Source organism: Plantactinospora sp. CNZ320 (assembly GCF_002846275.1).
The window spans coordinates 3,097,513-3,154,147 of sequence record NZ_PJMP01000001.1 but is presented as its reverse complement, the minus strand read 5'-3'; the positions used below and the strand labels follow the sequence as shown (position 1 = coordinate 3,154,147).

Annotated in this window: 51 protein-coding genes and 1 tRNA gene (2 of these 52 running past the window's edge); 28 read left to right on the top strand and 24 right to left on the bottom strand. The window is 72.7% G+C overall.

Features of this window, described 5'->3' with window-relative positions:
* Positions 1–503, top strand: partial view of a thioesterase domain-containing protein gene (locus CLT71_RS13810; protein ID WP_143743471.1) — the 3' portion only. Its footprint begins 361 nt before the window's first position; 503 of the gene's 864 nt are visible here — the last part of the coding sequence; its start codon lies off the left edge, out of view; its stop codon occupies positions 501–503.
* On the opposite strand, the gene CLT71_RS13805 is transcribed toward CLT71_RS13810, so the two are convergent.
* A tRNA-Cys gene (locus CLT71_RS13805) sits at positions 472–545 on the bottom strand. The two genes, CLT71_RS13810 and CLT71_RS13805, sit on opposite strands and share 32 nt — an antisense overlap.
* Positions 546–641: 96 nt before the next feature.
* Between CLT71_RS13805 and CLT71_RS13800 the strand changes: the two genes are divergently transcribed.
* The gene (locus CLT71_RS13800) at positions 642–1,670 is read left to right on the top strand and encodes a S66 family peptidase (RefSeq protein WP_158242234.1); all 1,029 of its coding nucleotides are present in this window, start codon (positions 642–644) and stop codon (positions 1,668–1,670) included.
* Here the strand turns inward: CLT71_RS13800 and CLT71_RS13795 are convergent.
* The gene (locus CLT71_RS13795; protein WP_143743470.1) at positions 1,610–2,617 is read right to left on the bottom strand and encodes a GNAT family N-acetyltransferase; all 1,008 of its coding nucleotides are present in this window, start codon (positions 2,615–2,617) and stop codon (positions 1,610–1,612) included. The genes CLT71_RS13800 and CLT71_RS13795 overlap by 61 nt on opposite strands.
* A gap of 146 nt (positions 2,618–2,763) precedes the next feature.
* On the opposite strand from CLT71_RS13795, the gene CLT71_RS13790 reads away from it, so the two are divergent.
* On the top strand, positions 2,764–3,759 hold the full coding sequence (locus tag CLT71_RS13790) for a PLP-dependent aminotransferase family protein (protein WP_101367456.1): 996 nt from the start codon (positions 2,764–2,766) through the stop codon (positions 3,757–3,759).
* 32 nt (positions 3,760–3,791) lie between these two features.
* On the opposite strand, the gene CLT71_RS13785 is transcribed toward CLT71_RS13790, so the two are convergent.
* Positions 3,792–5,165 (bottom strand): nucleotidyltransferase family protein, encoded by a 1,374-nt coding sequence (locus tag CLT71_RS13785; RefSeq protein WP_101367455.1) that lies wholly within the window; start codon positions 5,163–5,165, stop codon positions 3,792–3,794.
* A gap of 34 nt (positions 5,166–5,199) precedes the next feature.
* Positions 5,200–6,396, bottom strand: a complete 1,197-nt coding sequence (locus CLT71_RS13780; protein ID WP_101367454.1) for a phosphoenolpyruvate carboxykinase (ATP) — start codon at positions 6,394–6,396, stop codon at positions 5,200–5,202.
* A gap of 228 nt (positions 6,397–6,624) precedes the next feature.
* Between CLT71_RS13780 and CLT71_RS13775 the strand changes: the two genes are divergently transcribed.
* Genes CLT71_RS13775 through CLT71_RS13750 form a run of 6 tightly spaced genes read left to right on the top strand, consistent with a single transcriptional unit; the run spans position 6,625 to position 12,729 of the window.
* On the top strand, positions 6,625–7,545 hold the full coding sequence (locus tag CLT71_RS13775; protein ID WP_158242233.1) for a class I SAM-dependent methyltransferase: 921 nt from the start codon (positions 6,625–6,627) through the stop codon (positions 7,543–7,545).
* On the top strand, positions 7,542–8,993 hold the full coding sequence (gene cysS, locus CLT71_RS13770; protein WP_101367452.1) for a cysteine--tRNA ligase: 1,452 nt from the start codon (positions 7,542–7,544) through the stop codon (positions 8,991–8,993). The genes CLT71_RS13775 and cysS overlap by 4 nt, the downstream gene beginning before the upstream one ends.
* On the top strand, positions 8,990–10,198 hold the full coding sequence (locus CLT71_RS13765) for a type III PLP-dependent enzyme domain-containing protein (RefSeq protein ID WP_101367451.1): 1,209 nt from the start codon (positions 8,990–8,992) through the stop codon (positions 10,196–10,198). The genes cysS and CLT71_RS13765 overlap by 4 nt, the downstream gene beginning before the upstream one ends.
* 28 nt (positions 10,199–10,226) lie before the next feature.
* Complete coding sequence (locus CLT71_RS13760; protein ID WP_143743469.1) at positions 10,227–10,970, top strand: P-loop NTPase; 744 nt, start codon at positions 10,227–10,229, stop codon at positions 10,968–10,970.
* Positions 10,971–10,975: 5 nt separating this feature from the next.
* Positions 10,976–12,061, top strand: coding sequence for a phosphotransferase (locus tag CLT71_RS13755; protein ID WP_101367449.1), 1,086 nt, complete (start codon positions 10,976–10,978; stop codon positions 12,059–12,061).
* On the top strand, positions 12,058–12,729 hold the full coding sequence (locus tag CLT71_RS13750; protein ID WP_143743468.1) for a nucleoside/nucleotide kinase family protein: 672 nt from the start codon (positions 12,058–12,060) through the stop codon (positions 12,727–12,729). Before CLT71_RS13755 ends, CLT71_RS13750 begins: the two co-directional genes overlap by 4 nt.
* 72 nt (positions 12,730–12,801) lie before the next feature.
* Here CLT71_RS13750 and CLT71_RS13745 read toward each other — a convergent pair whose 3' ends face one another.
* Entirely contained in the window at positions 12,802–13,863 is a 1,062-nt protein-coding gene (locus tag CLT71_RS13745) for an asparagine synthetase A (RefSeq protein ID WP_101367447.1), read from the bottom strand.
* 47 nt (positions 13,864–13,910) lie between these two features.
* Positions 13,911–14,705 (bottom strand): thioesterase domain-containing protein, encoded by a 795-nt coding sequence (locus tag CLT71_RS13740; RefSeq protein WP_158242232.1) that lies wholly within the window; start codon positions 14,703–14,705, stop codon positions 13,911–13,913.
* Positions 14,706–14,846: 141 nt separating this feature from the next.
* On the opposite strand from CLT71_RS13740, the gene CLT71_RS13735 reads away from it, so the two are divergent.
* From CLT71_RS13735 to CLT71_RS13715, 6 genes are all read left to right on the top strand, one after another.
* On the top strand, positions 14,847–15,911 hold the full coding sequence (locus CLT71_RS13735; protein ID WP_143743467.1) for a phosphoenolpyruvate carboxykinase (ATP): 1,065 nt from the start codon (positions 14,847–14,849) through the stop codon (positions 15,909–15,911).
* A gap of 105 nt (positions 15,912–16,016) precedes the next feature.
* Positions 16,017–16,778, top strand: coding sequence for a hypothetical protein (locus tag CLT71_RS36990; RefSeq protein WP_158242231.1), 762 nt, complete (start codon positions 16,017–16,019; stop codon positions 16,776–16,778).
* Positions 16,775–18,379, top strand: coding sequence for a condensation domain-containing protein (locus CLT71_RS13730; protein WP_158242230.1), 1,605 nt, complete (start codon positions 16,775–16,777; stop codon positions 18,377–18,379). The genes CLT71_RS36990 and CLT71_RS13730 overlap by 4 nt, the downstream gene beginning before the upstream one ends.
* Positions 18,380–18,604: 225 nt before the next feature.
* Complete coding sequence (locus tag CLT71_RS13725) at positions 18,605–19,234, top strand: response regulator transcription factor (protein WP_101367443.1); 630 nt, start codon at positions 18,605–18,607, stop codon at positions 19,232–19,234.
* Positions 19,234–21,153 (top strand): ABC transporter ATP-binding protein, encoded by a 1,920-nt coding sequence (locus CLT71_RS13720; RefSeq protein WP_101367442.1) that lies wholly within the window; start codon positions 19,234–19,236, stop codon positions 21,151–21,153. The genes CLT71_RS13725 and CLT71_RS13720 overlap by 1 nt, the downstream gene beginning before the upstream one ends.
* Complete coding sequence (locus CLT71_RS13715) at positions 21,150–22,961, top strand: ABC transporter ATP-binding protein (RefSeq protein ID WP_199187594.1); 1,812 nt, start codon at positions 21,150–21,152, stop codon at positions 22,959–22,961. The genes CLT71_RS13720 and CLT71_RS13715 overlap by 4 nt, the downstream gene beginning before the upstream one ends.
* Here the strand turns inward: CLT71_RS13715 and CLT71_RS13710 are convergent.
* A complete protein-coding gene (locus CLT71_RS13710; protein WP_101367441.1) occupies positions 22,928–24,592 on the bottom strand; it encodes a class I adenylate-forming enzyme family protein in 1,665 nt (554 codons plus the stop codon). The genes CLT71_RS13715 and CLT71_RS13710 overlap by 34 nt on opposite strands.
* A 230-nt stretch (positions 24,593–24,822) precedes the next feature.
* On the opposite strand from CLT71_RS13710, the gene CLT71_RS13705 reads away from it, so the two are divergent.
* The 5 genes from CLT71_RS13705 to CLT71_RS13685 all read left to right on the top strand — a co-directional run bounded on the left by CLT71_RS13705 (position 24,823) and on the right by CLT71_RS13685 (position 31,047).
* Positions 24,823–28,068, top strand: a complete 3,246-nt coding sequence (locus tag CLT71_RS13705) for a non-ribosomal peptide synthetase (protein ID WP_158242229.1) — start codon at positions 24,823–24,825, stop codon at positions 28,066–28,068.
* A complete protein-coding gene (locus CLT71_RS36985) occupies positions 28,065–28,343 on the top strand; it encodes an acyl carrier protein (RefSeq protein WP_101367439.1) in 279 nt (92 codons plus the stop codon). The genes CLT71_RS13705 and CLT71_RS36985 overlap by 4 nt, the downstream gene beginning before the upstream one ends.
* Positions 28,340–29,620, top strand: coding sequence for a condensation domain-containing protein (locus CLT71_RS13695; RefSeq protein ID WP_101367438.1), 1,281 nt, complete (start codon positions 28,340–28,342; stop codon positions 29,618–29,620). Before CLT71_RS36985 ends, CLT71_RS13695 begins: the two co-directional genes overlap by 4 nt.
* Before the next feature lie 16 nt (positions 29,621–29,636).
* Positions 29,637–30,176: a class I SAM-dependent methyltransferase gene (locus CLT71_RS13690; protein ID WP_101367437.1), complete on the top strand. Its 540-nt coding sequence runs from the start codon at positions 29,637–29,639 to the stop codon at positions 30,174–30,176.
* Between the two features lie 148 nt (positions 30,177–30,324).
* Positions 30,325–31,047, top strand: a complete 723-nt coding sequence (locus CLT71_RS13685) for a peptidylprolyl isomerase (protein ID WP_101367436.1) — start codon at positions 30,325–30,327, stop codon at positions 31,045–31,047.
* A 128-nt stretch (positions 31,048–31,175) separates the two neighbouring features.
* Here CLT71_RS13685 and CLT71_RS37980 read toward each other — a convergent pair whose 3' ends face one another.
* Positions 31,176–32,639: an LPXTG cell wall anchor domain-containing protein gene (locus CLT71_RS37980; protein WP_143743464.1), complete on the bottom strand. Its 1,464-nt coding sequence runs from the start codon at positions 32,637–32,639 to the stop codon at positions 31,176–31,178.
* Between the two features lie 542 nt (positions 32,640–33,181).
* Between CLT71_RS37980 and CLT71_RS13675 the strand changes: the two genes are divergently transcribed.
* Positions 33,182–33,832, top strand: a complete 651-nt coding sequence (locus CLT71_RS13675; RefSeq protein ID WP_143743463.1) for a DUF305 domain-containing protein — start codon at positions 33,182–33,184, stop codon at positions 33,830–33,832.
* A 195-nt stretch (positions 33,833–34,027) separates the two neighbouring features.
* Here CLT71_RS13675 and CLT71_RS13670 read toward each other — a convergent pair whose 3' ends face one another.
* The 3 genes from CLT71_RS13670 to CLT71_RS13660 form a co-directional block, all read right to left on the bottom strand.
* Positions 34,028–36,046 (bottom strand): hypothetical protein, encoded by a 2,019-nt coding sequence (locus tag CLT71_RS13670; protein WP_143743462.1) that lies wholly within the window; start codon positions 36,044–36,046, stop codon positions 34,028–34,030.
* 343 nt (positions 36,047–36,389) lie between these two features.
* Positions 36,390–36,788 (bottom strand): VOC family protein, encoded by a 399-nt coding sequence (locus CLT71_RS13665; RefSeq protein ID WP_486483254.1) that lies wholly within the window; start codon positions 36,786–36,788, stop codon positions 36,390–36,392.
* The gene (locus CLT71_RS13660; protein ID WP_199187593.1) at positions 36,785–37,156 is read right to left on the bottom strand and encodes a DUF1801 domain-containing protein; all 372 of its coding nucleotides are present in this window, start codon (positions 37,154–37,156) and stop codon (positions 36,785–36,787) included. The genes CLT71_RS13665 and CLT71_RS13660 overlap by 4 nt, the downstream gene beginning before the upstream one ends.
* Positions 37,157–37,400: 244 nt before the next feature.
* Here CLT71_RS13660 and CLT71_RS13655 point away from each other — a divergent pair, with 244 nt between their 5' ends.
* Entirely contained in the window at positions 37,401–38,123 is a 723-nt protein-coding gene (locus CLT71_RS13655; protein WP_101371427.1) for a LysR family transcriptional regulator, read from the top strand.
* Positions 38,124–38,182: 59 nt separating this feature from the next.
* On the opposite strand, the gene CLT71_RS13650 is transcribed toward CLT71_RS13655, so the two are convergent.
* From CLT71_RS13650 to CLT71_RS13635, 4 genes are all read right to left on the bottom strand, one after another.
* Positions 38,183–40,084 carry a family 43 glycosylhydrolase gene (locus tag CLT71_RS13650; protein WP_101367434.1) on the bottom strand — a complete coding sequence of 634 codons (1,902 nt, stop codon included), beginning with the start codon at positions 40,082–40,084 and terminating at the stop codon, positions 38,183–38,185.
* A gap of 166 nt (positions 40,085–40,250) precedes the next feature.
* Positions 40,251–41,714 carry a YibE/F family protein gene (locus CLT71_RS13645; protein WP_101367433.1) on the bottom strand — a complete coding sequence of 488 codons (1,464 nt, stop codon included), beginning with the start codon at positions 41,712–41,714 and terminating at the stop codon, positions 40,251–40,253.
* 165 nt (positions 41,715–41,879) lie between these two features.
* Positions 41,880–42,473: a TetR/AcrR family transcriptional regulator gene (locus tag CLT71_RS13640; RefSeq protein ID WP_101367432.1), complete on the bottom strand. Its 594-nt coding sequence runs from the start codon at positions 42,471–42,473 to the stop codon at positions 41,880–41,882.
* Between the two features lie 86 nt (positions 42,474–42,559).
* Positions 42,560–43,348, bottom strand: a complete 789-nt coding sequence (locus tag CLT71_RS13635) for an alpha/beta fold hydrolase (RefSeq protein WP_101367431.1) — start codon at positions 43,346–43,348, stop codon at positions 42,560–42,562.
* A gap of 136 nt (positions 43,349–43,484) precedes the next feature.
* On the opposite strand from CLT71_RS13635, the gene CLT71_RS13630 reads away from it, so the two are divergent.
* Positions 43,485–44,414, top strand: coding sequence for a DUF72 domain-containing protein (locus CLT71_RS13630; RefSeq protein ID WP_101367430.1), 930 nt, complete (start codon positions 43,485–43,487; stop codon positions 44,412–44,414).
* Positions 44,415–44,474: 60 nt separating this feature from the next.
* Here the strand turns inward: CLT71_RS13630 and CLT71_RS13625 are convergent, their stop codons facing one another.
* Complete coding sequence (locus CLT71_RS13625; RefSeq protein ID WP_101367429.1) at positions 44,475–45,416, bottom strand: threonine/serine dehydratase; 942 nt, start codon at positions 45,414–45,416, stop codon at positions 44,475–44,477.
* A gap of 64 nt (positions 45,417–45,480) precedes the next feature.
* On the opposite strand from CLT71_RS13625, the gene CLT71_RS13620 reads away from it, so the two are divergent.
* Entirely contained in the window at positions 45,481–46,284 is an 804-nt protein-coding gene (locus tag CLT71_RS13620; RefSeq protein ID WP_486483253.1) for an MBL fold metallo-hydrolase, read from the top strand.
* On the opposite strand, the gene CLT71_RS13615 is transcribed toward CLT71_RS13620, so the two are convergent.
* The 4 genes from CLT71_RS13615 to CLT71_RS13600 all read right to left on the bottom strand — a co-directional run bounded on the left by CLT71_RS13615 (position 46,271) and on the right by CLT71_RS13600 (position 49,568).
* The gene (locus CLT71_RS13615; RefSeq protein WP_199187592.1) at positions 46,271–46,891 is read right to left on the bottom strand and encodes a hypothetical protein; all 621 of its coding nucleotides are present in this window, start codon (positions 46,889–46,891) and stop codon (positions 46,271–46,273) included. The two genes, CLT71_RS13620 and CLT71_RS13615, sit on opposite strands and share 14 nt — an antisense overlap.
* Before the next feature lie 57 nt (positions 46,892–46,948).
* Positions 46,949–47,605, bottom strand: coding sequence for a response regulator transcription factor (locus CLT71_RS13610; protein WP_101367428.1), 657 nt, complete (start codon positions 47,603–47,605; stop codon positions 46,949–46,951).
* Positions 47,602–48,738 (bottom strand): sensor histidine kinase, encoded by a 1,137-nt coding sequence (locus tag CLT71_RS13605; RefSeq protein ID WP_486483252.1) that lies wholly within the window; start codon positions 48,736–48,738, stop codon positions 47,602–47,604. Before CLT71_RS13605 ends, CLT71_RS13610 begins: the two co-directional genes overlap by 4 nt.
* A 134-nt stretch (positions 48,739–48,872) precedes the next feature.
* Positions 48,873–49,568 (bottom strand): C39 family peptidase, encoded by a 696-nt coding sequence (locus tag CLT71_RS13600; protein ID WP_101367426.1) that lies wholly within the window; start codon positions 49,566–49,568, stop codon positions 48,873–48,875.
* 382 nt (positions 49,569–49,950) lie between these two features.
* Between CLT71_RS13600 and CLT71_RS13595 the strand changes: the two genes are divergently transcribed.
* On the top strand, positions 49,951–51,039 hold the full coding sequence (locus tag CLT71_RS13595; RefSeq protein WP_101367425.1) for an S-(hydroxymethyl)mycothiol dehydrogenase: 1,089 nt from the start codon (positions 49,951–49,953) through the stop codon (positions 51,037–51,039).
* A complete protein-coding gene (locus CLT71_RS13590) occupies positions 51,039–51,668 on the top strand; it encodes an MBL fold metallo-hydrolase (RefSeq protein ID WP_101367424.1) in 630 nt (209 codons plus the stop codon). The genes CLT71_RS13595 and CLT71_RS13590 overlap by 1 nt, the downstream gene beginning before the upstream one ends.
* A 108-nt stretch (positions 51,669–51,776) precedes the next feature.
* On the opposite strand, the gene CLT71_RS13585 is transcribed toward CLT71_RS13590, so the two are convergent.
* The 3 genes from CLT71_RS13585 to CLT71_RS13575 form a co-directional block, all read right to left on the bottom strand.
* Positions 51,777–53,063: an ArsB/NhaD family transporter gene (locus CLT71_RS13585; RefSeq protein ID WP_101367423.1), complete on the bottom strand. Its 1,287-nt coding sequence runs from the start codon at positions 53,061–53,063 to the stop codon at positions 51,777–51,779.
* An 88-nt stretch (positions 53,064–53,151) separates the two neighbouring features.
* The gene (locus CLT71_RS13580; protein ID WP_101367422.1) at positions 53,152–53,610 is read right to left on the bottom strand and encodes a CBS domain-containing protein; all 459 of its coding nucleotides are present in this window, start codon (positions 53,608–53,610) and stop codon (positions 53,152–53,154) included.
* A 153-nt stretch (positions 53,611–53,763) separates the two neighbouring features.
* Entirely contained in the window at positions 53,764–54,036 is a 273-nt protein-coding gene (locus CLT71_RS13575) for a cation:proton antiporter regulatory subunit (RefSeq protein WP_101367421.1), read from the bottom strand.
* 282 nt (positions 54,037–54,318) lie between these two features.
* Between CLT71_RS13575 and CLT71_RS13570 the strand changes: the two genes are divergently transcribed.
* Complete coding sequence (locus CLT71_RS13570) at positions 54,319–55,371, top strand: sensor histidine kinase (protein WP_486483251.1); 1,053 nt, start codon at positions 54,319–54,321, stop codon at positions 55,369–55,371.
* A gap of 2 nt (positions 55,372–55,373) precedes the next feature.
* Complete coding sequence (locus tag CLT71_RS13565; RefSeq protein WP_101367419.1) at positions 55,374–56,030, top strand: response regulator transcription factor; 657 nt, start codon at positions 55,374–55,376, stop codon at positions 56,028–56,030.
* A gap of 9 nt (positions 56,031–56,039) precedes the next feature.
* Here the strand turns inward: CLT71_RS13565 and CLT71_RS13560 are convergent, their stop codons facing one another.
* Positions 56,040–56,635: the end of a copper resistance protein CopC/CopD gene (locus CLT71_RS13560; RefSeq protein ID WP_158242228.1), read on the bottom strand. The gene runs 1,192 nt beyond the window's last position; 596 of the gene's 1,788 nt are visible here — the last part of the coding sequence; the start codon falls outside the window, past its right edge; the stop codon is at positions 56,040–56,042.

Below are 56,635 nucleotides of genomic sequence, written 5' to 3'. Positions count from 1 at the left end.
TGTCCGGGCACCGGGCGCCGGACCGCCGGCCCAAGCGGACGCCGATCAGCGGACTGCCCGACGACGACTTCCTGGAGCGACTGCTGGAGATGACCGGCACCTCGGTTTCGGCGGTCCGCGACCGCGACCTGCTGCTCGCGCTGGCCCCGATCACGCGCGCCGACCTCGAGGCTTGCGAGCGGTACCGGCACGAGCCCTCCGGCCCGCTGTCGCCGCCGGTGACCTGCTTCGCGGCCGTGGACGACTCCGAGGTCGACGTGCCGGACGTGGCGGCGTGGCGCCATCACACCACCGGCGGCTTCCGGCTCCGGACCTTCACCGGCGGCCATCTCTTCCTGCGCGACCACAGCCGGGAGCTGCTGGTCGAGATCGCGGGAGACCTGGCGACGACCGGCCACGAGCCGCGGCCCCGCAGCCGGCACACCGAGCGGCGGAACCGACCGCCGACGGTGACCCGGCGCACCGGAACGATGGAGGTGGAGACGGGATTTGAACCCGTGTAGACGGCTTTGCAGGCCGTTGCCTCGCCTCTCGGCCACTCCACCGGGGTGCAGCTGTCCAGAGTGCACAGCTGGAACGCATGCACGACTATACCTGGGTGCGGGGTGACGAGGCCGCTGGCCCCCCGCCTCGGATGTGCTGTGGGGCTCGTCACGCCGTCGAGCAGCATCGCGCCGTTTCCGCGCCGGACCGCGCGCGCGGTCCGGGCGTTGGCGGGGCTCGGCTTCCGCCCACTGTTCGGCCCGCACGCGACCTGGCAGCCGGAGCGTAAGCCGTCCCCGGCCGCGCTCGCCGCGGACATCGCGTGGTGCTGCGAGCATCCAGACGTGGACGTGATCCTCTGCACGACCGGCGGGAAGACCTCGGTGGAGATCCTCGACGACGTCGACTACAACCTGCTGGCGGCCAGCCGGAAGGTGCTCTGCGGGTTCAGCGACATCACGGCGCTGCTGCTCGCCGTGTACGCGCGGACGGGCCTGGTCACCTGCCACGGCCCGACCCTGCTGCCGTCGTTCGGCGACGCTGACGGCGTCGACCCGTACACGTCGATGTCGCTGCTCGACACGCTGTCACCGGGCGTGCCCGCCGCCGGGCGGGTGTTGGCGCCGCCGGCCCGTAGCTCGACGGACGCGCCCTGGTGGGATCGGGACGACGACCGGCCGCGCGAGCGGTCGGCCGCCACCGGCTGGTGGGCGCTGGCGCCCGGCGTCGCGCGGGGCCGGCTGGTTGGCGGCCATGTCCGCACGATGGCGAGCCTGCTGGGCACGCCGTACCTGCCGGACACCGACGGGGCGCTGGTTTTCCTGGAGACCAACGCCCCGCACGTCGACGAGGTAGCCGCCGACCTCGGGCGGCTGGAGGCCGGCGGCGTCTTCGACCGCGCGGCCGGGCTGGTGTTCGGCCGCCCGCTCGTCGTGGACCGGCCGGACGCGTTGTACCGGGCGTTCGCCCGCCTGGCGCTGGACCGCAGGCTGCCCGCCCTGGCCGACGTCGACCTGGGGCACACAGTCCCGCTGCTCAGCCTGCCGATCGGCGTGACCGCGACGATCGACGCCGAGGCGGGGCTGCTGCGGGTTGACGAGCCGGCGGTCGCCGCGCGCGAGCCCGCTCAGCGCTCCACTGTCATGACCACCATGTCCCTCGGGACGCCGCCGAGCCGGAGCTTGTAATCCTGCGCGCCCTTGAGGAAATCGAACTGCCAGCCGGCGTCCAGCGCCTGCTCGGTGAGGTGCGACACGAGCACCACCCCGGGCGCCAGGCTGGCCCGCGACGCCTGGGTGAGCGACTGGTCGTACGACATGTTGTAGAGGTAGCGGGTACGCCGGTGGCTGAGCACGATCGCGGAGGCGAGCCGCCGCTGCCCGGCGCACAACTCGGCGACCTGCGCCGCGCCCGCCGGGGCGAGCGTCGCGAGCATGTCGTACACGAAGTCGCCGTACTCGGCGACGAAGGTGCGCATGGCGGGGGTGGTGGCGGCCTTCCAGGCCAGGAGGCGTTCGGCGGCGGGCCGCCAGTCGTCGGCGGTCGAGGTGACGAGTGTCACCTCGCCCACGGCCTCGGCCAGCCGGCTGCGCTTGCGCAGGATCTCGGCGCGCCGCTTGGCGTTGAGCAGGGCGAGATATCCCTTCGGCGCATCGTCGATCTTCGGTGCGCGATCGTAGAGCTCGACCCGCGTCGCCGACTCGCGCTGGGTGAACGCGGCGATCAGTTCCTGACCCACCACGTCGTCGGCGACGAGACCGCCCAGGCGCAGCCGCCGCCAACCGGGCTCGGCGGCGAGGTCGTCGAAGACCAGCCGGGTGACGGCCGCTGCGACGTCCTTCTCCCGGCCGCTCACCGACGCCGGGCCCATGTAGTCGACGACGTCCTGCCCGCCGGCGAAGGTCAGCAGGCCGTCGTGCAGCTCGAACAGGCAGCCGCCCACGATGTCCGGCCCGTCGGTGAACGTCGCCGCGACGAGCTGGCTGTCGGGTTGCTTGCGCGTCCGGTCGCGCCACCACGGGAGCAGGAACCGACCGCTGTGGAACACCGACCCGGCGTTCGCGACCATGTCCTCCCAGGCGGGGTCGGCGAGCAGGTCGGTGCCGGAGCGGATGGTGGTCTCGACATCACTCACGCCGTCCTGCACCTGCCCTTTGTGGTCGGTTGGTCTGGTGGCCCGCTCGGCCGGCCCCGGCCCAGCGTAGCCGACATTGCCGGCAAACCGCGGCGGCCGCCGGAGGTCACCGTCGGCGTGCCCCAGGCCCGGAGGAGGGGACGTCTGTGGACCTCATCGACCTGACCGGACGCGAGCCGACCTGGTCGGACGCCTCGCGTCGAAACTGGACGGCGGCCCTGCGCGAGACCGCCGGCGACTTCGACAGGTCCACCCGCGGGCACCCGCTGGGCGCGGTCCTCCGCGAACTGCTGGGCCTGACCGAGGAGCCGTTCGTCACATCCGGCGTCCGGGCGGTGATCCCGGTGCTGGCGTCGCTCGGCCGCCGGGTGGTGGTCGAGGCGCCGACCTTCGACGATGTGCCCCGGCTGTTCCGCCGGCACGGCTGCGAGGTCACGGCGGCGCCACTCGGCCGCGTACTCGAGGTCGCCACCCCCGCCGACCGGCACCTGATCTGGGTGACGTCGCCGGCGCGCAACCCTGACGGCGGCGGCGTCGACGACCCGACGGCCACGGCCCTGCGCGGCTTCCGGGAGGCCGGCGGCATCGTCGTGCAGAACGAGACCTACCGGTGGTACGCGCGGCGACCGCGGCGGATCGGCGCGAGCATCGTCGTGGGCTCGTTCCACAAGCTCGCCGGAAGCTGGTCGCGGTTGGGCTGGCTCAGCGGCGACCTGCCCGGACGGCTGCGGGCGGACCTGCCGTACCAGGGGCCGCCCGCGCACTGGCAGTCGGCCTGGGCGCGGTTCATCACGGCGGCCGGGCTCGGGCCGCTCGTCGACACGGCCCGCCTGGTCACCGGGCTGACCGAGGAGGTGGCCGGGGCGGTGCGCGGCGAGCCGGCGGGGGCGGCCGGGTGGACCGGCACGGGCCCGTCGCTGCTGCTGCGGATACCCCACCCCGATCCGGTCGCGACGCTGCGCTTCCGGCTCGGCATTCTCGCCAACCCGGGCGCCAGCTTCGGGGCCGGGACCGACACTGTCCGGCTGTGCCTGGTCGGCGCGCCGGCCGACCTGGACCGGGAGCGCATCCGGAACATCCGGCAGGTGCTGGACGGGCGGGTCGTCGAACCTGCCGACAACGACCGGCCGGCGCCCGGCTGAGGCGGGCCGGCGCGGCGCGGCGGGTCGGGGTGTCAGGAGCGCTCCAGCCGTGCGGCGGCGCGCAGCAGCCCGGCCGGGATCAGATACCAGACGGTGGGTACGAACACCGACCGGCCCTGCCGGTAGAGCCGGCCACCGTCCACCTCGATCTGTTCGACGACGCCGGTCGGGGGGTTGGCGGCCAGCTCGGGCGGGATCGCGTCACCCGGCCAGTCGCCGGCGGGGCCCGTGCTGGCGCCCGCGTCACCGTCGCCGCGCCGCCGGGCCTGCTCGGCGAGGTCCACCGGAACGAGCCGCACGCACCGCCAGGGCGCCGGCTGGCAGTTGCGCGCCGGCAGCGGCACGACCCGGACCTTCAGCGGGGCGCTGTAGTAGGCGAACGCGCCCAGGCTCACGGCGGCGGCCTTCACCCGCGAGCCCGTCAGAACCTTCGCCTGCTGGTACGCCATGCGCGCCGTCCGGGCGGCGCGGATCCCGCGCCCCACCGGCCGGTTGCGGGAGGCCAGGATCCGGCGGCCGGACGCCCCACCGTCGGCCGCCGCGAGCCGGCGCACGATGGCTGCGCTGCTGTCTTCGAGTGCCGTCACCTCCAGGGTGACCCGGGCGATCTCGCAGAGGTGGCCGAGGCACCCGACGTCCCGGGCTGCCGCCGCCAGCGCGTCCACATCGGCGTCGGTGAGGTGTCGGCTGGCAACCCACAGGTCGTTGACGTCCTTCGTGGTGATGAACGCGTCGCCGCCGCTGTTGCCGAGCATCGGGGCCAGGTTGTCCACCACCGGCAGCGGGTGGAAGCCCACCTGGTCGGGCATGGGGATCGGGAGCAGCCCGCAGTGCCCGGTGGAGTATCCCGGCCCGAAGTGGATGTCGACCGACAGCAGGTCGGGGGGCGCCAACAGACGGTACTGCCCGTACGGGGTGCCCGCCCGGTCGGCCTTGATCCACGGCAGCTCCCACCGGTCGGTGACGTACCCGTGCCGGCGCAGCCGGTCCGCCAGGTAGAACGCCTGGTCCTGGCTGGCGACGGCGACGTCGGCGTCGCTGACCTGCCGCAGCGCCGGGTCGGGAAAGGCGGCGCGGCTGGCCAGGCCCTTGATGCCCCAGATCGGGATACCACTGTCGCGGGACAGCTCGTCGAGCAGCGCCGAGGTCCGGTCGATCTGGCCCACCCGGGTCCGTGCCCGCTCCAGGTACGGCGCCAGCTCCTCGCTCACCCGACGCAGCAGGTCGTCCTCCGGGTGTTGTGCCAGGAAGCGGTCGGCGACCAGTACGCACCGGTTGCCCGCGATGCTGAGCGCGATGTCGCGCGGCTGCCGGGGCACGGCGTGCAGGCGTTCGACAAGCTCGGTGGCGGTCAGGCGCGGGCTGACGAGCCCGACCACGAACTCCGGGAAGTCGTCTTCGATCATGTGGTCAGCTCCCTCGTGTCGGGCGTCGCGGCGGTCACTGCTGCCGCAGTAGGGCCCGGAGTTGATCGGCCGGCAGCCGTCCTGTGCCGCGCCGGGCGTACCACCGCAGCTCCTGGCGCGGCTCGGACGGCGCGCGTGGCGCGCGGGCCTCGCCCTTGCGGCCGTCAACCTCGCGGCCCTCGCCCTCGCGGCCCTCGGCGGCGCGGCCCTCGACGGCGCGGCCCTCGACGGCGCGGCCCTCGACGGCGCGGGCGTCAGCGGCGCGGGCGCTGAGCGCGGCCAGGAAGGGCTCCCAGCCCTGCCCGGGGTCGCTGGTCTGCCGGTCCATCCGGGCGAGCGCCTCCGGCTGCGGCCCGGCCGGCTCGATCCGGGCCGGCCCGGTGGCGCCCAGCTCCGAGACGACGACAGTGTGCAGCGGAAGGGGCGGCACGGAATGGGCCGCGTCGAGGGCCGTCCGGTAGAGGTCGTGCGGCAGCAGCACCTTCTCCCCGTCGTCGCCCGGCGTCAGGCCCAGCGCGGCGACCGCCGACAGCAGGCGCGGGAAGGCGCGCAGCGTCCCCCACCCCACGTGCGGGTAATCGGGGAAGCCGTACGCGGCGTCGCCGGTCAGGAACAGCACGTCCCCGGTAAAGAAGGCGCAGCCGGCGTGGAGCAGGTCCACGGCGGTGGTCGTCTTCCCGGCGCCCTTCGGACCGGTCACCGCGATGACGCCGGCGCCGTCGCTGACCGCCGCGGCGTGGACGAAGATCCCGTCGGGCGAGGCCAGCTCCCACATCACGTCCCGCAGCAGGTCGCTGGCGTGGTAGCGGGAGCTGTCGGAGACGTGGACGCGGGCGTGGCCGCCGTCGTCGGCCAGGTCGAGCGCGGTGTCGCTGGACGGCACGTACAGCACGGTTCGCCCACCGGCCTGCCAGCGCTCGCCCCAGACGTGCTTACCCGGGGTGCGCCGACGCACCAGCGTCCGCTCGCCGTCCCGCGCCGGTCGCGCCCACGCGGCGCGCGGCAGGAACTCGATCGACGCCGGGCCGGTCGAGCCCGACCCGGCGGGGCCGATCTCGACGTGCGGGCGGAGGAACCGCATGACGGGCGCCATCGCGTCGGCTGCGGCGGGGTCGATGTGCACCGGGATCGCGGCGGTGGCGAAGCGCAGCAGGGCCGGGCCGACGACGGCGTCACCGGTCGAGGGCGGCGGGCCGGCCGATCGCCTGGCCTGGGCGGACGATGTCCCCATGGGTGTGCGGATCCTCCCGGTGGCGGGCCCGCCTGCGTGCTCACGGGACCAGTCCGGGTGCACGGTAGCCGATCACCCCAGGGGGTGGGCATGACAGGTATTTAGGGGTCAGCGATGCGTCCGCGACGTGTCGTAGGGTGGGCGCGCCGTGGTCGGACAATGTGACTGCCGTCGATGAACCAGGCGACGTGCCCTGGTCACCCTCCTGCACGAAGGAGCCCCTCCAGCATGATCGACTCGGGTCGGGAGACGCTGTCCACGACCGAGCGGGACCGGTCGACAGTCGGCCGTGCCACGCTCGACTGCTCCGCGCTCGACTACTCGTCGTTCGTCGGGCTGGTGCGTGAGCGGAACCGCCCGTCCGGCGGCATCCGCACGGTGCAGGAGGTCGCCGTCCAGGCCCGGATCGGCAGCCATAGCCGGGTCCTGGAGATCGGCAGCAACACCGGCTTCACCTCGGTCAACCTCGCGCTGCTCACCGGCGCGTCGGTGCTGGGCATCGACCTCAATCCCGATTCGATCACCGAGGCGGGCGCGTACGCGGCGACGCACGCGGTGTCGGACCGCGTGCGCTTCCAGCGCGGCGACGCGTGCAGCCTGGCCCTGCCGGACGAGGCGGTCGACGCCGTCTGGGTGAGCAACGTGGTCTCGTTCGTGGCCGCCAAGCAGGCGATGCTGGACGAGATCACCCGGGTCCTCGCGGTCGGCGGCACGCTGGTCGCCGTCCCGATCTACTACCGCGAAGATCCGCCCCGCGAGCTGGTCGGACAGGTGTCCGAGGCGATCGGCACGCCTGTCGACGTGATGACAAAGGCCGCTTGGCGTGCCTTCTTCGAGTCGCACCCCGGACTGGAGCTCTACTACGAGTCCGACTTCGCGTACGACAACCGCAGCGAGCGCGACATCGAGCTGTACTGCGACACTCTGATGAGCAAGGAACACCTTCAGGAGTACGACCCCGCGACCCGCGCGCAGATTCGCTCGCGGATGGCCTCATTCATGAGTCTGTTCAACGAGAACCTCGGTTACGCTGGCTTTTCCATTCTCCTGTACCAGAAGCGGGCCATTCGTGACGAAGTGGAGCTCTTCACCAGTCACCCCGCTTCCGTGCAGCGACAACCAGCGATGACACGAGTGGGATACCCATGACGAACGAGACCATCGGCAAGCACCTGCGCCAGGGCCTTTCGCTGTTCAACACGCTGACCGGTGCGGTGGACCCCTTCGCGCCCGCCGACGGCGAGACAGCCCGGGTGTACCTGTGTGGTCCTACCGTCTACAGTGCTCCGCACATCGGCAACATGCGGACATACCTCTTCGGCGACATCCTGCGCCGGGTGCTCGCGTTCGCCGGCTACGGCGTGCGGGCCGCCATGAACATCACCGACGTCGGCCACCTGACCTCGGACGCGGACTCCGGCGACGACAAGATGGCCAAGGCCGCGGCCGCCGAGCGGATGACCGCCTGGGAGATCGCGGCGAAGTACACCGAGCGGTTCTTCGTCGACTCGGAGCGGCTCAACGTCACGCCGCTGGAGCTGGTCCTGCGCGCGACCGACCACATCCCCCAGCAGATCGCCCTGATCCAGCGGCTGGAGGAGAAGGGCGTCGTCTACCGCACGGGTGACGGCATGTACTTCGACACGTCGATGATCGACGACTACGGCAAGCTGACGCCCAACGACACGCGCGAGCAGCTGTGGGCCGGCGAGCGGGTTGCGATGGGGGACAAGCGCCACCCCACCGACTTCGCGCTGTGGAAGTTCTCCAGCGCCGAGGGCCCGAAGCGCGACATGGAGTGGCCGGCGCCCTGGGGCGTGGGCTTTCCCGGCTGGCACATCGAGTGCTCGGCGATGGCGATGGCCTACCTGGGCGACACCCTCGACATCCACGTCGGCGGCATCGACCACATCGCGATCCACCACACCAACGAGATCGCCCAGAGCGAGACGGCCACCGGCGTGCCGTTCTCGCGCTGGTGGATGCACGGAGCCTTCCTGATCCTCGAAGGCGAGCGCCGGATGGGCAAGTCCGAGGGCAACCAGATCACCGTCGACACGCTGCAGGAGTGGGGCTACCACCCGCTGGAGTTCCGCTACCTCGTGCTGCTGAGCCACTACCGCAGCCCGCTGTCGTTCAGCCGCGCGGCGCTGGAGTCGGCGGCCGTCGCGATGCGTCGGCTGGGCCGCCGGGTGACCGCCCTGCGGGAGGCGACAGCCGACGCCCCGGCGCCGGCGGAGTGGGTCGACAGCCCGTACCTGCGGCAGTTCGTGGACGCGTTGGCCGACGACCTGAACATCCCGCGCGGGATCGCCGTCCTGTGGAATCTGGTGCGCGACCCGGACGTGGACGACGCCTCGAAGCTGGCGCTGATCAGGACGTTCGACGAGGTGTTGGGCCTGGAGCTCGGGGCGAGTGCCGCGCCGGACGAGATCCCCGCCGAGGTGACGGCGCTCGCGCAGCGACGCTGGGAGCTGCGGCTGGAGCGGCGCTACGCCGAGTCCGACCAGTTGCGGGACGAGATCCTGGCGGCCGGGTACGTGGTGCAGGACGGGGCGGACGGCTACCAACTGGTGCCGCTGCGGAGCAGTCAATGACCGATTTCCTCGCCGACGTGACGCGGCTGCCGGGCATCGACCCCGCCATCGAGACCACCCCGACGTCGATAGTGGACCTCGACCGGGTGGTGGGCGGGATCGAGCTGGTCCGGCGGGCTGCGCCCGGAGCGGTAGTGGCGTACGCGGCGAAGGCCTCGTACCTGCGACCGATCTTCGACGTGGTGCGGGACGCAGGGGCGCGGGTCAGCGTCTTCTCCGAGCTGGAGCTGTACCTGGCCCGGCAGGCCGGCTTCGCCGCCGGGGACATCATCTACAACGGCGTGGGCCGCGACGGCGCCGCCCTTGCCGCCGCCGTGCGCGACGGCGTGCGGGTCAACGTGGAGTCGCTGCCCGAGCTGCGGTCACTGCTGGCGGCCTGGGAGCGCGGCGGCGGCGCCCCGGACGGCGGCATCGGCCTGCGCGTCGGCGCCGCAGGCTGGTCGGTCGCTGACGGCGGGCCGGAGAAGTACGGGTTCCTCGGCATGCCGGCCGAGGACCTGCCGGTGGCCGCCGACCTGCTCACCGACAGCGGCCTGCGGGTCACCTGCCTGAGTTTCCACAGGTACGCCAACCAGCTCGACGCCGGCAGTCACCTGGCCTTCCTCGACTCCCTGCTGCCGCTCGCCGGCAAGCTCGCCACCCACCCTGCGGTGGCGTTGGCGCACCTCAACGTCGGCGGCGGCTTCGCCAGCCGGCTGGAGGTCGGGGACGAGCGCGCCGAGGGCGCGTTCCGGGCGATCGCCGACCGCGTCGCTGCCGAGCTGGGCGTCGGGACTGTCTTCGAGCTGGGGCGCTTCCTCGTCGCGGACGCGGAGACGCTGGTGAGCCGGGTGGTGGACGTGCGCCCCCGGTCGGGCGACGGCCAGGTGGCGATCCTCGACGCCACCACCAACTACCTCATCCCCGCCCCGGGGCACCGGTTCCGCGTCGAGCCGCTGCCCGGCGCCGCGCCCGTCGACCCGGGCGTCGAGGTGCTGTTCGTCGACCGGCTGGGCAGCGAGATCTGCCGCGCCGTGGCCGCCGGCCTGCGCCCCGGCACGCGGGTGCGCGTGGTCAATGCGGGCGCGTACGCGGGGGTGATGAAGGAGCGGTTCGTGTATCCGCTGCCGGCCACCCGGTTCGTCCGGCACGGCCGGGTGATCGCGTCGGCGCCGGGCGGCGACGAACACGACGTGTTGGCGTATCACCACTGGCGCCGTCCGTAGCGGGCGCGGCGTTCGCGGAACGGGGGGCGTGTTGAGTTCGACGATCCTGATGTACGGGACGAAGGGCGGCGTCGGGAAGTCCACGATCGCCGTCAACACCGCGTACGCGCTGAGCGCCCGTGGCGCCCGGGTCGGGCTCGTCGACCTCGACCTGTCCGGGCCGAACGTCTCCGAGCTGGTGGGCGGCCTTGACGGCAGCCCGCCGACGATGGTGCAGTTCCGCGTACTGCCGGGCCGGTACGGCGGTGTCGACGTCTCCAGCCTCGGGTTCTTCGTCCAGCCCCACGAGGCGGGCCTGCTGACCGGCAAGTATCTCGAAGGCGCGCTGGAGCAACTCGTCTTCCACAACGCCTGGGCGGGGTACGACTACGTCGTCGTGGACCTGCCCCCCGGCTTCGACGACCTGCACCGGCAGGTCTTCAGCCGGCTGGCGGCACAGGTCGTACTGATCACCACGCCGCACGTGCTGTCCACCGCGGATCTGGCCCGCGGCCGGCGCCTGCTCGACCAGCTCGGGGTGGGCATCCGGGGCCTCGTGGAGAACATGAGCCACATCGCCTGCGAGTACTGCGGCAGGCCGTCCCGGCTGTTCGTCGCGGAGTCGGGCGATCCGATCGACGACCTTCCGTTGCTGGCCCGGGTGCCGTTCGCCCCGGAACCCGCCCAGGAGGCGGGGCGCCGGGTCCCGCTGCTGCTCGCCGACGCACCGGGCGTCGACGAGTTCCGGTCAAGCATCTTCACAGTCGCCGACCTGCTCATGCGGAGGAACTGAACGCCATGGTCGCGCTCGCCAAGCCGGTGGACCGCTCCATCGGAGTGTTCCCGGACGACCAGCTCGTACGGGTGCAGCAGGCGTACGGGCTGCGGTCCCTGCTGGTGCTGCCGTTCTTCACGCTCAACCAGACGATCATCGACCTGCGGCGGCGCACCGAGACGGCCCGCAAGGTGTTCCTGGAAACCGAGCGCGGGGTCTGCTTCCTCAAGGAGCTGCCCTGGTACTGCTCGGCATCGGACTTCGCGGCCTTCGAGAGCGGCCTGCTGGCGCGGCTGGGCGGCAGCGGGGCGCCGGTGCCTGTGCCGTGGCGGACAGTCGACGGGGAACTGTTCTTCCACGACCGCCGCAGCGGCTCCATCTTCCTGCTCCAGCCGTACGTCGACGGGCGGAGCTGGACCCGCGCGGCGGGCGAGGCGCGGTCGGCGGGCGCGGCCCTCGCGCGGCTCCACCAGGCGGCGGCCGGCGCGGGGCTCGCGCCGTTCGCCGGGATGCGCGACGCGTTCGCCTCGGCCCGCGACCTGGTGAGCCTGCTGCTGCCGGGCGGGGCCGTCCCCACCGCCGACGAGCCGGCCCAGGAGGAGGTACGGGCGTACGCGCGGCTGGCGCTGGCCACCATCGACAGGTGCCGCGCCGAGGCGGGCGCGGCCGGCTACGGTAACGCCGTCGTCGCCGTGCACGGCGACTACAACCCGTTTAACCTCATCTTCGCGTCCGACTCCGACGAGGTCGTCGGGATCGTCGACTTCGACAACGCCTGCCTGGACGACCCCGCGCACGACCTCGCGGAGGCGCTGGTTCGCTTCGGCTGGGTCAACTACCGCGGGCTCAGCTCGGCGTACGGCGCCGTGCCGAGCGGCTTCGAGGTCAAGGCGCTGGACGGGCTGCTGCGCGGGTACCGCGACGCCGACGACGCCGCGGCCGGGCGCGCCCGCCCGCTGCTGCCCCCGGTGATGACCGCCGTCGCGCTCGAGCTGGCGGCCATCGGCCTGCTCTCGTCGTACTACACCATCGACGACCTCGCGGCGCTGCGCCGCAACGCCGAGTCCCTGCTCGTGCTGGCGCGCGACGCGGTCGACTCCGTCTGGTGAGGAGCCCCATGGCCACCCCGCATCCCCGACTCATGTCGATCGAGGGCATCGACGGCTCGGGCAAGTCCACCCAGGTCGCGGCCGTCGCCGCCGCCCTGGACACGGCCGGCGTCCCGGCGGCGCCGGCCGTGGTGAAGGCGTACGGGGCCCGCTCGGTCAACACACTCGCGGAGGAGCTGACCGGCGACCGCTTCGCCTACCACCCGCTGATCCCGGCCGAGCTGCGCGAGTGGGTCTTCGCCTGCGACGTCGCCTACTACACGCGCGTCGAGTTCACCCCGCTCCTCGACGCCGGCACCACCCTCGTCTGGGACCGGGGGCCGCTGTCGTACCGGGTCTCTGCCGCTGCGTACGGCGGCCTGACCGAGTGGGTCGAGAAGGCGCAGTCGCTGTACCCGCGGCCGCGGGTCACGTACCTGCTCGACCTGCCGGCGGAGACGGCGGTGGCCCGGCTGCGCAGCCGGGCCACGAAACCGCAGCAGGCCGACGAGTCGCTGGTGCTGCTGCGGCAGATTCGCGACCGGCTGCTGGCCGCTGCGCGGGACCGGCCCGATGTCGTGGTACTCGACGCCACGCTGCCGGCCGAGGACCTCACCGACCGGATCGTCGAACACTGGCGGGCCACGGCCGAGCAGCGCCCGGCCGTGGCCCCGGCGCGACCCGGGTAGGGCTGCCGGAGCCCTGGTGACGCCGGCAGCCCGGGTAGGCTGCCGGCGCCCAGACCCGTGGGCCGCTGGCGCTCAGACCCAGGTCGGCACGCCGAAGATGCGCGGCATCACGTGGAAGTCGCGGATGTCGCCGTGGTCGAGCACCCACGCCAGGTACCGCTCCAGGCCGAGCCCGAACCCGGCGGTCTCCAGCGGGCTGCGGTCCTTCATCCGGACGTACCACTCGTAGTCGGACTCGGGCACCATGTGGTCCGCGAGCGAGCGTCGCACCTCGTCGCCGGTGGCGTGGCGGGCGCCGCAGCCGACGATCTCGCCGACGCCGAGGAGCAGGTCGGCGCTCAACGCGCGGCCGTGCTCGTCCAGCTTCTGGTAGAACGGCACTGACTTGTGGGGTGGGTGGGTCAGCCACACCGCGCCGCCGAAGTGCTGGATCAGGGCCTGCTCGCCGGCGCGGGTGATGCTGGGCACGCCGGGCGCCTTGAAGGTGAAGCTGCCGGAGCCGAGGATCTCCTGTGCGGCCTCGACGGTGACCTGCGGGATCGTACGGTTCTTCAGGAACTGTTCGAGGTGCTCCAGGGTGCCGGCGACGCCCGCCACCAGCTCGCTGCCGGGGCCGTTGACCACCTCGTGCGTCAGCGCGTGCAGGTACGCCTCGACCAGCGCCATCACGTCGTCCAACCCACCGCGGATCTCCGCCTCGGAGTGGAAGAACTGGTTGAGGTGGGTGCTGTCGGCCTGCTCGCCGCGGAAGGTGGGCATGATGTAGTACGCGCCCTGCATCCCGTGCCGCAGCATGAACTCGAGCTGGAACTGCATCGAGTCGGCGAGGTACGTGCGCTCGCCCAGGAGGTCGACCTGCACCGGCAGGCTGTCGCTGCCCAGCCCCATCGGGCTGGAGACCGAGCTGACCGTGACCGGCATCAGCACCGGGAGGACGCCCCGGGGGCGGTAGAAGCCCGCGGTGCCGTCCACGATCGAGGCGAAGAGTACCGTCAACATCCGGTACCAGGGGCTGTCGGCCGCGGCGACGAGGTGGGCCTCGGGGTCCGACCAGACGCCGGGCGGGCGCACCCGGCCCGCCGTCGCGTCGCGGCCCGCCGTCTCGGGGTCGCCCGTCGGGCTGCTGCTGTCCATGCGAATCTGCCTCCCCGTGGTGGTCTGGCTGGGTAACCCGGGCCCGCTCACGCGCCGCTCGCTCCGCTGAGTTCGCCGCTCGCTCCGCTGAGTTCGTGGACGAGTAGATCGGTGAACGCCTCGGTCGACTCGTGGAGCAGCCAGTGGCCGCCCGTCAGCTCCTTCATCCTGAAGCCGGCACCCGTCACCCGGGCCCAGCCGGTCATGTCGCGGCGCAACCACTGCGGCTCCTCGTCGCCGAGCACCCCCAGGATGCGGGTCGTCGGGAACGGCTCGTGCTCGGTGTGCCGGTAGTCGGCCAGCACCGCGTAGTCGGCCCGCAGCGCCGGCTCGAACAGCGGCCGGTGCGCCTCGACGTCCAGTTCCTTCGGCACGCCGCCGGCCTGCACGACGTAATCCCAGAAGGCCGGCGACGACAGCCCGGACAGATCCGTGTGCATCCCGTCGCGCGGCGCGGGATACGCCACGCAGACAAGCGTCGCCGGGGGTGGGGCGCCCTCGGCCAGCAGTGCCCGGGTCACCCCGTACGCCAGCAGCGCTCCGGAGCAGTACCCCAGCAGCGCGTACGGCCGGCCGTCGAGGCTCTTGCGCAGCGCGGGGACCAGTTCGTCGATCAGTGGCGCGTACGTCGTGTAGGGCGGCTCGCCGAAGCGGGCGTGCCGCCCCGGCAGGTTGGCGGCCCAGACGTCGAGGCGGCCGGCGGCGGCGCGGGCGATCGGGCCGAACTGGCCACAGCCGTTGCCCGCGGTGGGGAACCCGATCACCTGCACCGCGGCATCGTGCTGTGGCGGCAGCCGCACGAACCACTCCTGTGCGGGATCCCGCTCTGCGCCTGTCGTCATCGACGATAGGCAACCACGGTGGTCAGCCTGTCGGCCTGTCCCCTGTAACGGCGACCTCCTCCCGGCTGGGATGCCTCCTAGCATCGAGCCTGGTCATGGCTGGCCGAGTGCGCCGTCTCAACAGATCGGACCGGGTGGAGCATGTCAGGGGGTTCCGTGCTCGACATGGGCTACGCGGGCCAGCACGTGGCGATAAGCATCGATCCCGAGGCGGAGCGGCAGGCGGCCCCGGCGCTCGCGTTCGTGCGGCCGCACTTCACCCTCGCGCCCGGCGACGGCCGGGTTCCCGCCGCGCTGTCGATCGAGGTCCTGCCGTTGGCCCGCTGGCGGGAGCCGGCCGAGCCCGGCGAGTCGACCCGGGTGCGTACGGCGCGGACGCACAACCGGCACATCTACGCCACCCGCTGGCAGGCGGCGGGTCGTACGACGATCGCGGTGCCGACCAGCCGCACCGCGTTCGACCTGGCCGATGACGGGTCGCAGGCGCGCGTCTACGTGAGCGACACCTCCCGGTACCACCTGTCCGACCTGCTGCGGGACGTGATGTGGGAGCTGGCCGCGGCGAGCGGGACGGGCCACTTCGTCCACGCGGCAGCGGTGAGCGACGGGGGTTCGGCAGTCGCGGTCACCGGGCCGAAGGGGTCGGGAAAGACGACGACGGTCCTGGACTTCATCCACGCGGGAGCCCGCTGCTTCACCGGCGACGCGCTCTTCGCGGCCGCCGACGGGTCGGCCGTGCACAGCTTCCCGGACTATCCTGGCGTGTGCTGGGGCACGCTGCGGACCTTTCCCCGGCTGCTAGCCGCGGCCGTCGGGCTCGGCCACGCCCCCGCAGTGGACGACGGCAAGAAGGTGCTGCTGCCGCACGACCTCTACCTGACCGCGCTCGCCGCGCCGAACGTTCCGCCGCCGCTGCCGCTGTCGGCGGTGGTGGTCGCGGACGTCAAGGCGCCCGGCGAGGCGCGGCTGGTCCGGATGGATCCCGATCCCGCGCTGCTGGAGCCGAAGCACCGTCACACCAGCGCGCCCGGCGAGGGATGGGAGCCGTTCCTCACCGCTGTGGCGCGTCGCTCGGCACGCGGCGCGGGCGACCTGGCGGCGGTGAAGACCTGGCCCGACGTGCCGTGGTACGCGCGGCTGGGCCGGGGGCGGTTGCGGCCGGAGGAGATCGAGCAGGTCGTCGGCGGGGTGCGCCCGGCCGTCTGACCGACGGCCGGGAGCGGGAAGCCGGCAGCGGCGGCATGGCCCACCGACTGGCCGGGAGCGGGGAGCCGGCGGCATGGCCCGTCGACGAGGCGAGGCAGGGACGTGATGACGACCATTGAGGAGCACCGCCGGGCGCTGTGCGAGGCGACCGACGACGATGGGTCGGGCAACTGGCTGAACACCCTCGTCCGCCACGGCTGGCGGGTGGTACCGCACTGCCCTGCCCTGGAGTTCGAGATCAAGTATGCGCCGGGGGAGGGCGCCGCCGACGTCGGCGAGCTCGGCCGGTACGCCCGGCTGCTGCGGTCGGCACAGCTGCCGCCGGACATGTTCGTACCCGAGTGGCTGGCGTGGCGCGAGTCGGTCGCCGAGTACTGGTTGGTGGACGGCGTCGAGTGGAGCCTGCAGCGGTTCAAGGGTCGGCGCCGACTCAAGCGGAAGGTCCATGAGGTCTTCCACGCCGACGGTTGCGGCCCGCTCATCCAGTCGCAGGAGTCGTTCATCGAGGATCCGGATCGCGTCGCCGAGGTCCTGGACGGGCTGGCGACGAGCGTGGGTGCGCTGCACCGGACGATGGCGAAGGGCTATCTGGTCCGGCTCGACCCGGTGATCGTCTTCAACCTCAGCGAGACCCGCTGCCGCCTCGGCGACGCCGAGCAGATCCAGGTCGAGCTGGAGTACAGCTGTCACATGCTCCGCGGGTCGGACGACCCGGCGCGCGCTGCCGGCTCGGAGCCCGGCGACGTGCGGGAGGCGCTCTGGGCTGCCGAGCGGGTGTTGGCGCCCACCCTGCGGGAGGCGGGCCTCGTCCCGACGACCGAGAAGAAGCTCGACTTCGTCCGCGCGGCGATGCGGGGCCGGCGGTGACCGGTCAGCCGGGGACGACCCTGGACACGGTGCTCGCCGGGCTCTGGGAGCGGCTGCTCGGGTACCGGCCGCAGCCGGACTCCGACTTCTTCGCGCTGGGCGGCGACTCGATGATCGGCCTCAGTCTGACGAACCACGTCAACAAGGAGTTCGCGGTCGCAGCCGACCTGTCCCTGGTCTTCCAGCACCGGCGGTTCGGCGACTACGTGGACGCCGTACGGGTGCTTGTCGACCGGGAGCGCGACGGCGGCGGCGTCGGGTCGCTGTCGGCGACGACGGCGACCGGCGACGGCTGGCACGACGGGCTGTCGTACAACCAGCGCAAGCGGCTGCGCGCCATGGCCCGGCGCCGGCGGGCCGGCCAGCCGCAGCGGCCGAAGAACGTCCTGCTGGTGCTGGAGCTGGGCGGCGAGGTGGACTCCGGGCGCGTCGAGGCGGCGCTCGCCGACGTCGTCGACCATCAGCCGGCGCTGCGTACCACATTCGACGTCGACGGGCCGGCGCCGCGGTGGCGATGCACGGACGAGGTCGATCGGGTCGTCATCGACAGGCCCGGGCTGCCGCCGGACGACGTGGAACGCGCCGTAGCGGGGCGCATCGCACGCCTGATGGGCACCGTGATCCCGGTCGACCGGCCCCCGTTGCTCCGCGCCGAGCTGCTGACGGTGGGCCCCGGGCGGCACCTGCTGCTCGTCGCTGTCGAGCACATGGTCTGCGACCGGGTCTCCATCGACATCCTGCGGTGGGAGCTGTTGACGGCGTACGCTGCCCGGGCCGCCGGGCGTACGCCGGAGCTGCCTCCGGTGGGTACCCATCCCCAGCTGCTGCTCGCCGAGCGCGACCGGCGGATCGAGGAGGACGCCGACGGGCTGCTGGCACAGTGGCGGGACGCGCTCGCGGGGCTCGACCACCGGCCGGAGTTCGATCTCAGCCCGCAGCGGGCGGCGCTGCCGCTTCCGCAGCCCGTCGAGCAGCGGACCATCCGGTTGGCCGGACCGCGCGGGGGCGAGCTGCTGGCCCGGTGCGCGGAGCACGGATTCAGCGAGACGGCGACGGTGCTGTCCGCGGTGTACCTCGCCCTGCGGGCCACCACCGGCAGCACCGACATTCCGCTGGTGGTCGCCGCCGCCGGCCGTGACACCGCCGAGGCGGAACGGCTGATGAACTGGTTCGCTGATTTGCTGGTCGTTCGCTGCCGGACCGGCGGCGACCCGGCGGCGCTGCCGTTCGGCGAGGTCGTCGCGGCGGTCCAGACCGAGATGTGGGCCGCCCACCGCCGTGCCGTCCCGTTCAACCTGCTGCTGGAGCGCGTCTGCGGCGTGCCGCAGGCAGGCAAGGCGGACTTTCCCTGGGTCTTCGTCAGTTACCTAAAGCACACACCGGTCGAGCTGGCCGGCGCCGGCCTGGGTGCCTCCGCGCCGCGCATGCCGGCCGGTGACGCGTACTTCCACGGGCCGAGCATCGAGATCGAGGCCGACCCGGCCGGGGTGGAGATCCACGTCACGACGGTCGCCGGCCGGTACGGGCCGGCGGTGGTTGACCGCTTCGTCGCAGCCCTGGACGACACCCTGAACGCGCTGGCCACGCGGCCGTGGGGCTGATCGGCGTGGCGCGGCCGGGCGGTGTGATAGCGGTCGAGGGCAAGCTGCCGCAAGTCACCGGAGCAAGTGACAAAAGTCGATTAGGCTGGTGTTAACCTCCGAAACAGGAACAGCTTTGCGGCGCCGCCCTCCAGACAGGAACGTTGACGCGCGGTCTGGTGTCTTCACGACGACCACCGCGCGTGATGGAGGGCGCCGGAACTACGGGGGGTTCAATTGCTGCGCGTGGAAATCGTTGACGACTGCCCGATTTTCGTTCTCGGACTTCAAGAAATCCTCTCGTTGCACGACATGGTCGTCGTCGCCACGGGAAACCGGTTGCCAGAGCAGCCGCACGAATCGGCCGACGTCATGCTCGTCAGCGCCGAGGTCTTCCCAGGGCAGGAGGAGGTCCGCGAGCTCGATCGACTCGCTCAGTCCTGCCCGATCGTCGTCCTGACCCCGGACCGGCTGTCCAACCGCGCCCCTGCCTACATCCGCGCGGGCGCCGCGGCCGTGGTGAGTCGGCAGCAGCAACCCGAAGCCATCCTCGCCGCGATCCGCTCGTCGATCGCCGGGCGCTGCGCGCCGGTGGGGGCGACGGCCCGACCGGCCGGTGCCGCGGTGGGCAAGGCGTCCGGGTCGGGCAACGCCCTGTCCGGGCGCGAGGAGCAGGTGCTGAGCTACATCGCCTGGGGGCTGACCCACGACCAGGCAGCCCGGCGCCTCGGCATCAGCCGGCACACAGTGGACACGTACGTGAAGCGCATCCGCTCCAAGCTGGGGTTGGGCAACAAGGCCGAGCTCACCCGGGCCGCCGTCCTGCACCAGGGCGTCCTGAGCGCGGCCGAGCCCGTGAGCCGCCCCGCGCCTTGATGACCGAATTCGGGCGGATGACCGTCCGGGAACGGCTGCGGCTGCTCGGCGAGCTGCGGGCCGCTGGCGCGACGCTGACGGTATCGATCGTCGCCCTGACCCTCGTGGAGCGGCTGATACCGGCGGCCACCGCCGGTGCCACCGCGCTCGTGATCGACAGCGCGGCGCCGGTCGACCGGCCCACAGGCACCGGCCATCCGGTGCTGGACGGGATGGCGCTGGCGCTGGGCATCTACGGGCTGGTGCTGCTCTGCGAGCACGCCCTGCAGGCGATGGGCGCGCCGCTGCGGTACGCGGTGCGGGGCCGGATCGATGGCCGACGGCGCGCCGACGTCATGCGCCGCACCGCCGCCTGCCCGACGCTGGAGGAGCTTGAGCGGCCGGAGACGCAGGAGCGGATCCGGCTGGCGCGGGCCGAGCCCGGCAACTGGACCGAGAGCGCCCCCGGAGCGGGCGCGCTCGCCGTGCTGGCGATGCTTTCCAGCATGCTGGGCGTCGCCGCGTCCTGCCTGGTGGTGGCGATGATGGCGTGGTGGTTGGTGCCGGTGCTGGTGGTGCCCGCGCTGCTCGGCCGGGTGCTGGTCAGCCGGTACGCGATCGCCTACCTGCGGCAGTGGCGGGCGGGCTTCCGGCACAGCCTGCGGGCCGACCTGTGGGCGTCGATGCTGAGCGTGCCGGCCGCCGGCAAGGAGGTGCGACTGTTCGGGTTCGCGCCGCTGGCGATCGAGCGGATGCGACGCCACCGGCTGGACATGTTCGGTCCGGTGTGGAGGGTCGGGCTGGGCGGCATGCGGGCGGGCTGGTACCGCTTCGGGATCACCGCCGCCGGCCTCGGGACCGGGTACGTGGTGGCCGTCCTCTACACCCTGGACGGCCGGGCCACGGTCGCCACCCAGGCGGCCGTCTTCGCGGCCGGCTGGTCGGTGTTCGTCGGGCTGTTCGGCTACGACCCGCTCCCGGTGCTCGGAGCGCTGCCCGGCCAGCGGGCCTACCGGGAGCTGGTCAGCAGCCTCGGGTCGGGCGACTCGTCCGCCGAGCGCGCCGACCGTCGGCCTGCCGCCCGGACACCGGCGCGGCCGCCGCTGGTCCGGTTCGAGGCGGCGTCGTTCGCCTACCCGGGCACCGACCGGCTCGTCCTCGACCGGCTCGATCTGGAGATCCGGCCCGGCGAGTTGCTGGCGGTGGTGGGGCTCAACGGCGCCGGCAAGTCCACGCTGATCAAGCTGCTGGCCGGCCTGTACCGGCCGACCGGCGGTCGCATCACCGCCGACGGCGAGGACATCTGGGCGATCGGGGTACGGCGGTGGCGGGCCCGGCTGGCCGTCGTCTTCCAGGATTTCGCCCGGTATCCGCTGCCCGCCCGGGACAACGTGGCCCTGGGCAAGGCCCGCGCCGTCGGTCCGGACGCGGCTGCCGACGCGGTCCTCGCCGAGGTGGCCAAGGAGGCCGGCCTGGACGACGTGGTGGACCGGTTGCCTGCGGGATGGGACACCCCGCTGGCCCGCTCCCGCCGGGGCGGCGTCGACCTCTCCGGGGGGCAGTGGCAGACGGTGGCGCTGGCCCGCGCGCTGTACGCCGCTCGGGCCGGCGCCGACGTGCTCGTGCTCGACGAACCGACGGCGCACCTGGACGTCCGCACCGAGTTCGAGGTCTTCGCCCGGCTGGCGGCCCGCCGCGGCGACCAGAGCGTCGTGCTGATCTCGCACCGTCTCTCGACGGTCCGGCTGGCCGACCGCATCGTGCTGCTGCGCGACGGCCGGATCCGCGAGGCGGGCAGCCACCGCGAGCTGATGGCGCTGGGCGGCACGTACGCCAGGCTGTTCGCGATCCAGGCGGAGCGGTTCGCCGGGTCCGACGACGGCGTGGCGGAGCGGTTGGCCGGATCCGACGGTGGCCTCGACCGGCGGGAGTCGCGGTGAAGGGCTATCTGGGGCTCATCCTGGAGCTGCTCGTGCTGTCGTGGCGGCGGGCGCCGCTGCTCACCGCCGGCATGTTCGGCATCCTCGGGCTCTCCGTCGTCGCCGTGCCCGGCACGGGCCTGGCACTGCGGTCCGCCATGGACGCCTCCGTGGGGGACAACGCCCGCGTCGCAGTACTCTGCGCCCTGGCGGCAGCGGCGGCCTACGCCGTCACCGCCACGATCGTCGGAATCCGGCAGAGCCTACGGGTGCTGCTGGTGGAGCAGGTCGGCGTGATCGACCTGAACGAGCAGATCCACCGGGACATCGCCGGCATCGAGGAGATCGACCACCTGGAGAACCCGGAGTTCCTGGACCGGGTGACGGTGCTGCGCAACGCCGCGTGGGAGATCATGGCCGCCGCGTGGAGCGCCGTGGACGCCTGCTTCGCCATCCTGCAGTTGGTCGTCTCCCTGGTATTCCTCGGTGTGCTCAGTCCGTGGCTGCTGATCCTGGTGGCGTTCGCCGCCGGGCCGTTGTGGTTCCAGCGGCGGGGTCGGGTGGCGGTGGAGCGGGCCGAGGTGGCCAGTGCCGAGTCGTACCGGCTCCAGCAGCAGCTCTTCGAGCTCGCGACGTCGGCCGCAGAGGGCAAGGAGATCCGCACGGCCGGCGTCGGCGAGGAGTTGGCCCGCCGCCAGGCCGCCGCCTGGGACGAGGCGCTGCGGCAGCGGACCCGGGCGCGGCTGGTCAACGCGGCCTGGCGGCTCGGCGGCTGGCTGTTCTTCCTGTCCGGCTTCCTGACCGGGCTGGCCCTGGTGGTCCACCGGGCGCGGACCGGTCAGGGCAGCGTCGGCGACGTCATGCTCACCATCACCGTTGCGGCGAACCTGCAGTTCGCGGTACAGGCCGCCGCGGCCGGCAGTTCCGGGGCGGCCGGCGCCACCCGCCTGATGCAGCCGCTGCTGTGGCTGCGCCGGTACGCGGCCCGGGACCGGGCCGGCCGGACGGGCACCGCCGAGGCACCGCGCCGGTTGTCGCGGGGAATCACGATCGAGCGCCTCTGCTTCACGTACCCGACGGCCGGGGCTCCCACCGTCGACGACGTGTCAGTGCACATTCCGGCCGGCCAGGTCGTCGCGCTGGTTGGCGAGTACGGCTCCGGCAAGACGACGCTCGTCAAGCTCCTCGCCAAGCTGTACCGGCCGGACCAGGGCCGGATTCTGGTGGATGGCGTCGATCTGGCCACGGTGGACACGGCATCCTGGCGGTCCCGGCTCAGCGGCGCGTTCCAGGATTTCGGGCGGTTCCACGTGACGTTCGCGGAGGCGGTGGGAATCGGCGATCCGCAGCGGATCTCCGACCGCGCCACCGTCGAGCGGGCGGTGCGGGCGGCCGACGCGTCCGGGCTGGTCGCCTCGCTCCCGCACGGGCTGGACACCCAGCTCGGCCGGCGGTTCGGCGGCGTCGACCTCTCCGAGGGACAGTGGCAGAAGACCGCCCTGGCGCGGGCGTCGATGCGCGCCGCGCCGCTGCTGTTCGTGCTGGACGAGCCCACCGCCTCGCTGGACGCGCCGAGCGAGCACGCGGTCTTCGAGCGGTACATGGCGCAGGCGCGCGAGCACGCCGCCAGCACCGGGGCGATCACCCTGGTGGTCTCGCACCGCTTCTCGACCGTGACCAGCGCGGATTTGATCCTGGTGCTGGAGGGTGGACGCCTCGTGGAGTCGGGCACCCACCGCGAGCTGATGCTGGCGCACGGGCGGTACGCCGCCCTGTACGGCATCCAGCAGGCAGCCTACTCGGCGGTCGACGCCGCGCCGTCGGGGTAGCCGCGCCCGCCGGTCGCGTCGGGGTAGCCGCGCCCGCCGGTCGCGTCGGGGTAGCCGCGCCCGCCGGTCGCGTCGGGGAACAGCGGCGGCAGCTCGGTCTTGGCCACCTTGCCGGCCTCGTTGCGCGGCAGCCGGTCGAGCACGACCAGCCGCGCCGGCAGCTCGTGGTCGGCCAGCCGGCCCCGCAGGTGGGCGCGCAGCACGGCCAGGCTGAGTCGGTCGGCAGGCGTCCCGGGCCGGGGGACCACCGCCAGCCCGACGACGCTGCCGAGCACCGGGTGCGGCAGGGCGACGGCCGCCGCGTCCGCCACGTCGGAGTGCTCGTGTGCCGCCGCCTCGACCTGCAGCGTCGACACCTTGTGCGCGCCCGAGTTGACGATGTCATGCCGGCGGTCGACGAGGTAGAGGTAGCCCGCCTCGTCCAGCCTGCCGAGGTCGCCCATGCGGACCCACCCCGCCCGGCGGCCGGCGCCACGCGCGCCGCCCGCGGCATCCGCGCCGTTTACGCCGGAGCCCGTGGAGCCGTCGGCGAGGTAGTGGCGCGGGAACGGCGCGCGCAGCCACACCTCTCCCACCTGGCCCGGCGGCACCGGCCGGCCGTCGGGGTCGGCGATCATCAGGGCGCCGCCGACGGCCCGGCCCAGCGCGTCGGGGCGGCGCGGGTCGAACGCCATCGCGGTCTGCGCGGGCGCCGCCTCCGTGGACGTGTAGTAGTTGACCAGTCGCGCTGCCGGGAACGCGCGCGTCAGCGCCACCGCGACGGCGGGCGGCAGCGGCGCCGCGGTGCTGCCGACGAGCCGGACCCCGGACAGATCCCTGTTCGCGAGCGCCGGCGAGCGCACCAGCTCGGCCGCCATGGCGGGGACGACGAACACCGAGCCGATCCGGCGCTCCTCGATCAGACGCGCGAACCGGTTCGGGCTGAAGCGCGGCAGCACCACCGCCGTCGGGTGGGCGTCGAGCGCGTTCAGCAGCATTGTCTGACCGGCATTGGTGCCGATCGGGAAGGAGTGCAGAAAGTGGGTCGAGTGCGCCAGCGGGCGCTGCCGCTGGCGGCGGCTGGTGGCGTCGTAGGTCAGGTTGGCGTGTGTCGCGCACACGCCCTTCGGCACGCCGGTGGTGCCGGATGTGTAGAGGATCTGCGCCGGGTCGTGCGGGCTCATCGGGACGGCCTCGCCGCCCGTACCGGCGGACTCCAGCTCGGCCAGCGTGGTCGACGGCACGTCGGTGAGCAGTTCCGGCAGCGACGACGCGTCGGCCGTGGTGGCCCCCGAGTGGAGCACCAGGACGGCGCCGCTGTCGCGCACCAGATGCGCCAGCCGGGCCGGTGGCAGCCGCCGCGAACACGGTACGGCCACGCCGCCGGCGCGCAGAACCCCACAGAACGCGACCGCGTAGCCAGTCCACTCGACCCCGGCAAACACCAGCACCACCGGGTCACCGGGGCGCAGTCCGCGGTTCAGCAACGCGCCGGCCACCGCGGCGGAACGGGCCTGCCACGACCCGAAGGTGACCGACTCCCCGCCGACAGTGTCGATCGCGCACCGCTCCGGCTCCAGCAGCGCCCGTCGGGCCAGCAGCTCCGGCACCGTCGTAGGGCCGGCGACGACGGCGTCCTGCTGCGCGCTCATGTGCTCCTCCGGGCCCCCGGGCGCGGGGACCGCTGACGATTTTCCTTTGTCCAGCAAAGCAGCCCCGGCGTCTGCGGCACGTCCCCTCAATGCGCGACAGGTCTGGCCTGCACAGGGCTGGTTTGCTGTGCCTGAGGCAAACCAGGGTCTCCCGTGGGGCCGCCGGCCGCGATGCCCGCCGGGAGTGTGATCGCGGTTCCCGCGCCGCCTCGGCCCGCGGGCGAAGGGAAATGACGACGTTGAGCCAGCGCGATGGGACGAGCCCGACGCCGATCACCGCACTCCCGGTACAGCGCGGCATCTGGATCACCGAGCGCTCGGGCACGGCCGCCTACGCGTTCCACATGGGCCTGGAGATCAGGTTTGCCGGCGCTCCCGACCCGGCGGCGCTCGCCGAGGCCTGCGCCGCCGTGGTGGCACGGCACGACATCCTGCGACTGGCGGCGGCGGAGCGCGACGGCGAGCTGGTGCTGGTGCCGGCCGCCCACGCCCCGGCGCTCGTGCACAGCGACTATCACGGCACGTTGCGCCGCGACACCATCGCGGAGCCGTTCGACCTACGCCTCGGCCCGCTGGTCCGGTTCGTGGCCACGACCCTGCCCAGCGGCCAGCACGTGCTCCTGGTGGCAGCGCACCACCTGGTGTTCGACGGCCTGTCCAAGGCGATCCTGGTCCGGGAGCTGGCTGCGGCCTACACCGCCGCGGTCGCCACATCCACGGCTGCCGCGCGGGCGACCGACCCGACCACGGTGACGCCCGTCGAGGCGGGCACCGACCCGTCCACCGGCCGCCCCGTCGACTGTCGGGCGGCCGTCGCGGCGCAGCGGGACGAAGCGGCCCGGCAGGCGGCCGCCGCCGGGGAGTACTGGGGTACGCGCTGGCGCGAGCCTGGGGAGCTGCTACTGCCCCGGCTGAGGCAGGCGGCGCTGCCGGAGCCCGAATCGGCCGCATCCCCGCTCGGGGCGTGCCAGCTCACCCTCGGCGCCGACCTCGCGGCCGCGCTGGAGCAGACGGCGGACAAGCTCGGGGTGACCCGGTTCGAGCTGCTGCTCACCGCGGTGCAGATCCTGCTCCACCGGTACGGCAACGCCCACCCGGTCGTCGCTGTGGACATGTCCACCCGCACCGCTGCCACCGCCGGCAGCATCGGACCGTACGTCAACGAGCTGCCGGTGGCGGCGCCGAAGCCCGATGGCGCGACAGTTCGGAGTTACGCGATCGCCGTGCGCTCCGCGATGCGGGAGCTGTATCCGATCCGGGCGGTCCCGTTGGCCCAGGCGGTGCCAGGGCTGCGGCCCCGCGCCGCCCTGGCACCGGTGTCGCTGAGCTACCGCCGGCAGGAGGAGCCAGATCCGGCCTTCGCCGACCTCGCCACCGAGGTCGGCTGGCTGGCGGCCGCCCAGTCGCCCCGTTGCGACCTGCAGATCCAGGCGGTGGACCGGGGGTCGGAGATCCTGCTCTCCCTGCACTGCCCGCTGTCCGCCACGGATCCGGCGTCCGTCGTGTCGCTCGGCGTACACCTGCGGAGTCTGCTGACCGCGATGACGTCCGATGTGGACGCGCCGGTCTCCCGGCTCCCGTTGCTGCCGGCGCAGGAGCGCCACCGGCTGCTGACGGGCTGGAACGACACCGCCCGCGACTATCCGGCACAGGCCACCGTCGTCGCCATGTTCCGCCGCCAGGCGCAGACGACGCCGCGGCGTACCGCTGTCGTCTCCGCCGAGCGACGCTGGAGCTACGCCGACCTGGCGGCCGAGGCCGGCGAGCTCGCCCACCTGCTCCGCCAGCGCGGCGTCCAGCCGGGCGACCTGGTGGCCGTCTGTCTGGAACGCTCGGTCGACCTGCTGGCGACACTGCTCGCGACGGCGATGGTCGGGGCCGCGTACCTGCCGGTCGACCCCGCCTACCCGGCCGCGCGCCGGCGGCTCATCCTGGCAGACGCGCGACCGGCGCTGCTGGTCACGACAGCGGCGCTGGGCAGCGAGGCGGACGCGGCCGCCACCGCGACGCTGACGCTCGACGCTGACCGCGGCGCGCCGGCCGACGCCGGGCCCGCGGTCGACCTGCCCCGGCCGGACGACCTGGCGTACGTCATCTACACCTCGGGCTCCACCGGCGCGCCCAAGGGGGTGGCGGTCAGCCACCGCGCGCTGGCGAACCTGCTGCTGTCCATGGCCGAGACGCTCGCGCCGGCCCCGGGATCGGTGTGGCTGGCGCACACCTCCGTGTCGTTCGACATCTCCGCGCTCGAGCTGTTCCTGCCGCTGACCTGCGGGGGCACCGTCGTGCTGGCGACGGCAGCGGAGAGCAGCAACGCCGCGGCCATGCTGCGCCTGATCCGCGACGGCGAGGTCACCCACGTCCAGGCCACCCCGTCCGGCTGGCGGATGCTGCTGGACGCCGGGTTCACCCGGGCCACGACGCCCGGGCGCGGCGTCGTGGCGCTGTGCGGCGGGGAGACGCTGCCGCTTCCGCTGGCGGCTCGGCTCCGCGCGCAGGTCGGCCGGCTGGTCAACGTCTACGGGCCCACCGAGACGACGATCTGGTCGACACTCGCCGAGCTGCCCGACCCGGTGACCGAGGTGACCATCGGCAGGCCGGTCGCCAACACCCAGGTGTATGTGTGCGACGACGAGCTGAACCCGTTGCCGGCCGGACTGCCCGGCGAGCTGCACATCGCCGGCGCCGGACTGGCTGCGGGCTACTACGGCCGCCCGGACCTCACGGCGGAGCGGTTCGTTGACAACCCGTTCGGTCCGCCCGGCAGCCGGTTGTACCGGACCGGCGACCGGGTGAGCTGGGGCGCCGACGGGCAGCTCATCCACCACGGGCGGGTCGACACCCAGGTGAAGGTCCACGGGCACCGTGTGGAGCTGGGCGAAATCGAGGCCAGGCTGCTGGAGCACCCGGCGGTGGCCGCCGCCGCGGTCGCCCTCTACATCGACGCCCGGGGCCTGCCCAGCCTCGCCGGTCATCTGGCGCTGCGCCCGGACGCCGCGCGCCCCGAGCCGGCCGAGCTGCGCGCCCTGCTCGGTCGAACGATGCCGGCGGCGATGGTCCCCACCGCCTGGGTCGTGCACGAGCGGCTGCCGCTGACGCCGAACGGCAAGCTCGACCGGGCTGCGCTCCCCGCCCCCGCCGTAGCGCCGGCGGGCCCGGCGGACGGCACCGGCGAGGACGACATGTCTCCTGTCGTTCGACGGCTGCGCGCGATGTGGGGGGACGCGCTGAGCATGCCGGATGTGGGCCTTCACGAGGACCTGTTCGACCTCGGCGGGCACTCGCTGACAGTCATCGCGCTGGTCGACCGGATCCTCGCCGAGTTCGGCGTGGAGGTGTCACTCGACGCGTTCTACGACACGCCGACGATCGCCGGCGTTGCCGAAGTCGTCGAGCGCCTCACCGACGTCGACAAGTCGGACGTCGACAAGTCGGACGCAGACAAGGCGGACGTCGACAAGGCGGTGGCCCGATGAGCCGCGCGGCGCTGCGCCAGCACCTGGCCGACCTGCTCGTGGAGGCGACCGACGGCGCGGTCGGCCCGGAGCAGGCCCTGGTGGATGGTGCCTCGCTCACCGACCTCGGGCTGGACTCGCTGGGCTACGTGCGCCTGCTCGACGCCATCGAGGCCGAATACGGCGTGGAGTTGGCGCTGGACGACCAGCCGCCGCCGGACACAGTGGATGGTCTCGTCGACCGGCTCGTCGAGCAGGGGCTGTCACCGGCCGACGACCCGGGTGCGGTGCGGTGACCTCTTCCGTACGCGCCGCCGGCCTCGCCTGGGGGCAGCAGTGGAGCTGGCACGAGCAGCAGGCCGATCCGGTGGAGCGAACCCCGACCCTGCTGCTGAGCCGGGTCCTCGACCTGCCGGAGTCCGCCGGGCTGCCCGACATCCTCGACGCCGTACGGCTGGCGGTCGGCCGGCACGAGGTGCTGCGCAGCACGTTCGCGCCGGGTCCGGACGGCGCGCCGCACCAGTACGTGTGGCCGGCCGAGGCGCAGGCCTACCAGCTCGAGGACTTCACGCGGGAGGCGGACTGCCTGGCGTGGCTGCGCCGGCCGATGGACCTGGCCGCTGGGTGGCCGCTGCGGGTCGGCGTACTGCGGCCGGACGGCGGGCCGACGCGGCTCGGGGTGGCGACGCACCACATCGCCACCGACCTGTACGGCTTCGACGTGCTCTGCCAGGAGCTGCGTGTCGCCGTCCGGGCGGGCGCGGAGGCGGCGGCGCAGCGGCTGCCGGCGGTCGGTCGGCACCCCGTCGACCTCGCCACCTTCGAACGCTCACCGGCCGGGGTGGCCGTCAACGAGCGGGCGATCGGCTACTGGCTGCGGCACGACGACGACCTCGGTGAGGTGCTCGGCTTGCTGCGGGCCCGCTACGAGCGGCCCAGCGACACCGTGTACGTGGCCCGAGTCGTGTGCCGGCGTGGTCGCCGGCTGGCGGAGCTGGCCGGGACGGGCCGCAGCAGCGAGCCGGCCGTCGCCGTCGCGGCTGTCGCCTGCGCCCTCGCCGGGCATCTCGACCGCGCCCGGATCCCGTTGACGATGCTCGTCGCGAACCGGCACCTGCAGGGCCTGCGGCACAGCGTGAGCTGTGTGGCGCAGAGCGGGCTGGCCAGCGTGGCGGTGCCCGACCCCGGCAACCTGGTCTCGGCCGTGCCGTCGGCGTGGGCGGGCACCCTCTCGGCGATGCGCCACGCTTACTTCGACAGCGACGAGCTGTCCGAGCGGCTGAAGTCAGTGGACAGCGGGGGACGGCATACGACGGTCGCGCCGCCGAGCATCAACATCGTCCGGGCCGGCGTCACCCAGCCCGGGCTGATCCTGGTCCCCAGGCCGGACCTCAGCGACGACCGGTTCACCGCCTGGAGCGGGCAGCGCGAGCAGCGGTGCCTGGGCCTGCACTTTCACGTGCAACTGTCGGCCGACGTGCTTTCCGTGGAGCTGCGCGCCGGCGCCCACCTGGTGTCGGCGGAGCAGTGCCACCAGCTGGCGGCCGACGCGCTGACGCTGCTGTGCGAATGAGGAGGGGAGGCCAGCGATGAGCCCCGTGACGTCCGATCCGGTCCCGGACCATCCAGCGCCGGGCATGCATGTCCGCGGCTGGACCGACCCGGAGGAGTTGACCTGGCTGCACGCGACCGCAGCCACCATGGACAGCGTGGTCGAGGTGGGCTCCATGTACGGCCGCAGCGCGTACGCCCTGCTGTCCGGCTGCCCCGGCCCGGTGTACTGCGTCGACCCGTGGTTCGAGCCGGCCAAGTACCGCAGCTTCGTCGCCAGCTGCGGCCATTTCCCGAACCTGCGGCTCGTCCGGGGCGCCTCCCCGGCGGCCGCCGCCCGTGTGCCCGACGTCGACATGGTGTTCATCGACGCCAACCACGAATACGACGCGGTTGTGGCCGACATCGAGGCCTGGCTGCCCAAGGCGAAGCGGCTCCTCTGCGGACACGACTACGGCAACGCCGACTACCCCGGCGTGAAGCTGGCGGTGGACAAGGTCTTCGGCGACCGGGTACGCCCGGCGATCGGCCAGACCTGGTCGTCGTCGCCCAGCCTGATCTGGGTTGTCGACCTGTAGCCGCGTCGAGGACGCGCGTCACAGGTGTGACAGTCCAGGAGATCGCCCAGGGACCGGTGCGAGCAAGCCGGGGACAGCACGAGACTCCGTACAAGCTTGACGAGCACATCGATGTCCGTTAGACCGGGTGAAAGACTCCTGTCGGTCGATGGAGGACAACGTGCTGCCACACCGGATCGCTGTCACGGTGCTCACTGCCGGCCTGCTGCTCGGCGTCGGCGCCGCTCCGGCACATGCCGCCGCGTCGCCCGAGGTGACGAAGGGGCCTTGCCAGTACACCGAGACTCCGGAGGAACCGGCGGCTCGACCGGTACCCCTGCCGCGCGACCCCCGGCACACGCCCGACCGTGGCACGGTGACGACAACTCTGATCACCAACCTCGGTCTCATCCCGCTGACCCTCGACCGTGCGCAGGCGCCATGCACCGTGCAGAGCTTCCTGCACCTGGTACGGCACAGGTTCTACAACCGGACCATCTGCCACCGGCTCACCACCTATCCGACACTGAAGGTGTTGCAGTGCGGCGACCCATCGGGTACGGGTTCGGGCGGTCCTGGATACCGGTACCGGGACGAACTGCCGACCGACCTGCCGCCCGCACCCACCGATCCGACCGGCGAGCGGAAGGTCTACGCCCGAGGAGTGCTGGCGATGGCCAACGCCGGGCCGGACACCAACGGCAGCCAGTTCTTCCTGGTTTTCGCCGACTCGGCGCTGCGACCGAACTACACGATCTTCGGCAACGTGCGGCCACTCGGTCCGGGTACCCTCGATCGGATCGCCGCCGGCGGCGTGGCGCCGACGGCGGAGGACCCGGCCCCGGTCGACGGTGCCCCGGCCCGGCGCACGGAGATCTGCCTGGCGATCTAGTCGGACCTGGCTGGACGACTTTGATCGCAGGGCGCGCGAGGCGACGGCGTACGGACGAGGGCAGGTGCGGCCCCGGCTGGACCGCACCTGCCCTGTCGACTCGTACCGCGCCGCTGGCCGGGCCAGGGTCAGCGGCGTACCGCCCGGCGACGGCGGCTCAGGTAGAGGAACGCCATACCGGCGATCAGCAACACCACGCCGAGCCCGATGAAGGCGATCGTGTTCGTACCGGTGAGGGCCAGACCGCCCCCGCCACCGGACCCCGCCTTCTCGGCGTTGTTCGGGGCGGCCGGTGGGGCCTGGGCGGCGTTCGCCCCGCCGGCCGGTGCCTCCTCGGCCGCCGACTCGGTGGCCGGGGTGGTCGGCTTGGCCGCACCGCCTGCCGGCTTCTGCGGGGACGGCTTCTGCGGGCTCGGCTGCTGGCCGGCCGGTTCCTGCCCGGTGCCCGGCTGCTCCTCCTGGTCCTCCGGCTCCTGCTCGGGGGCGTCGCCGCCGGGCTGCCCGGCCGGCGGCGGCTGCTGGCCACCGGGGTTGCCGGCGGGCGGCTGCTCGTTGCCCGGGTCACCGGCCGGCGGCTGCTCGTTGCCGGGCTGGTCGCCAGGTGGCTGCTGCCCGCCGGGGTTGCCGCCGGCCGGCCCCTCGTCGCCGGGGTCGTCGGCGGGCGGCTGCTGGCCACCGGGGTTGTCGGCCGGTGGCTCCTCGTTACCGGGCTCCTCGGCCGGGGGCCGCACCAGGATGCGTACCGAGTCGAGCGCGGGGATCTGGTTGGCGCGCACCATCATCGGCACCCGGTGTGAACCGTCACCGGCCCACGATGAGCACTGGGCGAGGCCGGCGGTCGGCAGCCCCGGCACCTCGATGATCACTGAATCGGGTTCGTCGCCGCCCTTGCCGTCCTCGGTGGCGACGAAGAACGCCGGCACCGGAGCAGGGTCGACCGCCTGGCTGGTGCTGGTGAGCATCCGGCATGCGGTGTGGAAGTGGCCCCGGACCAGACCCTCCTCGTTGAGCAGGGAGGACTCCAGGTAGTAGCCACCCCGACCCGCCGGCAGGAACCGGTCCCGTACGAGGTTGCGGGTGCTCACCACGAGCCGGAACGGCTCTCCGGCCCGTACCGCCCGGGGTGCCTGGGTGATCAGCAGGGTCGGGTTCTGCTCTGCGGTACCCACCTCGCCGAAGGCGGTCGCCACGCAGCGGCCACCGTCCTGGAAACCGGTGTGCGCCGGCAGCTCGCTCGGCTCGCAGTCGTCGCCAAGGGCGTTCAGGCCGCCGCCGCCCGGAGTCGGTCCGCCCGGAGCCGCTCCGCCAGGGGTACCCGATGGCGTGGCCGGGGCGGTCGACGGCGGGCACTTCTCGGCGGACGACGGCGGCGACGCCTCGGCGGTCGCGTCGGCGCCGGGACTCTCGGACGCGCCGGCAGCCGGCGGTGGTGAACCGGGCTCGCAGCCGGGGGCCGCTTGCTGGCTCTCCGCGTTGGAGATCTGTGTGACACCGACCAGGCCACCGAACACGGCGAGAGCGGCGGCCACGGCGAGGAGGCGGCGGCGCTGGCCCGAACCGGTGGAGGCGCGACCGCGGCGCGACCGTCGCATGTGTATGAAACCTCCCGAAATCATGCGCTGCGGCTCGGACCGGTGGGGGTTCCGGCTACCGTGCGGACGACCGCCTTTCGATCGCTGGCGAGCCGACAACGGCCGGAGGTCGATGTCGGTGCCGCGCGGGTCGTCCTTACCGCCGCACGCACACCGTAGGGATCGCTGCGTCGCCGGGCCAAACGCTGCGGGCGGAAATGCGAGTTTCTTGAAGCGGAGATAATGGAAACTTATGATCCGCCGCCTCGGCGGCGCCCCGTGCCCCGTGGCGGCGGCCCCGTGCGCATCGGCGGCGGGCCGGCGTGAGTCGTTGGCGGGTCGGTGCGCTTCGTTGGCGGTCCCTTTTCCGGTCAGGCTTGGCCCTTGCCTCTCGACGGTGCCTCTCGACGGTGCCTCTCGACGGTGCCTCTCGACGGGCCGACCGGTCGGGTGCTGCGACAACCCGGTCGGCCGGACCTGTCCGGCCTGGTCTCGCCGCAGGGGTCGAGTTCGGCTACGGTGATCAAATAGTGTTCTCGACCCGTCGCCGTATCCTGATCGCCGTGCCGGCCGCCCTCCTCGCCCTCGGTGCGGGGCTGTTCGCCGTGCTCCGGTTCACCGACGATCGGCCAGACGAGCCGCCCGCCGCCACCCGGGTCGTTCAACCCGGAGCGCCGGGTCAGGCCGGCCGTACTCTCTCGCCCGCCGAGCAGTCGAAGCTGCCGCCGCCTCCGGCGCACACCGGGGCCGACGTCCAGTTCATGCAAGGGATGATCGCGCACCACGCGCAGGCGCTGGAGATGACCGCCCTGGTCAGCGACCGCGCCGAGAATCCCGAGGTGTCGCTGCTCGCCGGCCGGATCCAGGCCTCGCAGCGGGACGAGACCGCGCTGATGGAGCGGTGGCTCACCGAACGTGGCGCGCAGCTGCCCGGCCCGCACACGCACCACGCCGGGCACGACGCGCTGATGCCGGGCATGCTCACCCCGGAGCAGATGAGCCAGTTGCGGCAGGCCCGGGGTCGGGAGTTCGACCGGCTCTTCCTCGACTTCATGATCCGTCACCACAACGGGGCGCTGACGATGGTGCAGCAGCTCTACGCGGCCGGCGGTGGGCTCGAGCCGGAAGCCGACCGCTTCGCCCGCGAGGTCAACGCCGACCAGGCGATCGAAATCAGGAGCATGCGGGAGCTGCTGGCCAAGCTGTCCGGCTGAGGCCCTGGCGCGTCGCAGTACCGCACCTGGAACGTGTCACTTTCGCTGCCCGCTGCCCGCTGCCCGCTGCCCGCTGCCCGCTGCCCGCTGCCCGCTGCCCGCTGGCCACTGGCCACTGGCCCTGGAACTGCCAGGGGCGTGGCCCGGCCGGAACTCCGACCGGGACACGCCCCTGGCAGTGGTGCCTATCGGGAATCAGTCAAGGCTGGCGCACTGGCCGGCGACCGGTCCCTTGACCGTGTTGGCCGCCCCGAGGTTGATCGGCGCCGGCGAGTTGCCGGTGCAGCTCAACGGGCCGCGTACGGTGCTGCCCGCGACGATCGGCTCGACCGTCCCGGTACGGTTCGAGGTCAGTACCGTCGGTCCGGAGATCTCCGTCCGCACGATGGCGGTACTGCCCTTCGTACCGGTGATGCTCACCGGCCCGCGTACCGTGCTGCCGTAGAGGTGCACGGCGGCCGCGTTCGTCGCCGACACCGGCCCGGAGATCGACGAGTCGAGCGCGAGTAGCGAGGCGCCCGGGCGGACCGTGACCGGGCCGGAGACGGTCGCTCCGGTCAGGCAGGTGACGCCGGTGACCGTCAGCGGCCCGTTGTGCCGCTTGTCGATGGTCGAGGTGCAGGTCCGGGCCAACTGGTCGAAGCGCGCCCGGGCCGTCGCGAAGCTCGGCGTCCAGGTGGTCCTGGTCTGGAGCTGTGCGTTGAACTCCGGCAGCCGCACCTCGCGGGCGGCGGCGATTTCCGCCGCGCTCAGGTCATCGCTCGGCTTCAGCCCGAAGACGTCGAAACCGCGGGCGATCTCGCTGCCGTAGATCTGACCGTTGTACCAGTACGCCGACCAGAAGCCGCCGAGCATGATGGTGGTGGGGCTGATCGGCCCCCGGTCGAAGTACCCGATCTCACGCGGGTTGGCCGAGTCGGTGAAGTCGAGCAGCGAGATGCCGCCCTGGTACCACGCCTGGGCCAGGATGTCCCGCCCCGGCACCGGGATCAGCGAGCCGTTGTGCGCCACGCAGTTCTCCTGGAGCGTCTGCGGCACCGGCAGCTTGTAGTAGCTGGCGAACCGCAACTTTCCGTCCACGATGTCGAAGATCGCGTTGGCGCCCCACTGTGGCTGGTCGGTGGTCCGGCACCGGGCACCGGTACCGCCGCCCCACTCGTCGGTGAAGATGACCTTCTTGCCGTCGTTGTTGAAGGTCGCGGAGTGCCAGTACGCGAAGTTCGGGTCGGAGACCTCGTCGATCCGTACCGGGTTGACCGGGTCGGAGATGTCGATCAGGATCCCGTTGCCCTCACAGGCGCCCGCCGCCAGGCCGAGTTCCGGATAGGCGGTGATGTCGTGGCAGGCGTCGGTGATCGGCGCCGGGCTCCAGCCGCTACCCGAGGGGTGGGTCGGGGCCGGCGGGGTGTTCTGCAACCCGTCGACCGCACCGGTCTGCGGGTTCGCGAAGAGCCGGGGACCGCTGACGATCGCGGCCTGCTCCGGGGCGGCCACCGGCACCTTGATGACGTCGATCCGCCAGCGTGCCGGGTTGTCCCCGGCCGCGGGGGTGTTGTTGCAGCCCTCCATCGTGTTCGCCGGGCGGACACCGGCGGTGCCGGAGACGTACACGTAGACGTTCGCGTTGTCGTCCGGGTCGGTCACCAGGGTGTGCGTGTGCGAACCCCGACAGGTCTGCACGGCGGCCACCTGCACCGGGTTCGTCACGTCGCTGATGTCGAAGACCCGTACGCCCTGGAAGCGGGTGCCGGCCGCCGGGTCGGTACCGCAGTCGAGACGGCCCCGGGTCTCCTCGACCGACATGAAGAGCAGGTCGCCGTGGACGCTCAGGTCGCCCTGTCCACCCGGGCACACCACACTGGTGACCAGCGCCGGGGTGTTCGGCCGGGAGATGTCGTAGACGTTGAAGCCGTTGAAGTTGCCCATGAAGGCGTGGTTGCCGCCGAAGGCGAGATCCGATCCGGCGTAGCCGAAGTCACCCGGGTTGGCCGGGTTGACGAAGCCCGCCGGCTTGTCGAGGTGGGCCAGCAGTTCGAGGTTGCTGCTCGCAGTCTGCGCGTCCAGCCATCCCGCGCCGAGGCCGATCCGCGGGTCCGGCGCGGGTTCCTGGCCCGACGCCGTCCCCGGCAGTAGCGAGGCGAGGAGTACGGCTGCCGCCGCAACGCCGACGATTCGGCGTCTCCTGCCTGGTGTGCGATCCGACCGATAGGTCATGCGTATGTCCTCCGTGCACGATGCCCCAGGTGGTGGCGACGTGCGTCGGGGCGCGTGCACGCCGCGGTAGTAAGGACCGTACCGCGTTCGGCCCCGAAAAGATCATGTAAATATTTGCGAGGGACGCGAAAACCGTCGACAACCAGGACCGACCGGTCAGCCAGCCGACCGACCGGACGATCGGGACCGATCCGATCCGCCGATCCGGGTGTTGCCGCCGTGGCGTCCGCAGTGCTCACCCGGCAACGCAGCGCTCACCCGGCAACGCGGTGCTCACCCGGTACCCGCGAGTGGTTCGGTCGCCCGGCCCGCCCCGAGCGTCGGGGCGGTCGGGCGTTCGGCGCTATTCCGCGCGGTCCTCCGGGTACCAGCGCAGCTCGACGGTGTTGCCGTCGGGGTCGGAGACGTAGATCGAGATTGCGTCCCCGCGCGCCCCGAACCGGCCGACCGGCCCCTCCAGGACGGTGAAGGTCCCCGACTCGATCACCTCGGCCCAGTCCAGCGGCTCGACGACCAGGCAGATGTGGTCGACGTTCGACTCGCCCCGCCGGCCCTGCACCAGGTCGATGATCGTGTCCGGAGTGATCCGGGCGGAGGGAAACGGGACCTTGCCGGCCCGCCACTCGTCGACCCGGACCGGTGCCAGGCCGAGGGTGCCGCAGTAGAAGTCCAGGGCGCGTTCCACGTCCTGCACGGTGAGTACGAGATGGTCGAACGCTTTCACCCGCACCGTCGTCGTCACCTCGTCTCCAGTTCGCCGGCCCGGCGCAGCCAGCCGGTGAAGAGCGCCGGGTCGATCTCGTCGACCGCGTGCAGTCTCACCGCCGCCATCTGGCGGGCACCCGGCACGAGCCGCCCGGACGGGTCGGCCAACTCCTGTCCCCGCCACAGCCCGAACGTCAGGTACGACCGGTACGCCTTGACCAGGCAGACCGGTCGCTGCCCCGGTCGGTCGCCCAGGCTCCAGGTCGGGTGCCCGTGCCACATCCCGGCGGTGGCCTTCGGCAGTGCCGCGTCGACGATCGGCCGGAGTTTCTCGCCGATCTCCCGTAGCGGCGCGTCGAGTCCGCGCAGGTACCCGGTTATCTCGGTTATCTCGGTGGTGCCCATGTTCCTCCTGTCGGACCACGCCGGTCCGGTCTCTCCCCGGCGATGCTGGCCGGTCTCTCCCCGGCGATGCTGCCGCTTGCTGTCCGGCGCGCTGGCCGGTCCCTACCCGGCGATGCTGGCCGGATTCCGGCCCGGTTGGTGACGCCTCCTACGATCCGCCCCCGGCCGACCGGAACCAAGCCGTGATCGGGATACGATCGTTGAAGCAGATTCAACGATGGGCGCTGACGTGCGGGAACGACACGTGCTGGAACGACACGAGATCGAGACCTTCCTGACCCTCGCCGAGGAACTGCACTTCGGTCGTACCGCCGAGCGGCTTCGGGTCACCACCGGGCGGATCAGCCACGTGGTGAAGAAACTCGAACGCCGGATCGGCGCGCCGTTGTTCGAGCGCACCAGTCGGGTCGTCCGGCTGACCCCGATCGGGCGGCAGTTGGCCGCCGACCTGACCCCGCTGGTGGCCGGAATCGACGAGGCCGTACGCCGGGCGGTCGGCGCCGGGCGCAACGTCAGCGGCCGGCTCCGGGTGGCGTTCCTCGGGGAGGGGACGGCACCGCTGCTGCTCCGGGCGGTCAACCTCTTCACCGAGCGCCATCCGGGGTGCGAGGTCGAGGTGCACGAGGCGCAGTTGGCGAACACCAGGTCGAGCCTGCTGGACGGCTCGGTGGACGTGCTGATCGCCTCGTACCCGTTCGACGGCATGGCGAACGGGCCGGCGCTGCTCCGCGAGCAGCGGGTCCTCGCGGTCGCCGCCGACCATCCGCTGGCGGGTGCGGCGTCGGTCTCGCTGGAGGTCCTCGCCGAACACCCGGTGGTGCAGTACCCGGAGGACCTCGCGTACGTGCCGATCTCCGACGCGCCGCCCATCGAGCGCGGCCCGATCTGGCTGGCCACCAACACCACCGCCCGGGTCCGGGAGTTCGTCCAGGCCGCCGTCGACGCCAACCCGGCACCCTCCGGCTGACGGTGCCCGGCTGACGATGCCGGCTGAGCCGATCTGACTGCCCCGGCTGACGGTGCCGCTCACGGGGTCAGCAGCAGCACCCGGTCCGGTGCGCCGGGCAGGGCGGCGACCACCCCGGTCGCGTCGACCAGCCGGTAGCCCTCGCCGTCGACCGCCTCGATCCGCCACCGCCCGGCCGGGCCGGCGCCGTCGCGGGGACCGAGCACCAGGCGTACCCCGCCGTCCCGGCCGGTGGTCGCGACCAGCGGCCGGTCGGCGCCCCGGTTGACGATCCGGAAGTAGCCCTCGCCGGCGGGCACGAAGCGCCAGAGCTGGCAGCCGCCGGCCCGGGGCCGGTCCGCGACCACCCGGCCGGCCGCGCCGGACCGCCAGGCACATCCGGGTACGCCCCAGACGCGTTGCCCGGCCGCGTCCGCGATCAGCACGTCGCCGGCCGGTTCGAGGCGGAACTGCTGGCAGTCGTTGTCCAACCACGTCCAGACCTGCACCTGCGTACCGACGCCGCCGCAGCCGGCCGCCTCCAGCACCCGTCCGGCCAGCCGGTTCTCGATCCGAGTCCAGCCGTCGGTGGTCGGCAGCAGCCGGAACCGCTGGCAGTCGTTGTGCAGCCAACCCCAGAGGGCGACCCGGGCACCGTCGGCGTTCACGCACCCGGCGACCTCGGCGACCTTGTTGCTCGACCGGTGCAGCAGGCTGACGTACCCGTCGCCGCGGTACTCCGGACGCCACTGCTGGCAGGTACCGGCCGACGGCTCGACGATCCGGACGTCGGCGCCCTCGTACCCGCAGTCCGGTACCCCCACCGCCGCGCCGCTGGCCCGGTTGACCAGCTGGAACCAGGCGCTGCCGCGACCGACCCGGATGCTACCGGAACGCGGGTCGCCGAGCCGGGGCCAGCCGTCGGTCCAGCTCACCGGCCGCACCGAGAGCTTCGGCGCTCCGGCGTCGGTGGTGTCGTAGTAGTGGTGGGCGAACCAGTCGCCACCCGGTCCGGCGAAGACGTCCCCGCCGCCGGTGCCCCGGAACTCGTTGTAGCCGCGCAGCAGGTCGGTGCCGCCACCGGCGACCAGCGGCACCCCGTCCCGGTCCAGGTAGGGTCCGGTGAGCTGGCGCGAGCGGCCGACCACCGTGCGGTAGTCGGCGTCGACGCCCCGGCAGCAGAAGTCGAGGCTGGCGAAGAGGTAGTAGTAGCCGCCCCGGCGGACGATCGACGGTCCCTCGATCGAGGCACCGCCCCGGGATGCGATGTGGTGCAGCGTCCCGTCGGCCGGCAGGCCGGTGCTCCGGTCGAGGCGGCGGATCCGCAGGCCGTCCCAGAACGACCCGAACGACAGCCAGGGCTGCCCGTCGGCGTCGAAGACCACGTCCGGGTCGATCGCGTTGAAGGTGTCGGTGCCGTACGAGCGCATCACCATGCCGTGGTCGACCCAGCCGTACGCCGGGCTGGCCGGATCGAGCGTGCGGCTGGTGGCCAGCCCGATGACCGAGTTGTTGGTGCCGAACGACGAGGCGGCGTAGTAGAGGTGGTAGGCGCCGTCGAAGTAACTGAGGTCGGGGGCCCAGAAGTCGGCCGGGGTCACGCCCAGCTCGGCGACGACCCAGGCCGGCGGGGTGTCGAAGACGGTACCGAGTTCGGTCCAGTGCAGCAGGTCGGCCGAGCGCTTGATCGGCAGGTAGTTGCCGGTGGCGGCGTCACCGGTGATGACCGTGTAGTAGTAGCGGCCCTGCCTGAGCACGGTCGGGTCGTGTGCGATCGGGTCGGCGGCGATCCGACCGGCCGGGGCGGGTGGCGGAGTCGGCGCGTCGGGTCGTACCGGGTCGGCCTGCGCGGTCGTGCCGCCCAGCGGTACGGCGAGCGCGGCGACCAGCCCGACCACCGCGGTACGGGCCAGCCGCCGAGACCCGCTCTGTCGCCAGCGAACCCGTCCGAGCCGGTGCCGTACCGTGGCCGCGCGAAGCATGCCCGCTCCCTCCGCCAGACCGGCGTCCGGAGTGGACGGACCCGGCTGGACACGACGGTGGCACGGCGGCCGGTCCCGCCACCATCGTCCTGGCGTCCATAACCTCGCCGAGCGGGCCAGCGGGGCCGCGCCGGACCCGGACCGAGTCCTCGGCTGCCGCTTCCGGTTACCGCCGCCGGTCCGGATGACGGTCGACGAAGGCCATCCAGGGATCGTTGTCCGGCGGGTCGCCGGCAGCCCCCGCTTTCCGCGCCGAGCCGGCGGCCTCCGGCGCGGGGGCGCCCGACGGCTGTGTTGGTGCTGGTGCCGCCGTCGGTTCCCCGGCCGTGCCGCGCCGGGCCGCCGGTGCCGCTGCCGGCGCGGTGTCGGGACCGGAAGGCGCCGGAACCCCGCCCGGAACGGGCGTCGTCGGGGCGGGAGCCACCGGCCCCGGCCCCGACTCGGCGCCACGTCGGGCGGCGAGCAGCGCCGCCAGGGCGGTGGTGATCGGTACGGCGGCGATCAGCCCGATGGTGCCGACCGCGCTGCGTACCAGCTCCTGGGCGATCAGTTGACTGGTGAGCAGCTCGCCGACCGGCGTGGCCGTGTCGGCGGCGAAGAGCAGCATCAGCGGCAGGGAGGCGCCGGCGTACGCCAGCACGATCGTGTTGATCACCGATGCGATGTGTGCCCGGCCGATCCGGGTGGCGGCCGAGTAGAGCCGCCGGAAGCCGTACCCGGGGTTGGCCAGGGCGAGTTCGCTGACCGTGGCGGACTGGGTGACGGTGACGTCGTCGAGTACCCCGAGCGAGCCGATCACGATGCCGGCGAGCAGCAGGCCGCGCATGTTGACCTCGCCCTGGGTGATGGAGAGGTAGTTCGAGGTCTCGTCGGCGACCCCGGAGAGGTGGGTGGCGGCGGTGGCGATCGCGGAGAGCGCCGCGGTGATGGTCAGGCTGACCAGGGTGCCGGCCACCGCGATCGTGGTGGTCATGCTGAAGCCGTGCGTCAGGTACAGCACGGTGAGCATGATCGCCGCGGCGCCGACGATGGCGACCAGCAGCGGTGAGCGCCCGTCGAGGATCGCCGGCACGATGAACATCAGCAGCACCGCGAAGGTGACGGCGAGTCCGGCCAGGGCGCTCAGGCCGCGCCACCGGCCGAAGGCGAGAACGGCGAGCGCGAAGACCGCGCCGAGCAGCCACAACTGGCTGGAGCGCTGGTGGTCGATGATCGAGTACTGCCGCTCCGGGCTCTCCTCCAGATAGAGCAGCGCCACCTTGTCCCCGGCGGCCACCCGGATCGCGCCCGGCCCGGACGGTACGTCGGTGCTGACCCGCTGGCCGGCGCCGACCCCCTCGGTCAGGTCGACGGTGACCGTGCCGCAGTCGGTCGGTGCGCCGGCCGGCAACTCCTCCCCGGCGGGTGGACCGGGGCACGGGGCCGACTCGACGGCGACGACCGTGCCGAGTACCCGGATCGGCCCGTCGGCCGCACCGGGCGTCGGGGTGTCCCGGGGCCAGAGCAGTGCCATCGACACCAGGGTGAGCAGCGCGACCGGGATCAGCAGGGCCAGGCTCAGCCGGCGCGCGGCCCGGCTGGTCGGCCGGCCGGTGCCGGGCAGGTGGCTGTGGGTGTGTTCGGAACTCATCGGCTCGGCTGCTGGCCTTCCTCGTCGGGACGGTCGGCGGGTCTCCGGCCCGAGCATCGCAGCCGGCGGCTCCCGACGGGCCAGCATGACACGCCGCCGCCCGACCGGACGAGGTGCCGGCCCGGTTCTGCTCACCTGCGCCGCCGGCCCGGCCAGGGGCGATGGTCAGCGGATGAGTACGTCGGTCAGCCGCTCGGCGGTCTCCTGGTTCAGCGGCCCGTGCCCGAGCAGGAAGCGATACCAGAACAGCCCGTACGCCTGGTCGACCAGAAGTTCGAGGTCCAGTTCCGGGTCGAGTTCGTCACGCTCGCGGCCCCGCCTGACGATGGCGTGCAGCGCGTCCCGGCGGGTCTGGGTGAACTGCCGGAACAGCTCGGCGGTGCCCGGGTCGCGGGCCGCCTCGGCAGCCAGGGTACGCAGCACCGCCGCCGTCGCCGGTTCGCTCGCCCGGTGGAAGGTGTGCGCCAGGTAGGTGCAGAGGTCCTCGCGCAGCGATCCGGTGTCCGGGACCGGCACCAGGGAGTCGCTCCAGTCGGTGAGCGCCTCCAGCAGCACCGTGCCCTTCGACTGCCACCAGCGATAGATCGTCTGCTTGCCGACCCCGGCCTCGTGGGCGATCAGGTCGACGGTCAGCCCGCCCTCGCGCGGGGTGGTGAGCAGCCGGAGCGCCGCGTCGAGGATCGCCTGCCGGGCCTCGTCGTTGCGGCGCCGACCGGTGTGTGCCCGTCGGTGGCCGTCCGGGGAGCCGCTGGTCGTCACCGCACCAGCATATGATTTGTCGGAACTGTCGGTCTCGATAATGCCGTCTCGGTGGTGCTGCCGTTCGGCATGACCGGCCGGCCGGGTCAGGTCCGCCGGGGCCCGGGGTCGAGGAAGTCGGCGAGCACCTCCCGCCACCGGTCCGGGCTCTCCAGGTGCAGGTCGTGTCCGGCCTCGGGAATCTCCACCGCGCTGACCGCCGGATGCCGGGTCATCCGGGCGTACTCGTGCCGGTCCAGCCAGCCGCGACCGCCGCGTACCACGAGCGTCGGGCAGTCGAGCCGGGCGAACTCCTCCCAGCGCGGTCCGACGGCGGCGGCGACCGTCCCGACCATGACGTCCCGGTCGAAGGCCGGATACCAGCCGTCGCCCCGGTGCCGCAGGCCGCTGGCCCAGGCGTCCCCGGCCGGGCCACCGCCGAGGAAGCGGGCAGCGGTCTCCCGGTCCGGAAACGGTGTCGGCCAGCCGTCGAGCCAGCGCCCGATCCGCTCCGGGGTGCCGGCATCCGGCCCCTCTGGGCCCGCCTCGACCAGCACCAGCCGGGTCACCAGCCCCGGATGTCGCGCCGCGACGAGAAACGCGGTGTGCCCACCCAGCGACTGACCGACGAGCGTGGCCGGGCCGGTGACGGCGAGTGTCGCCGCGACATCCGCGACGTGGGCGTCCCGGGAGACGTCGGCGGGGTGCCGCTCGCTGTCGCCGTGACCGCGCGGGTCGAGGGCGTACCCGCGGTGCGTCGCGCCGAGCCAGGCGGCGGTGCCGGACCACTCGCCGGCGTGACCGCAGAGACCGGGCAGGAGCAACACCGGGGTACTTGCGCCGCCGAGATCGTGCAGCGCCAGCCGGGTACCGTCCGGGGCGTACAGGTCGGGCATCCGCCGGACGGTAGCAGGGCGGTCGGGCATCGGCCGGACGACACCGGCGCACCTGACCGTCCACGATCGAGTAATTCTCCGGTCTGTGCCGCCTCGGTAGGTTTCGACCACCGTGGCCGATGGGGAGACTGTGCACATGGGCGAGATAAAGGTGGGCACCTCCTCCTGGGCGGACCGTTCGCTGCTCGCGTCCGGCTGGTACCCCCGTTCGGCGAACACCCCGGCCGGGCGGCTGGCCTACTATGCCGAGCGGTTCGGGTTGGTCGAAGTGGACACCACCTACTACGCCGTACCGGCGCCGGAGACGACCTCGGCCTGGGCGGACCGTACGCCGCCGGACTTCACCTTCAACGTGAAGGCGTTCGGCCTCTTCACCGGGCACGGTGCGGAGCTGGCGGCGCTGCCCCGGGACCTGCGGCCGGACGGCCGGGACACCGGTCGGGTACGCCGCCGCGACCTGCCGTCGTCGACCTACGACGAGCTGTGGCAGCGGTTCCGGCAGGCGGTCGAGCCGATCGCCGGAGCCGGCAAACTCGGGGTGCTGCTCTTCCAGTTTCCGCCCTGGCTGGCGCACGGCGAGAACGCGAAGCGGCGGATCCTCGATGCTGTCGAGCGCTGCCGCCCCTGGCGGGTCGCGGTCGAGCTGCGCAACGCGTCCTGGTTCGACGGCGACAACGCCCCGGACACCGTCGGGTTCCTCGCCCGGCACGACATCAGCATGGTCAGCGTCGACATGCCGCAGGGCCACGAGTCGTCGGTTCCGCCGCTGCTGCTGGCCACCGCCGAGCCGGCGGTGATGCGCTTCCACGGGCACAGTCCGGAGTGGACGACTGGCAGCAAGGAGGACCGGTTCCGGTACGCCTACGGCGACGACGAACTCGCCGACTGGGCGGAACGGCTGCGCGACCTCGCCGCCGAGACCGACGAACTGCACGTCCTGCTGAACAACTGCTGCGCGGGGCAGGCCCAACGGGACGCCGCCAGGCTCGCCGACCTGCTCGGCCCGGCGGCGGACTGGCCCGGCCGGTACGCCCGACGCCGCGCCGCCCTGCGGGTGGTGCGATAGTCGGCGGACGGTCGAACGGGTGCCCGAGCCGCGGATGTGCGTGCCGGGTGTGGGCCGGAGTCAGCCGGCCAGGTCGGCGGGGTCGGTGTTCGCCCCGCAGAGCAGCACGGCCAGCCGCTCCCCGGCGACCGGCCGGTACGCCCCGGAGACGAGCGCGGCCATCGCGGCGGCGGTGCCGTGCTCGACGGCGATCCGGTAGCGATCCCAGAGCAGCCGTCGCGCCTGCACCACCTGGGCGTCGGTGACCAGCACGCTGCGTACCCCGGCCCGGACGGCCACCTGGTAGGCGATCGAGCCGACCCGGCGGGCGCCGAGCGCGTCGGCGGCCACCCCGGAGACCGGTACGTCGACCGGCCCGCCCACCGCCAGCGCGGCGTGCAGTGCCGAGCTGCCCTCCGGCTCGACGGCCACCACCTCGGCCCGCCCGTCCAGTCCGGCGGCCACCCCGGCCATCAGCCCGCCCCCGCCGACCGCCACCAGCACGGTGTCCAGTTCGCCCGCCTGCGCCAGCAGTTCCAGTGCCAGGGTGCCCTGCCCGGCGCAGATCTCCGGCTGGTCGTAGGCGTGACAGAACAGTGCCCCGGTGTCGGCGGCCCGCTTGACGGCGGCGTCGTACGCCTCGGCGTACTCGGTGCCGTGCTGCACCACTGTCGCGCCGAGCTGGCGCAGCTTGCCGACCTTGACGGCGGGGGCGGCGGTCGGCACGTACACCTCGGCCGGTACGCCGAGGGACTTGGCCGCGTAGGCGACGGCGGCGCCCGCGTTGCCACCGGACGCCGCGACCACCCCGGCGGCCGGCAGCTCGCCGCGCTCGGCCGCGGCCAGCACCCGGTTGAACGCGCCCCGGGCCTTGAACGACCCCGAGTGTTGCAGGAACTCCAGCTTCAGCCAGAGCGCTCCGGCCGGTCCGGCGAGATCGGGCTCCACCCTTGCCAGCGGCGTCGTGCGGACGTGCCCGGCGATCCGGGCCGCCGCGTCCTGCACGTCGGTACGGGTGATCACGGTCGTCGCCCCTTCCAGCTGGTTTGCCGTACGGTATCCCCGGCCGCAGCGGGACGCGGATAGGGTGTGGGCCAAGCCACCCGGTCCGCCCCCGGACCTCGCCCCCGGAGGTGACCCGATCATCGACGGCAGCACCAGCGACGACGGCACCAGCGACGACGGCAGCAGCATCCGGCAACTCGCCGGCCGGGTCTGGATCTCGCCCGGCGACCCGGACCCGGAGAACGTCCAGGCCACGGTGGCGGTCGTCGCCGACGAGCGGGGCAGCGTCGTCGTCGACGCCGGGCACAGCCCCGGGCAGGCCCGGGCGGTCCAGGCGGCGATGCGGGCCGCCGGGCTGCCCCCGGCCAGGTGGCTGGTCTACACCCACCACCACTGGGACCACGTCTGGGGTGCCTGCGCCTGGCCCGGGGTGGAGATCGTCGGCCACGTGACCGGGCGGGAGCTGCTCCGGCATGAGGCAACCCGGCCGTGGAGCCACCGCTACCTGCGCGAGCAGGTACGCGCGAACCCGCGACTCGGCCCCAGCTTCCGGGCCCGGGCACTGGCCATGGACGACTGGGCCGACTTCACGATCCTGCCGCCGACCCGCACCTTCGACGACGAGCTGATCCTGCCGACCGGGGTACGGCTGCGGCACGTCGGCGGCGCGCACGCCCCCGACTCGACAGTGGTGTACGTCCCGGACGCCCGGGTCGCGCTGCTCGGCGACTGCTTCTATCCGCCACCGGCGCACCTGCGCGGCCCCGACGACGGCCCCGACCTGGCGATGCTGCGCGACCTGCTCGACGACGACCACGAGTGGTACGTCGACAGCCACGGCGAGCCGACGACCCTGGCCGACGCCCGGCAACTCATCTCGGGCTGAACGCCTGCCCCGCCGCGGCTTCCGGACGGTCCTTCCCGGCTTCCGGCTGGTCCCTCGCAGCCTCCCGGCGGTCGCGCCCGGTCAGTTCGCGTACTCCGAGGTAGAGGAAGGGCAGCAGCAGGAGCAGGTCGGCCAGGTGCGCGATCGTCGCCTCCCGGGTGATCCGGCTGAGCGGGAACGCCAGCGCGCCCAGGCAGAGGAGTACGCCGACCGGCACCGGTGCCGCGCGCAGCCTCAGCAGCGCCACCCCCAGCCCGAACAGGGCGAGCGGGAAGAGCGGACCGGCGACCCAGTAGAGCGACCAGGCGGCGAACGGATGCTGGTCGAGCAGCTCGATGGTGCTGGCGTGCGAGGCGTCGAAGAGTCCCTCGTGGATGCTCTGCACCCCGAACGCCACCCCGCCGACGGCCGCGAAGACGGTCACCGGCATCGCCACCGCCACGTAGCGGGGCGCGGCGGTGCGGAGCAGGTCGTAGAGGCCGATCAGGCCGACGAGCCAGCAGGCACAGGCGAGCGCGGCGAGGGTACCGCCGGTGATGCCCTGTGAGTCCGGCTCCCAGAAGAAGCCGGAGACGAAATTCAGCAACGGTCCGAGTAGGAGAAACATGCCGGGAACGCTACGAACGGCGGGCGGCCGCCGGATCCGCTCGACGGCACCGCCCGGCTACCGCGTCCGTCGTATCCCGGCGAGCCCGCTGCGGTAGGCGAAGACCACGAGTTGGGCCCGGTCCCGGGCGCCGAGCTTGGCCATCGCCCGGTTCGCGTGCGTCTTGGCGGTGGCCGTACTCATTCCCAGCCGTACGCCCACCTCCGCGTTGGAGAGCCCGTCCGCGACCAGCGCCACCACCTCGCGTTCCCGGGCGGTCAGCGTGTGCAGCCCGGGTACCGCCGGACCGTCGGCGTAGGCGGCGATCAGCCGGCGGGTCACCTCCGGAGCCAGCAGCGCGTCGCCGGCCGCCACCACCCGGACCGCCCGGCGCAACTCGTCCGGCTCCAGGTTCTTCAGCAGGAACCCGCTCGCCCCGGCGTGCAGCGCCGCGTAGACGTACTCGTCGAGTTCGAAGGTGGTGAGTACGACGACCCGAACCTCGGGCAGCCGGTCGTCGGCGAGGATCCGCCGGGTCGCGGTCAGCCCGTCGGTGCCCGGCATCCGGATGTCCATCAGCACCACGTCCGGCCGGTGCGCCCGGGTCAGCGCGATCGCCTCGGCACCGTCGCCCGCCTCGGCGACCACCTCGATCTCCGGTGCCCGTTCCAGCAGTACCCGGAAGCCCGCCCGGACCAGCGTCTGGTCGTCGGCGAGCAACACACGGATCGTCATCCCGGCAGCCACCCCCGTACCTGGAAACCGCCGCCGCCACCGTCGGCCGGGCCGGTACGCAGCCAGCCGCCCAGCCCGGCGGCGCGTTCCGCCATCCCGCGCAGGCCGTTGCCGGGTGGTCCGGTCGGTCCCCGGCCGTCGTCGGAGACGGTGAGGTCGAGCCCGTCGCGGCGGTAGCCGAGCCGTACCTCGATCCGGTCGGCGTCGGCGTGCCGGACCGCGTTCGCCACCGCCTCCTGCACGATCCGGTACGCGGTCGCCTCCACCGCCCGGGGCAGCGGGCGCGGCGTACCGTCATGCCGCAGTACCGCGCCGGTCGACTCGGCCAGGGTGTGCAGCCGGTCCAGGTCGGGTGCCGGCGGTTCCGGTCCGACCGGGCGGGTCCCGTCCCGGAGTACCCCGACCGCCGCCCGCAGTTCGGTGAGCGCCTCCCGGGCGGCCCGCCGGACCGCCTCCAACGCCGCCCGCGCCTGCACCGGGTCGTCGTCGAGCACGTCGGCGGCCACCCCGGCCTGCACCCCGACGACCGCCAGGGTGTGTGCGGTGATGTCGTGCAGTTCCCGGGCGATCCGGATCCGCTCCTCGACCACCCGCCGTCGCGCCGTGCGATCCCGCTCGGCGGTGAGCAGTTCGAGCCGGATCCGTCGGCTCCGCACCGTCTCGCCGAGCAGCAGTACCGCCACGAACACCACTGTCGAGCCGTCCAGGGTGGCGTCCAGCGGCCCCACCCCGGCCACCATGATCCGGCCCTGCGCGTCGAGCAGGATGAAGAGTCCGGCCAGCACCAGGCCGAGCCGGCGGCGCCGGGCCACCGCTACCGAGTAGAGCGCGACCCAGACCGGGGCGGCCGGTGCGCCGCCGGGATAGCGCGAGACGTGGTAGAGCAGGAACAGGCCGCCGACCACCGCCAGCACCGCGGCCGGAAAGCGTCGCCGGGCGAGCAGGGCGGCGGCCATTGCCGCGCCGAGGCCGTACGCCCAGAGGTCTGGCGGCCGGTCGCCCGGCAGCACCGCCACGACCGCGATCCGGTACGCGGTGACGGAACCGGCCGCCGCCGCGATCCCGGCGTCCGCCGCCCAGCGCCGCCCCCGGCCGCCGCCGAGGGTCGCTGCCGCCACGGCTGCCTCCCTCACCCGGCCACTCTACGAAGCCGGGCTCCCGGAGACGTACCACGAACGCGGTATGGCCCGCTCGTCTGGAGATGGTGAGAGGGCCAGCCCTGGGTGGGGTTGGCCCTCTCACGTGTGCTGTGTGTGTTGTGTTGTTGTTATGCGGAGTAGCCGCGTTCGGTGGCCCAGTTGGCGAGGGTGATGGTGCTCATCCAGTACTCGCCCTGGTTGGGGTTGGCCGGGTCGGCGATCTTGACCTTGCGGCCGTGGTCGTCGTATCCGACCACGGTCAGGTAGTGCCCGCCGGGGTAGGAGTGCGACATGCCGTCGGTGTCGGTGGCGGTGCCCTTGATGTTCATCACCACCGGACGCTTGGCGTCGATCGCGTTGACGATGTCGACCTGGAGTCGGTCCATCTGTTCGGGCTTGGCGGTGCTGTCCGGGATCGCGACGGTGTGGTAGTCCTTACCGCCGGTGGAGTTGAGTACCCGGGTGGTGTCCTCGGCCGAGTTGGTGCCGGCCTCGGTGGTGCCGAGTTGCTTGGCGACCTCGTCCTGCGACGGGGTGTGTCCCTGTGCCGACAGGGCGATCCGGGTCGCGGCGGGTGCGCAGTAGTAGAAGTTCTCCTGCGCCTTGTACTGGTAGTCCAGGACCTTCGACGGGGCCCGCTTGTCGATCTGCTTGATGTCGGCGGTCACCGACGCGGCGGTCGGGGAGCCGGTGCCGGGGTTGTCCATCGCGATCACCGGGCCGGCGAACGCGCCGCCGACGACGGCGAGTCCGGCGATGCCCAGGGCGGTCTTACGCATCGGGGTGTCGGTGATGGCCGGTAGCCATCGCTTGACGTGAGTCATGATGGTCGCCTTCCATTCCGGGGGTGCGACACGGTGGACGTGTCGAAGGGAAGAAGAACGGCATGCCCGCTACCGGGGTGCCGGGGAGATGTAACCGGGGCCGGCGGCCCGTCATTCCCGCAGGCCGGCCAACCGCGCCCACAGCCGGGGGACCGCTACTGCGGACGTGCGCCAGGTATAACGACCGCCCCCGGCCCGGTGTTCCGCGATCCGGACCCGCCAGCCACCCGATCATGACCAAAAACCGGACACCGGCCGTCAGACGGGACGTTCGGGCAGATGTTCCCGGCCGTGGTCCTGTTCGTGGTGAGACCGGGTCGGGCAGGGTGGAGGCCGTGACATGCTACGGCGGATCGGGGGCGAAGATCGTGGAGGAGGTAGCGTGAGCCAGGAAGTACGCGGGGTCATCGCCAGGACAAAGGGCGCACCGGTCGAGGTGGCCACGATCGTCGTACCGGATCCCGGTCCGGGCGAGGCGGTCGTCCGGGTGCAGGCATGCGGTGTCTGCCACACCGACCTGCACTACCGCGAGGGTGGCATCAACGACGACTTCCCGTTCCTGCTCGGGCACGAGGCCGCCGGCATCGTGGAGCAGGTCGGTGCGGGGGTGACCGACGTCGAGCCGGGCGACTTCGTGGTGCTCAACTGGCGGGCCGTCTGCGGCAACTGCCGGGCCTGCCGGCGCGGTAGGCCGTGGTACTGCTTCGCCACCCACAACGCCAGCCAGAAGATGACTCTGACCGACGGCACCGAACTCTCCCCGGCGCTCGGCATCGGGGCGTTCGTGGAGAAGACCCTGGTGCACGCCGGGCAGTGCACCAAGGTCGATCCGGCGGCCCGGCCGGCCGCCGTGGGGCTGCTCGGCTGCGGGGTGATGGCCGGGCTCGGCGCGGCGGTGAACACCGGCGGCGTCACCCGGGGCGACTCGGTGGCGGTCATCGGCTGCGGTGGCGTCGGCGACGGCGCGGTGGCCGGTGCGGCGCTGGCCGGCGCGACCACGATCATCGCGGTCGACACCGATCCCCGGAAGCTGGAGTGGGCCAGGGGTTTCGGCGCGACGCACACCGTGAACGCCCGCGAGACCGACCCGGTGGAGGCGATCCGGGAACTGACCGGCGGCTTCGGCGCCGACGTGGTGATCGAGGCGGTAGGCCGCCCGGAGACCTGGAAGCAGGCGTTCTACGCCCGCGACCTGGCCGGCACCGTCGTGCTGGTCGGGGTACCCACCCCGGAGATGAAGGTGCCCGACCTGCCGTTGATCGACGTCTTTGGCCGGGGCGGCGCGCTCAAGTCGAGCTGGTACGGCGACTGCCTGCCGGACCGGGACTTCCCGATGCTGACCTCGCTCTACCTCCAGGGCCGGCTGGACCTGGACGCCTTCGTCACCGAGGAGATCGCCCTCGACCAGGTGGAGGACGCGTTCGGAAAGATGCACCACGGCGACGTACTGCGGTCCGTGGTGATCTTCTGATGGCGGCTCGCATCGACCACGCGGTCACCTCGGGCACGTTCTCCTTGGACGGCCAGACCTTCGACGTGGAGAACAACGTCTGGGTGGTCGGCGACGACGCCGAGTGCGTGGTGATCGACGCCCCGCACGACGTGGACGCGATCCTGGCCGCGGTCGGTGGCCGGCGGGTACGCGCGATCGTGGCCACGCACGCGCACGACGACCACGTACGCGTCGCGCCGGAGCTGGCCGAGGCGACCGGTGCCCAGGTGCTGCTGCATCCGGCCGACCGGGTGCTCTGGGACATGGTGCACCCGGAGGTACCGCCGGGCGGGGAGCTGGCCGACGGGCAGTCGATCGAGGTGGCCGGTACCACGCTGGAGGTCCGGCACACTCCCGGGCACAGTCCGGGGGCCTGCTCGCTGTACGTGCCGTCGCTCGGGGCGGTCTTCACCGGTGACACCCTGTTCCAGGGCGGCCCGGGGGCGACCGGGCGCTCGTACAGCGACTTCGGCACGATCGTCGAGTCGATCAGGCAACGGCTGTTGAGCCTGCCGCCGGAGACGGTGGTGCACACCGGGCACGGTGCGAGTACCACCATCGGCGACGAGGCGCCGCACCTGGACGAGTGGCTGGCCCGGGGGCACTGACCGGCGTCCTGCGAAATGGGCCCGGGGCGCCGAGGGGCAGGGCTTCCTCCTCGACGCCCCGGACGATTGGCCCGGCACCGGGCGAATCGCTCCGGTGCCGGGCCGGCCTCACATGAAGTACCGCAGCCAGATGTAGATCCAGGCGAGCACGGTACTCATGATCGTCACGATGATCCCGTAGCGGGTGAACTGCCAGAACGAGATCCGGTGACCGGTCCGGGCGGCGATGCCGATCGCCACCACGTTGGCGCTGGCGGCGACCGCGGTGCCGTTGCCGCTGAAGTCGGCACCGAAGGCGAAGGCCCACCAGAGTGCCTGACCGGTGTTCGGGTCGGGCGCCTCGGCCACCAGGCCGTCGACCACCGGGGCCATGGTGGCGGTGTAGGGGATGTTGTCGAAGAACGCCCCGAGCACCGCCGAGCCGAAGAGCAGCGCGGTCGCGGCCCCGAAGAAGTTGCCGTCCACCTGCGCGATCACCCACTCGCCGAAGGTGGTGATCACGCCGGTGTGCACCAGCCCGGCGACCATCACGAACAGACCCATGAAGAAGACCAGGGTGGGCCACTCGACCTCGCTGAGCACGTCGGAGACGTCCAGCCTGGACACCACGAGCATCACCCCGGCGCCGATCATCGCCACGATCGACGGGTCGACGTGCAGCACCGAGTGCAGCCCGAAGGCGATCACCACCAGGCCGAGCACCACGAGACAGCGGACCAGCAGCCGTACGTCGGTGATCGCCCGTCGCTCCTGCAACGCCAGCACGGCCTCGACGTGCTCCGGGTTGTACTTGAACGACTTGCGGAACAGCACCCGGGTGAAGAGCACGAAGACCGCGAAGATCACTATGACCGCCGGCGCCATGTGCACCAGGAAGTCGGTGAAGGTCAGCCCGGCCCGGCTGGCGATGATGATGTTGGGCGGGTCGCCGATCAGGGTCGCGGCGCCACCGATGTTGGAGGCCAGGATCTCGGCGATCAGGTACGGCTGGGCCGGAATGTGCAGCCGGTTGCAGACCACCACCGTGACCGGGGCGACCAGCATGATCGTCGTGACGTTGTCCAGGAAGGGCGAGGCGATGGCGGTGATCAGCATCAGCATCACCATCAGCCGGTACGGCCGACCGGACGACTTCTTCGCGGCCCAGATCGCCAGATAGTCGAAGAGGCCTGTCTGTTTCAGCACTCCGACGATGATCATCATCCCGAGTAGCAGGAAGATGACCTTCCAGTCGATCCCCTCGTGCTCCGAGAAGAAGACGTCGGCGCCGGGCGCGAAGCCGAACACCACCATGGCGGCGGCGGCGACCAGCACCACCTTGACCTTGTCCACCTTCTCCGTGGCGATGAAGAAGAACGCCACCACGAAGATGACGAGCGCGGCTACGGCGCTCATCGGGTGTACTCCGCTGGGATGTCACCCGGCGGCGTGCTGCCGGGATGGCCGGCCGCCGCACGACGCGCGGCGGCCGGCCGCGCCGGGATCAGCTGTCGGAGTCCGCCACCGCGAACTCGGCGAGCACCCGGTCCAGCGTGATCGCCCCGACCAGCACCCCGGCGCCGTCGACCACCGCCACCAGCGGGCTGCGCTGACGAGCCATCAGCGCGGCGACCTCCAGCAGCGTTCCGTCCAGGCCGACGGTCGTCACCCGGTCCGGTTCCCGGAACAGGCAGTCGCCAACGGTCAGGTTGTCCAGTTCCTCCCAGAAGAGGTCGGCGCGGGCCTCGTCGATGGTCCGAGCCAGCAGCCGGTCCTCCCGGTAGGCCCTCGGCACCGCCATCCGGAGCACCTGGGTGCCGGGGAGCACCGTCTTCGGCCGGCCCCGGTCGTCCACCACGATCATGCCCGGCAGCCGGCGGATTGCCATCAGCCGGACCGCCCGGGCCACCGAGTCTCGGACGGTCACCGTCGGTACCACCGCGGCGATCTGCTGCGCCTGCATTCCACCATCTCCCTGGGCACGGGCCGGCATTGGCCGTCGCGCCGCAACGGTAGGGCTTGAGGGGTTGTTCGACAACATAGCCTCCCGGTGACGACGGGTTCTTCCGCTGGGAGGGGGCCTGGCCGGCGAGGCGGCCGCGTGTGCGTACCGCGATCACGCGGTTCCGCCGTGCAGTTCGGCGAGACGGCGCTCCAGGTTGGCCAGCCGGTCAGCGATCGGAGCGCTGTGCAGTACCTCGGCGATCTGGTCGGCCTCGTCGTGTTCCAGCGTGATCCGATCCACCGGAACGTCCGGGTCGTCCCGCCCGTAGATCAGCAGCGACCGTACGCCGGCCTGGTCGAGCAGTATGCCGAACCGCTGCCCGCCCCGGGTCAGGAAGTGGTGTACGACGCCGATGCCGGGAACTGTGGTTCGGGTGATATCCACTGTGGCCTCGCTCGGGTAGGGGCGGCGGGGCGGCGCGTCCGTACGCCGGCCGTGGTCGGGCTCGTTCGCACGGCTCGGATGCCGGTTCCGGTCTCGGTCTCGGGTTGGCCGCCGGTTCCGGTGTCAAGCCTTCGCGAAGGCGGGCCCACCGACCATTGGGTGCGTCACCCATCTCCACCGGGGCGGAACATGCAGGTGGGCGGGGGGTTCACCAGTTCACCGCCCCAGGGTTGGGTGTCCGATCAGATGACAAACCGGCAGGTCCCGGGCGAGGCTGGCAGGGTGACCAACACCGCTGCCCGAGCAGGCGGGCCCGGACCGGACAACCCGGGACGAGCGGGCACTCCCGGCCGTCCCGGTCGCCGGGCGCCCGCCCAGGCGCTGTTCCGCCGGCTGTTCCTGCTCAACGGCCTGGTCTTCACGGTCGGCACGCTGGTGCTGGCGATCTCCCCGGCGACCGTCTCCTCGCCGGTGCTGCTGACCGAGATCCCGGTGCTGATCATCGGGTTGGCGCTGATCCTGGCGGTGAACGCCCTGCTGCTGCGGGCCAGCCTGGCCCCGCTCGACGCGCTGACCACGCTGATGCGCCGGGTCGACCTGCTGCACACAGGTGACCGGCTGGAGGACGCCGGCAACGGCGACCTGACCAACCTGATCGAGACCTTCAACGCGATGCTCGACCGGCTGGAGGCGGAACGCAGCGCCAGCAGCGCGCACGCGCTCGCCGCCCAGGAGGGGGAGCGGCAGCGGATCGCCCGGGAGCTGCACGACGAGATCGGGCAGAGCCTCACGGTGGTGCTGCTCGGGCTGAAACGGGCGGTGGACCGTGCCCCGGCCGAGCTGTGCGAGGAGCTGCACGCGGTGCAGGAGACGCTGCGGCAGAGCCTCGACGACGTGGGACGGGTGGCCCGGCGACTCCGACCGGACGTACTCGAGGACCTTGGGTTGATCAGCGCGATGAACGCGCTGGCGACGGAGTTCTCCCAGATCAGCGGTGTGCCGGTGGTGCGCAGATCGAGCCCCGACCTGCCGGTGCTGAGCGCCGAGAAGGAGTTGGTGATCTACCGGATCGCCCAGGAGAGCCTGACCAACGTGGCCCGGCACGCCAGAGCGAGCCGGGTCGAGTTGTCGCTTCGGGCCGAGCCCGGCACTGTGGTGCTGCGGGTGGTCGACAACGGCCTCGGCGAGATCCGCCAGGAGGGTGCCGGCATCCGGGGGATGCGGGAGCGGGCACTGTTGATCGGGGCCCGGCTGACCATCACTGCCAACCCTGGCAGCGGTACCGAGATCCGGCTGGCCGTACCCGCCGACAACTCGGCGGAGAGGGAGGCGTGAGCATGTCCGCGACCGAGACCCGGGTCCTGCTGGCCGACGACCACGCGTTGGTGCGGCGGGGACTGCGGCTGATCCTCGACGCCGAACCCGACCTGCGGGTGGTCGCCGAGGCGGCCGACGGGGCGGAGGCGGTGGAGGCGGTCCGGCGTACCGAGATCGACCTGGTCATCCTGGACATCGCCATGCCGAGGATGACCGGCCTCCAGGCGGCCCGGGAGATCTCCCGGCGGGCACCGGGGGTACGCATCCTGATGCTCTCGATGCACGACAACGAGCAGTACTTCTTCGAGGCCCTCCGGGCCGGAGCCTCCGGTTACGTGCTCAAGTCGGTCGCCGACCGGGACCTGCTGGAGGCGTGCCGGGCGGCGATGCGTGGCGAGCCGTTTCTCTATCCCGGCGCGATCACCGCGCTGATCAGGGACTACCTGCACCGCGCCCGGGAGGGCGAGAGGCTGCCGGAGAGCATACTGACGCCCCGGGAGGAGGAGATCATAAAGCTGATCGCCGAGGGCAACTCCGCGAAGGAGATCGCCGAGGCGCTGGTGATCAGCGTGAAGACGGTGGACCGGCACCGCGCCAACATCCTGGCCAAACTCGGCATGCGGGACCGGATAGACCTCACCCGGTACGCCATCCGGGCCGGCCTGGTCGAGCCCTGACCTGGCGCCTCAGTGCACCCGTACGACTGTCCGCACCGTCGCCTGGTCGATCTCCGAGGTGCGTACGGTGAACCGCAGCTCCCAGTCGCCGGGGATCGGGAAGCTCACCGCCCCGACGGCGTGGTGCGGCGCGACGCCCAGCATCGGGGTGTCGGTCGGTTCGACACCCTGCGCCGGCAGCGCGGCGGTAAGTGTCCACTCCACCGCCGGCAGCGGCTTGCCGTCCGGGGTGTAGACGTACGCGTGCACCGTGTTGTTCGGCCCCAGCTGCACCGGATAGACGTCGAACTGGAGGGTGTAGATCGGCGAGGTGAGCGTCTGGGCGAAGGTGTCCGAGGCGGCGATCCCGGCCTCCAGCCGGGCGTTGCGCCCGGGGGTGGTCTGCACCAGCACCGCACTGATCCCGAGCACGACCAACCCGACCAGCACCTCCAGGCCGACCGCCCGGCGCAACCGTCGCCGCCCGGCGACCGCTGTCCCGGCGACCGCTGTCCCGGCGGCCGCTGTTCCGGCGGGCGTTGCCTCGGCAGGTGTTGCCTCGGCGACCGTTGTCTCGGCGGGCGTTGCCTCGGTAGGCGTTGTCCCGGCGGTCGCGGTGGCCGGCC

What these genes read in the sequence shown, in the direction of transcription:
- CLT71_RS36985 (WP_101367439.1), top strand. Translation starts at nt 28,065, where the DNA reads ATGAGCCGCGCGGCGCTGCGCCAGCACCTGGCCGACCTGCTCGTGGAG.
- CLT71_RS13710 (WP_101367441.1), bottom strand. Translation starts at nt 24,592, where the DNA reads ATGAGCGCGCAGCAGGACGCCGTCGTCGCCGGCCCTACGACGGTGCCG.
- CLT71_RS13635 (WP_101367431.1), bottom strand. Translation starts at nt 43,348, where the DNA reads ATGCCCGACCTGTACGCCCCGGACGGTACCCGGCTGGCGCTGCACGAT.
- CLT71_RS13765 (WP_101367451.1), top strand. Translation starts at nt 8,990, where the DNA reads ATGACCGATTTCCTCGCCGACGTGACGCGGCTGCCGGGCATCGACCCC.
- CLT71_RS13670 (WP_143743462.1), bottom strand. Translation starts at nt 36,046, where the DNA reads ATGACCTATCGGTCGGATCGCACACCAGGCAGGAGACGCCGAATCGTC.
- CLT71_RS13705 (WP_158242229.1), top strand. Translation starts at nt 24,823, where the DNA reads ATGACGACGTTGAGCCAGCGCGATGGGACGAGCCCGACGCCGATCACC.
- CLT71_RS13585 (WP_101367423.1), bottom strand. Translation starts at nt 53,063, where the DNA reads ATGAGCGCCGTAGCCGCGCTCGTCATCTTCGTGGTGGCGTTCTTCTTC.
- CLT71_RS13690 (WP_101367437.1), top strand. Translation starts at nt 29,637, where the DNA reads ATGAGCCCCGTGACGTCCGATCCGGTCCCGGACCATCCAGCGCCGGGC.
- CLT71_RS13755 (WP_101367449.1), top strand. Translation starts at nt 10,976, where the DNA reads ATGGTCGCGCTCGCCAAGCCGGTGGACCGCTCCATCGGAGTGTTCCCG.
- CLT71_RS13740 (WP_158242232.1), bottom strand. Translation starts at nt 14,705, where the DNA reads ATGACGACAGGCGCAGAGCGGGATCCCGCACAGGAGTGGTTCGTGCGG.
- CLT71_RS13565 (WP_101367419.1), top strand. Translation starts at nt 55,374, where the DNA reads ATGTCCGCGACCGAGACCCGGGTCCTGCTGGCCGACGACCACGCGTTG.
- CLT71_RS13630 (WP_101367430.1), top strand. Translation starts at nt 43,485, where the DNA reads ATGGGCGAGATAAAGGTGGGCACCTCCTCCTGGGCGGACCGTTCGCTG.
- CLT71_RS37980 (WP_143743464.1), bottom strand. Translation starts at nt 32,639, where the DNA reads ATGCGACGGTCGCGCCGCGGTCGCGCCTCCACCGGTTCGGGCCAGCGC.
- cysS (WP_101367452.1), top strand. Translation starts at nt 7,542, where the DNA reads ATGACGAACGAGACCATCGGCAAGCACCTGCGCCAGGGCCTTTCGCTG.
- CLT71_RS36990 (WP_158242231.1), top strand. Translation starts at nt 16,017, where the DNA reads ATGACGACCATTGAGGAGCACCGCCGGGCGCTGTGCGAGGCGACCGAC.
- CLT71_RS13580 (WP_101367422.1), bottom strand. Translation starts at nt 53,610, where the DNA reads ATGCAGGCGCAGCAGATCGCCGCGGTGGTACCGACGGTGACCGTCCGA.
- CLT71_RS13615 (WP_199187592.1), bottom strand. Translation starts at nt 46,891, where the DNA reads ATGTTTCTCCTACTCGGACCGTTGCTGAATTTCGTCTCCGGCTTCTTC.
- CLT71_RS13785 (WP_101367455.1), bottom strand. Translation starts at nt 5,165, where the DNA reads ATGATCGAAGACGACTTCCCGGAGTTCGTGGTCGGGCTCGTCAGCCCG.
- CLT71_RS13590 (WP_101367424.1), top strand. Translation starts at nt 51,039, where the DNA reads ATGGCGGCTCGCATCGACCACGCGGTCACCTCGGGCACGTTCTCCTTG.
- CLT71_RS13685 (WP_101367436.1), top strand. Translation starts at nt 30,325, where the DNA reads ATGGAGGACAACGTGCTGCCACACCGGATCGCTGTCACGGTGCTCACT.
- CLT71_RS13720 (WP_101367442.1), top strand. Translation starts at nt 19,234, where the DNA reads ATGACCGAATTCGGGCGGATGACCGTCCGGGAACGGCTGCGGCTGCTC.
- CLT71_RS13650 (WP_101367434.1), bottom strand. Translation starts at nt 40,084, where the DNA reads ATGCTTCGCGCGGCCACGGTACGGCACCGGCTCGGACGGGTTCGCTGG.
- CLT71_RS13745 (WP_101367447.1), bottom strand. Translation starts at nt 13,863, where the DNA reads ATGGACAGCAGCAGCCCGACGGGCGACCCCGAGACGGCGGGCCGCGAC.
- CLT71_RS13735 (WP_143743467.1), top strand. Translation starts at nt 14,847, where the DNA reads ATGTCAGGGGGTTCCGTGCTCGACATGGGCTACGCGGGCCAGCACGTG.
- CLT71_RS13600 (WP_101367426.1), bottom strand. Translation starts at nt 49,568, where the DNA reads ATGACTCACGTCAAGCGATGGCTACCGGCCATCACCGACACCCCGATG.
- CLT71_RS13610 (WP_101367428.1), bottom strand. Translation starts at nt 47,605, where the DNA reads ATGACGATCCGTGTGTTGCTCGCCGACGACCAGACGCTGGTCCGGGCG.
- CLT71_RS13775 (WP_158242233.1), top strand. Translation starts at nt 6,625, where the DNA reads ATGATCGACTCGGGTCGGGAGACGCTGTCCACGACCGAGCGGGACCGG.
- CLT71_RS13660 (WP_199187593.1), bottom strand. Translation starts at nt 37,156, where the DNA reads ATGGGCACCACCGAGATAACCGAGATAACCGGGTACCTGCGCGGACTC.
- CLT71_RS13645 (WP_101367433.1), bottom strand. Translation starts at nt 41,714, where the DNA reads ATGAGTTCCGAACACACCCACAGCCACCTGCCCGGCACCGGCCGGCCG.
- CLT71_RS13780 (WP_101367454.1), bottom strand. Translation starts at nt 6,396, where the DNA reads ATGGGGACATCGTCCGCCCAGGCCAGGCGATCGGCCGGCCCGCCGCCC.